54 protein-coding genes, 2 tRNA genes and 1 riboswitch (2 of these 57 only partly in view) are annotated in these 55,954 nt (G+C 72.0%); of the genes, 23 read left to right on the forward strand and 33 right to left on the reverse strand.

Going from position 1 to position 55,954, the window contains the following annotated elements; all coding sequences use genetic code 11:
- Positions 1–559, reverse strand: partial view of a M14 family zinc carboxypeptidase gene (locus Cus16_RS04875; protein ID WP_069711535.1) — the 5' portion only. The gene continues 842 nt to the left of window position 1, outside the view; 559 of the gene's 1,401 nt are visible here — the first part of the coding sequence; its start codon is at positions 557–559; the stop codon falls past the left edge of the window.
- A 23-nt stretch (positions 560–582) separates the two neighbouring features.
- Complete coding sequence (locus tag Cus16_RS04880; protein ID WP_069711536.1) at positions 583–2,181, reverse strand: ABC transporter substrate-binding protein; 1,599 nt, start codon at positions 2,179–2,181, stop codon at positions 583–585.
- A gap of 181 nt (positions 2,182–2,362) precedes the next feature.
- On the opposite strand from Cus16_RS04880, the gene Cus16_RS04885 reads away from it, so the two are divergent.
- A complete protein-coding gene (locus Cus16_RS04885; protein ID WP_069711537.1) occupies positions 2,363–3,001 on the forward strand; it encodes an FMN-binding negative transcriptional regulator in 639 nt (212 codons plus the stop codon).
- Positions 2,998–4,500 carry an amidohydrolase gene (locus Cus16_RS04890; RefSeq protein ID WP_069711538.1) on the forward strand — a complete coding sequence of 501 codons (1,503 nt, stop codon included), beginning with the start codon at positions 2,998–3,000 and terminating at the stop codon, positions 4,498–4,500. The genes Cus16_RS04885 and Cus16_RS04890 overlap by 4 nt, the downstream gene beginning before the upstream one ends.
- 4 nt (positions 4,501–4,504) lie before the next feature.
- On the opposite strand, the gene Cus16_RS04895 is transcribed toward Cus16_RS04890, so the two are convergent.
- The 3 genes from Cus16_RS04895 to Cus16_RS04905 are packed head-to-tail and all read right to left on the reverse strand — an operon-like array spanning position 4,505 to position 6,629.
- Complete coding sequence (locus tag Cus16_RS04895; RefSeq protein ID WP_069711539.1) at positions 4,505–5,434, reverse strand: Fpg/Nei family DNA glycosylase; 930 nt, start codon at positions 5,432–5,434, stop codon at positions 4,505–4,507.
- Between the two features lie 18 nt (positions 5,435–5,452).
- Positions 5,453–5,941: a ribose-5-phosphate isomerase gene (locus tag Cus16_RS04900; protein ID WP_069711540.1), complete on the reverse strand. Its 489-nt coding sequence runs from the start codon at positions 5,939–5,941 to the stop codon at positions 5,453–5,455.
- Between the two features lie 22 nt (positions 5,942–5,963).
- Entirely contained in the window at positions 5,964–6,629 is a 666-nt protein-coding gene (locus tag Cus16_RS04905) for a helix-turn-helix domain-containing protein (RefSeq protein WP_083263715.1), read from the reverse strand.
- On the opposite strand from Cus16_RS04905, the gene Cus16_RS04910 reads away from it, so the two are divergent.
- A complete protein-coding gene (locus Cus16_RS04910; protein ID WP_069711541.1) occupies positions 6,628–7,155 on the forward strand; it encodes a GNAT family N-acetyltransferase in 528 nt (175 codons plus the stop codon). The two genes, Cus16_RS04905 and Cus16_RS04910, sit on opposite strands and share 2 nt — an antisense overlap.
- 19 nt (positions 7,156–7,174) lie before the next feature.
- Here Cus16_RS04910 and Cus16_RS04915 read toward each other — a convergent pair whose 3' ends face one another.
- The 6 genes from Cus16_RS04915 to Cus16_RS04940 all read right to left on the reverse strand — a co-directional run bounded on the left by Cus16_RS04915 (position 7,175) and on the right by Cus16_RS04940 (position 11,480).
- Complete coding sequence (locus tag Cus16_RS04915; protein WP_141718817.1) at positions 7,175–8,218, reverse strand: hypothetical protein; 1,044 nt, start codon at positions 8,216–8,218, stop codon at positions 7,175–7,177.
- Positions 8,211–8,666 (reverse strand): hypothetical protein, encoded by a 456-nt coding sequence (locus tag Cus16_RS04920; RefSeq protein ID WP_069711543.1) that lies wholly within the window; start codon positions 8,664–8,666, stop codon positions 8,211–8,213. The genes Cus16_RS04915 and Cus16_RS04920 overlap by 8 nt, the downstream gene beginning before the upstream one ends.
- A 132-nt stretch (positions 8,667–8,798) precedes the next feature.
- Positions 8,799–9,257 carry a hypothetical protein gene (locus tag Cus16_RS04925; RefSeq protein ID WP_069711544.1) on the reverse strand — a complete coding sequence of 153 codons (459 nt, stop codon included), beginning with the start codon at positions 9,255–9,257 and terminating at the stop codon, positions 8,799–8,801.
- A gap of 2 nt (positions 9,258–9,259) precedes the next feature.
- Positions 9,260–10,477 carry a hypothetical protein gene (locus Cus16_RS04930; RefSeq protein ID WP_141718818.1) on the reverse strand — a complete coding sequence of 406 codons (1,218 nt, stop codon included), beginning with the start codon at positions 10,475–10,477 and terminating at the stop codon, positions 9,260–9,262.
- An 8-nt stretch (positions 10,478–10,485) separates the two neighbouring features.
- The gene (locus Cus16_RS04935) at positions 10,486–10,797 is read right to left on the reverse strand and encodes a hypothetical protein (protein WP_069711546.1); all 312 of its coding nucleotides are present in this window, start codon (positions 10,795–10,797) and stop codon (positions 10,486–10,488) included.
- Between the two features lie 122 nt (positions 10,798–10,919).
- The gene (locus Cus16_RS04940) at positions 10,920–11,480 is read right to left on the reverse strand and encodes a disulfide bond formation protein DsbA (protein ID WP_262982034.1); all 561 of its coding nucleotides are present in this window, start codon (positions 11,478–11,480) and stop codon (positions 10,920–10,922) included.
- Positions 11,481–11,687: 207 nt separating this feature from the next.
- Here Cus16_RS04940 and pepN point away from each other — a divergent pair, with 207 nt between their 5' ends.
- The 3 genes from pepN to Cus16_RS04955 all read left to right on the forward strand — a co-directional run bounded on the left by pepN (position 11,688) and on the right by Cus16_RS04955 (position 15,863).
- Complete coding sequence (gene pepN / locus Cus16_RS04945; protein ID WP_069711548.1) at positions 11,688–14,267, forward strand: aminopeptidase N; 2,580 nt, start codon at positions 11,688–11,690, stop codon at positions 14,265–14,267.
- 82 nt (positions 14,268–14,349) lie between these two features.
- A complete protein-coding gene (locus Cus16_RS04950) occupies positions 14,350–15,420 on the forward strand; it encodes a mechanosensitive ion channel family protein (protein ID WP_223246528.1) in 1,071 nt (356 codons plus the stop codon).
- A gap of 32 nt (positions 15,421–15,452) precedes the next feature.
- On the forward strand, positions 15,453–15,863 hold the full coding sequence (locus tag Cus16_RS04955; protein ID WP_289457903.1) for a globin: 411 nt from the start codon (positions 15,453–15,455) through the stop codon (positions 15,861–15,863).
- A 175-nt stretch (positions 15,864–16,038) separates the two neighbouring features.
- Here the strand turns inward: Cus16_RS04955 and Cus16_RS04960 are convergent, their stop codons facing one another.
- The gene (locus Cus16_RS04960; RefSeq protein ID WP_069711549.1) at positions 16,039–16,881 is read right to left on the reverse strand and encodes an NAD(P)H-binding protein; all 843 of its coding nucleotides are present in this window, start codon (positions 16,879–16,881) and stop codon (positions 16,039–16,041) included.
- A gap of 96 nt (positions 16,882–16,977) precedes the next feature.
- A complete protein-coding gene (locus Cus16_RS04965; protein ID WP_069711550.1) occupies positions 16,978–17,679 on the reverse strand; it encodes a hypothetical protein in 702 nt (233 codons plus the stop codon).
- A gap of 43 nt (positions 17,680–17,722) precedes the next feature.
- Here Cus16_RS04965 and Cus16_RS04970 point away from each other — a divergent pair, with 43 nt between their 5' ends.
- Entirely contained in the window at positions 17,723–18,580 is an 858-nt protein-coding gene (locus Cus16_RS04970) for an acyl-CoA thioesterase (protein ID WP_069711551.1), read from the forward strand.
- A gap of 26 nt (positions 18,581–18,606) precedes the next feature.
- Here Cus16_RS04970 and Cus16_RS04975 read toward each other — a convergent pair whose 3' ends face one another.
- On the reverse strand, positions 18,607–19,089 hold the full coding sequence (locus tag Cus16_RS04975; protein ID WP_069711552.1) for an acyl-CoA thioesterase: 483 nt from the start codon (positions 19,087–19,089) through the stop codon (positions 18,607–18,609).
- Between the two features lie 3 nt (positions 19,090–19,092).
- Positions 19,093–20,778 (reverse strand): energy-dependent translational throttle protein EttA, encoded by a 1,686-nt coding sequence (gene ettA / locus Cus16_RS04980; RefSeq protein ID WP_069711553.1) that lies wholly within the window; start codon positions 20,776–20,778, stop codon positions 19,093–19,095.
- Positions 20,779–20,950: 172 nt separating this feature from the next.
- Here ettA and Cus16_RS04985 point away from each other — a divergent pair, with 172 nt between their 5' ends.
- A complete protein-coding gene (locus Cus16_RS04985) occupies positions 20,951–21,667 on the forward strand; it encodes a hypothetical protein (protein WP_069711554.1) in 717 nt (238 codons plus the stop codon).
- A gap of 53 nt (positions 21,668–21,720) precedes the next feature.
- On the opposite strand, the gene Cus16_RS04990 is transcribed toward Cus16_RS04985, so the two are convergent.
- From Cus16_RS04990 to msrA, 3 genes are all read right to left on the reverse strand, one after another.
- Complete coding sequence (locus Cus16_RS04990; RefSeq protein WP_069711555.1) at positions 21,721–22,362, reverse strand: single-stranded DNA-binding protein; 642 nt, start codon at positions 22,360–22,362, stop codon at positions 21,721–21,723.
- 119 nt (positions 22,363–22,481) lie between these two features.
- Positions 22,482–22,685, reverse strand: a complete 204-nt coding sequence (locus Cus16_RS04995) for a hypothetical protein (RefSeq protein ID WP_069711556.1) — start codon at positions 22,683–22,685, stop codon at positions 22,482–22,484.
- 36 nt (positions 22,686–22,721) lie between these two features.
- On the reverse strand, positions 22,722–23,249 hold the full coding sequence (gene msrA, locus Cus16_RS05000) for a peptide-methionine (S)-S-oxide reductase MsrA (RefSeq protein WP_069711557.1): 528 nt from the start codon (positions 23,247–23,249) through the stop codon (positions 22,722–22,724).
- A 171-nt stretch (positions 23,250–23,420) separates the two neighbouring features.
- On the opposite strand from msrA, the gene Cus16_RS05005 reads away from it, so the two are divergent.
- Positions 23,421–23,687 (forward strand): hypothetical protein, encoded by a 267-nt coding sequence (locus tag Cus16_RS05005; protein ID WP_069711558.1) that lies wholly within the window; start codon positions 23,421–23,423, stop codon positions 23,685–23,687.
- Positions 23,688–23,793: 106 nt separating this feature from the next.
- Positions 23,794–24,951 (forward strand): hypothetical protein, encoded by a 1,158-nt coding sequence (locus Cus16_RS05010; protein WP_069711559.1) that lies wholly within the window; start codon positions 23,794–23,796, stop codon positions 24,949–24,951.
- A 98-nt stretch (positions 24,952–25,049) separates the two neighbouring features.
- Here the strand turns inward: Cus16_RS05010 and Cus16_RS05015 are convergent.
- Positions 25,050–25,122, reverse strand: a tRNA-Arg gene (locus Cus16_RS05015).
- Between the two features lie 177 nt (positions 25,123–25,299).
- On the opposite strand from Cus16_RS05015, the gene Cus16_RS05020 reads away from it, so the two are divergent.
- The 3 genes from Cus16_RS05020 to Cus16_RS05030 are packed head-to-tail and all read left to right on the forward strand — an operon-like array spanning position 25,300 to position 28,397.
- A complete protein-coding gene (locus Cus16_RS05020; RefSeq protein ID WP_069711560.1) occupies positions 25,300–26,010 on the forward strand; it encodes a cytidylyltransferase domain-containing protein in 711 nt (236 codons plus the stop codon).
- Between the two features lie 40 nt (positions 26,011–26,050).
- Positions 26,051–26,923, forward strand: coding sequence for an N-acetylneuraminate synthase family protein (locus Cus16_RS05025; protein ID WP_069711561.1), 873 nt, complete (start codon positions 26,051–26,053; stop codon positions 26,921–26,923).
- Between the two features lie 4 nt (positions 26,924–26,927).
- On the forward strand, positions 26,928–28,397 hold the full coding sequence (locus Cus16_RS05030; protein WP_069711562.1) for a DUF6716 putative glycosyltransferase: 1,470 nt from the start codon (positions 26,928–26,930) through the stop codon (positions 28,395–28,397).
- An 81-nt stretch (positions 28,398–28,478) separates the two neighbouring features.
- Here Cus16_RS05030 and Cus16_RS05035 read toward each other — a convergent pair whose 3' ends face one another.
- Positions 28,479–28,739 carry a thioredoxin family protein gene (locus Cus16_RS05035; protein WP_069711563.1) on the reverse strand — a complete coding sequence of 87 codons (261 nt, stop codon included), beginning with the start codon at positions 28,737–28,739 and terminating at the stop codon, positions 28,479–28,481.
- Positions 28,740–28,767: 28 nt separating this feature from the next.
- Positions 28,768–29,058 carry a hypothetical protein gene (locus Cus16_RS05040; RefSeq protein ID WP_069711564.1) on the reverse strand — a complete coding sequence of 97 codons (291 nt, stop codon included), beginning with the start codon at positions 29,056–29,058 and terminating at the stop codon, positions 28,768–28,770.
- An 85-nt stretch (positions 29,059–29,143) separates the two neighbouring features.
- Between Cus16_RS05040 and Cus16_RS05045 the strand changes: the two genes are divergently transcribed.
- The 6 genes from Cus16_RS05045 (at position 29,144) to Cus16_RS05070 (ending at position 35,355) form a co-directional block, all read left to right on the forward strand.
- On the forward strand, positions 29,144–29,572 hold the full coding sequence (locus Cus16_RS05045; RefSeq protein ID WP_189319531.1) for a MarR family winged helix-turn-helix transcriptional regulator: 429 nt from the start codon (positions 29,144–29,146) through the stop codon (positions 29,570–29,572).
- Positions 29,569–30,807 carry an MFS transporter gene (locus Cus16_RS05050; protein ID WP_069711566.1) on the forward strand — a complete coding sequence of 413 codons (1,239 nt, stop codon included), beginning with the start codon at positions 29,569–29,571 and terminating at the stop codon, positions 30,805–30,807. Before Cus16_RS05045 ends, Cus16_RS05050 begins: the two co-directional genes overlap by 4 nt.
- A gap of 886 nt (positions 30,808–31,693) precedes the next feature.
- Positions 31,694–32,332, forward strand: coding sequence for an oligoribonuclease (gene orn / locus Cus16_RS05055; protein ID WP_069711567.1), 639 nt, complete (start codon positions 31,694–31,696; stop codon positions 32,330–32,332).
- Between the two features lie 75 nt (positions 32,333–32,407).
- Positions 32,408–32,483, forward strand: a tRNA-His gene (locus tag Cus16_RS05060).
- 385 nt (positions 32,484–32,868) lie between these two features.
- Positions 32,869–34,965, forward strand: a complete 2,097-nt coding sequence (locus Cus16_RS05065; RefSeq protein ID WP_083263718.1) for an acyltransferase family protein — start codon at positions 32,869–32,871, stop codon at positions 34,963–34,965.
- 45 nt (positions 34,966–35,010) lie between these two features.
- Complete coding sequence (locus Cus16_RS05070; RefSeq protein WP_069711569.1) at positions 35,011–35,355, forward strand: metallopeptidase family protein; 345 nt, start codon at positions 35,011–35,013, stop codon at positions 35,353–35,355.
- A 125-nt stretch (positions 35,356–35,480) separates the two neighbouring features.
- Here the strand turns inward: Cus16_RS05070 and Cus16_RS05075 are convergent, their stop codons facing one another.
- Entirely contained in the window at positions 35,481–36,809 is a 1,329-nt protein-coding gene (locus Cus16_RS05075) for an acyl-CoA dehydrogenase family protein (RefSeq protein WP_083263719.1), read from the reverse strand.
- The gene (locus Cus16_RS05080) at positions 36,806–38,233 is read right to left on the reverse strand and encodes an LLM class flavin-dependent oxidoreductase (protein WP_069711766.1); all 1,428 of its coding nucleotides are present in this window, start codon (positions 38,231–38,233) and stop codon (positions 36,806–36,808) included. The genes Cus16_RS05075 and Cus16_RS05080 overlap by 4 nt, the downstream gene beginning before the upstream one ends.
- 102 nt (positions 38,234–38,335) lie before the next feature.
- Between Cus16_RS05080 and Cus16_RS05085 the strand changes: the two genes are divergently transcribed.
- Positions 38,336–39,712 carry an MFS transporter gene (locus Cus16_RS05085; RefSeq protein WP_069711570.1) on the forward strand — a complete coding sequence of 459 codons (1,377 nt, stop codon included), beginning with the start codon at positions 38,336–38,338 and terminating at the stop codon, positions 39,710–39,712.
- 81 nt (positions 39,713–39,793) lie between these two features.
- Here Cus16_RS05085 and Cus16_RS05090 read toward each other — a convergent pair whose 3' ends face one another.
- The 5 genes from Cus16_RS05090 to Cus16_RS05110 all read right to left on the reverse strand — a co-directional run bounded on the left by Cus16_RS05090 (position 39,794) and on the right by Cus16_RS05110 (position 44,073).
- Positions 39,794–40,330, reverse strand: coding sequence for an ATP-binding protein (locus Cus16_RS05090; protein ID WP_223246529.1), 537 nt, complete (start codon positions 40,328–40,330; stop codon positions 39,794–39,796).
- Entirely contained in the window at positions 40,323–41,129 is an 807-nt protein-coding gene (locus Cus16_RS05095) for an energy-coupling factor transporter transmembrane component T family protein (RefSeq protein WP_069711571.1), read from the reverse strand. The genes Cus16_RS05090 and Cus16_RS05095 overlap by 8 nt, the downstream gene beginning before the upstream one ends.
- Positions 41,126–42,895, reverse strand: coding sequence for an ABC transporter ATP-binding protein (locus Cus16_RS05100; protein ID WP_069711572.1), 1,770 nt, complete (start codon positions 42,893–42,895; stop codon positions 41,126–41,128). The genes Cus16_RS05095 and Cus16_RS05100 overlap by 4 nt, the downstream gene beginning before the upstream one ends.
- Positions 42,892–43,551: an ECF transporter S component gene (locus Cus16_RS05105; RefSeq protein WP_411266601.1), complete on the reverse strand. Its 660-nt coding sequence runs from the start codon at positions 43,549–43,551 to the stop codon at positions 42,892–42,894. Before Cus16_RS05105 ends, Cus16_RS05100 begins: the two co-directional genes overlap by 4 nt.
- Positions 43,544–43,655: riboswitch (TPP riboswitch) on the reverse strand. Its footprint overlaps the gene before it by 8 nt.
- A gap of 94 nt (positions 43,656–43,749) precedes the next feature.
- Positions 43,750–44,073 carry a hypothetical protein gene (locus Cus16_RS05110; protein WP_069711573.1) on the reverse strand — a complete coding sequence of 108 codons (324 nt, stop codon included), beginning with the start codon at positions 44,071–44,073 and terminating at the stop codon, positions 43,750–43,752.
- A 129-nt stretch (positions 44,074–44,202) separates the two neighbouring features.
- Between Cus16_RS05110 and glgX the strand changes: the two genes are divergently transcribed.
- The 3 genes from glgX to treZ are packed head-to-tail and all read left to right on the forward strand — an operon-like array spanning position 44,203 to position 50,746.
- Positions 44,203–46,527: a glycogen debranching protein GlgX gene (gene glgX, locus Cus16_RS05115; protein ID WP_083263720.1), complete on the forward strand. Its 2,325-nt coding sequence runs from the start codon at positions 44,203–44,205 to the stop codon at positions 46,525–46,527.
- Positions 46,524–48,995, forward strand: a complete 2,472-nt coding sequence (gene treY / locus Cus16_RS05120) for a malto-oligosyltrehalose synthase (RefSeq protein ID WP_069711574.1) — start codon at positions 46,524–46,526, stop codon at positions 48,993–48,995. The genes glgX and treY overlap by 4 nt, the downstream gene beginning before the upstream one ends.
- A complete protein-coding gene (gene treZ, locus Cus16_RS05125; protein WP_069711575.1) occupies positions 48,992–50,746 on the forward strand; it encodes a malto-oligosyltrehalose trehalohydrolase in 1,755 nt (584 codons plus the stop codon). Before treY ends, treZ begins: the two co-directional genes overlap by 4 nt.
- 82 nt (positions 50,747–50,828) lie before the next feature.
- Here the strand turns inward: treZ and Cus16_RS05130 are convergent, their stop codons facing one another.
- From Cus16_RS05130 to Cus16_RS05155, 5 genes are all read right to left on the reverse strand, one after another.
- A complete protein-coding gene (locus Cus16_RS05130) occupies positions 50,829–51,623 on the reverse strand; it encodes a polyprenol monophosphomannose synthase (protein WP_069711576.1) in 795 nt (264 codons plus the stop codon).
- A gap of 45 nt (positions 51,624–51,668) precedes the next feature.
- Positions 51,669–52,400, reverse strand: coding sequence for a class F sortase (locus Cus16_RS05135; RefSeq protein WP_189319532.1), 732 nt, complete (start codon positions 52,398–52,400; stop codon positions 51,669–51,671).
- Complete coding sequence (locus tag Cus16_RS05140) at positions 52,397–53,548, reverse strand: glycosyl hydrolase family 8 (RefSeq protein WP_069711578.1); 1,152 nt, start codon at positions 53,546–53,548, stop codon at positions 52,397–52,399. The genes Cus16_RS05135 and Cus16_RS05140 overlap by 4 nt, the downstream gene beginning before the upstream one ends.
- A 130-nt stretch (positions 53,549–53,678) precedes the next feature.
- Positions 53,679–54,539: a DUF4397 domain-containing protein gene (locus Cus16_RS05145; RefSeq protein WP_069711579.1), complete on the reverse strand. Its 861-nt coding sequence runs from the start codon at positions 54,537–54,539 to the stop codon at positions 53,679–53,681.
- 302 nt (positions 54,540–54,841) lie between these two features.
- Positions 54,842–55,954, reverse strand: partial view of an ArnT family glycosyltransferase gene (locus Cus16_RS05155; RefSeq protein WP_069711581.1) — the 3' portion only. 876 nt of this gene lie beyond the right edge of the window; the window shows 1,113 of its 1,989 coding nt (coding positions 877–1,989); the start codon falls outside the window, past its right edge; the stop codon is at positions 54,842–54,844.

Genomic DNA, 55,954 nt, shown 5'->3' on the forward strand with positions numbered 1-55,954 from the left:
CGCCCATCTCGCCGTTGTGCAGCGACACGAGCAGGTCGGGCTCGGTGTCGTCGATGAGCCGCATGAACGCGAGCGTCTCCGGCAGCACCTGGTCGAAGTACACCGACCCGTGGCTGTTCGGGAAGGTCCACTCGACCTGGCTGTCCGGCGCCGGCCGGTAGAAGTGCCGCGCGTAGTGCACCCGGTCGTACGGGTCGTCGAACCACGCCTCGTTGAGGCGCATGCCGTCGGGGTCGATCGTGGGGACGACGTGCCACGTGACGTCGAGCTCCTCCGTCCCGCCCGCCAGCAGCCAGGTCGCCAGGTGGAGCGCCGTCCACGATCCGATCGGCTCGTTCGGGTGCACGCCGCCGACGACGACGGCGGCGTGCGACCCGGACCCGATCCGGTAGCTGTGGAGCGGCTCCCCGAGACGGCTGGTGCCGATCCGGGTGACCGTGACCTGCCCCGGGTGCGCCGCGGCGAGCGCGGCGAACCGGGCGTGCAGGTCGTCGACGAGCGGGAAGCCGTCGCGGTCGGGGACCTCGGTGACGAGACGGAGGACGGTGCGCTGGTCCATGCGGTGCGGATCGCTTCCTGCGGCTACTGGACGGTGATGGCCTGGACCACCGGGCTGCCGTCGACGGCGGGGAGCGAGGCGATCTTGTCGCTCACGACGTAGGAGTACTTGTCGAAGAAGGTCGGCACGACCGGGAAGTCCCGCAGCACGGCCTCCTGCGTCTGCGCGTAGTACTCGTTCGCCTCGTCCTGCGACCCCGCGGAGTCGGCCTTCGCGAGCAGCGAGTCGACCTCGTCCGACTGGTAGTAGCCGGTGCACGGCGCGCAGCCGCCCGCACTGGTGAACAGCGCCCGGAGGGTGTTCTGCTGGCTGGCGTACAGCGCACCCCAGTGCCCGAAGTGCGGTCCCTCGATCTTCTTGTCGGTCAGCTCCGAGTAGTACGACGCCCAGTCGGTGGTGGCCTTCGCCTCGGTGTCGACGCCGAGGTTCTGCCGGATCTGGTTCGCGTACGCCTGGTAGAGCGAGTCGAGGCCGTTGCCGCCGGGGTAGACGAGGGTGATCGAGCCGTCGAACCCGCCGGCCTTCGCCAGGAGCGCCTTCGCCTTCGACGGCGAGAACTCGCAGGCCTCGCCGCAGATGCCCTCCTGCGTGCCGGACATGCCCGGCGGGGTGAGCGCGGTGGCCGGCTCGTACAGGCCGCCGTAGATCGCCTGGTTGACCTGCTTCCGGTTGATCGACATCGAGATGGCCCGTCGGACGTCGGGGTCGGCGTACCGCTCGTCCCACAGCGGGAAGCCGAGGTAGTCGATGCCCGGGGCGTCGAAGGAGTGCAGGCGGTCCCCGAAGTCACCGGAGGCGCTGGTCATCTTGTCGGTCGGCAGGAACAGCACGTCGGCGTTGCCGGCGAGCACGTCGGTGTACGCGGTGTTCATGTCGGCGTAGCTCTTGAAGGTGACGTCCTCCGTCTTCGCCTTCGTGCCCTCGTAGCCCGACCACGCCCTGACCGTGAACGGCTGGTTCGCCGTCCACTTCTCGGTCATCTCGTACGGGCCGTTGCCGATCGGCTTCGCGTCGTAGGCCTTCAGGTCGCTGTACGCGGCCTCGGGCATCGGGTAGAACGCGGTCTGCGCCTGGCTGAGCTGGAGCGGGAACTGGCTGTCCGCGTGGGTGAGCGTCACCGTGAAGGTGTCCTTACCCGTCACCTTCAGTCCCGACATCTCCTTCGTCTTCGGGGTGCCCGAGGCGGGGTTGAGGTCCGAGTAGCCGACGATCGCGGCGAGCTGCCCGCTGTTCTCCCAGGCGTTCGGGCCGTACGCGGTGTGGTTCCAGGCCTTGACGTAGCTCTCGGGCGTGACCGCCTCGCCGTTCTGGAACGTCCAGCCGTCGCGGAGCGTGATCGTCCAGGTGGTGGCGTCGCTCGACTCGACGCTCTTCGCGGCGACGTCGTGCAGTTCACCCTTCGCGTCCGTCTCGGTGAGCGGCGCGAACAGGCTCATCGTCTGGGTGAAGGCCACCGTCTGGCGGCCCGGGGTCAGATGGTCGGGCTCGCCGGTCGCGTAGACCAGGCTCCCGCCGGAGCCGCCCTGGGCGTCCCCGCTCCCGTTCCCGGTGGCCGAACAGCCGGTGGCCACCAGCGCCAGCGTGGCCGCTGCGGCCACCGCCGCGATCGTCCTGCGTCGCATCTTGAGCTCCTCGAGTCGAAGCGCGTCCGGTTCGGGCCCGGTCGTCGTGGTCGAGACGGTAGGGGCCGCGGAAACCCGAGCACAAGGTTTCTTTCACTGATCTCTGAAACCTTTACCGCCCGGAAACGAGCCGGAAACGACACCCGTCGCGAAGGCGGCCGTCCTGTGCCACGCTCGTCGCATGCGCCACACACCCCGCTTCCTGATGACCGACGTCGCCGAGGTGCGGCGCGTGGTCGCCGAGAACCCGTGGGCGACGATCGTGTCCCACACGGCGGCCGGGATCGTCGCGTCGCACTACCCGGTGCTCCTCGAGACGCCCGGCCCCGACGACGACCCGGACGCGATCGTGCTCGTCTCGCACGTCGGCCGCCCCGACGAGGTCGCGCACGAGCTCGGGCAGCACGAGGTCCTCGTCGTGTTCCAGGGCCCGCACGGCTACGTCTCCCCCGCGTGGTACCCGCCGGAGCAGTTCGTCCCGACGTGGAACCACGTGACCGCGCACCTGTGGGGCACGCCGGAGATCCTGTCCGACGAGGAGAACTTCCGCGTGCTCGGCGAGCTCGTCGACCACTTCGAGCGCGTCATGCCCGAGCCGGTCTCGCTCGACGTCGACGAGGAGACCGCCCGACGGGTGGCGAAGGGCACCGTGGGGATCCGCATCCGGGTCACGCGCTCCGACGCCCGCGCCAAGCTGTCGCAGAACAAGGCGCCCGAGGTGGTCGAGCGCATCGTCGCGGGCCTGCGCGGGGACGGCCCCTACGCGTCGCCGGCGCTCGCCGACGAGATGGACCGCGCACACGGCCGGGAGGCGTCGTGACCGACCTCCTGCTCCGTTCCGTCCGGCGGGTCGGGACCTCCGGCGTCCCCGCGGACGTCCGCGTCGTCGACGGACGGGTCACCGCGGTCGCCCCCGCCGGGACGCTCGACGCCGCCGCGGTGGCCGGTGCCGACACCGAGGTCGTCGAGGCCGACGGCGCGTGGCTCGGCCCAGGGCTCGTCGACCACCACGTCCACTTCGACCAGTGGGCCCTCGTCCGCCGTCGCGTCGACGTGTCCGGCTGCGACTCCGCGGAAGCGACCGCCGACCTGCTCGCCGGGGCGGCGCGTGCCGCCGGACCGGACGGCGGTCCGGCCGCGACGATGGTCGGTCACGGCTACCGGGACGGTCTCTGGCCCCGCCCCGCGCGACGCGAGCTGCTCGACCGGGCCGCGCCGGGCCTCCCGGCCGTCGTCATCAGCGGCGACCTGCACGCCGTCTGGTGCAACGGGATCGCCCTGGAGCGGTTCTCGGCGGCGGTGGGCCGCCCGCTCGTGGCGGGCGACGACGGAGTGCTGCGCGAGCAGGACGCGTTCGACGTGACGGCCGCGCTCTCCCGCGTGCCCGACGACGTGCTCGACGGCTACGTGTCCGACGCCGTCGACGCGGCCACGGCGCGCGGCGTGACCCGCGTCGTCGACCTGGAGATGCGGTCCGGCCTCGACCGCTGGACCCGGCGGATGAGGGCCGGCACCGACGGACTCCGGGTCGCGTGCGGCGTGTACCCGCACGAGCTCGAGGACGCGATCGCCCGCGGCCTCCGCACCGGCGCGGTCGTCGACGGCACCGGCGGACTGCTGTCGACCGGTCCGTTCAAGGTGATCACCGACGGGTCGCTCGGTACCCGGACCGCGGCGATGGCCTCCGGCGAGGGCGTCCTGGCCTACGCGTTCGACGAGCTCGTGGCGATGGTCCGCCGGGCGGTCGACGCCGGGCTCGTCCCGGCCGTGCACGCGATCGGCGACCGGGCGAACACGCTCGCACTCGACGTGTTCGAGGCCGTCGGCGCGCGCGGGTCGATCGAGCACGCGCAGCTGCTCGACGGCGCCGACCTCGACCGGTTCGCCCGGCTCGGGGTCGCCGCGTCCGTCCAGCCCGAGCACGCGATGGACGACCGCGACATCGCCGACCGGCACTGGGCTGGCGAGACGGACCGGGCCTTCCCGTTCGCCGCGCTCGAGCGGGCCGGCGCCGAACTGCGGCTCGGCTCGGACGCGCCCGTCGCGCCGCTCGACCCGTGGGTGTCGATGGCGGCCGCGGTCGGACGGGACCGGGACGGCCGCGAGCCGTGGCACCCCGAGCAGCGGATGTCGGCGCTCGCCGCGTGGAAGGGGTCCACGGACGGCCGGGTCTCGGTCGCGGTCGGTGACGTCGCGGACCTCGTGCTGCTGCCGGCGGACCCGCTGGCGGTCGCCGTGTCCGAGCCGTCGGACGTGCTGCGCACGATGCCGGTGCTCGCGACGGCCGTCGCCGGGCGGTTCACGCACCGCTCGGTGTGAGGCGCTACTTCTGGTCCTTCGGGCACCAGTAGAGCTTGCGACCGGCCATGTCCGCCATCCGGATCTCCGTGCCGCACACCCGGCACGGCTCCCCCTGGCGGTGGTACACCCAGTGCCGGTCCTTCCGCGACCGCAGCGCCTTCTTGTGATCAGCCTCGGACAGGTCGTCCATCGTCAGCATGAGGCCGTCGCGGACGCCCTCGTGCAACAGCTTCGACCAGTCCTGCCAGAGCGCCTTCGCCTGCTTGACGGTGATCTTCTTGCCGGGCTTGTACGGGTCGATGCGCTGTCGGAAGAGCAGCTCCGCGCGGTAGATGTTCCCGATGCCGGCGACCACCGACTGGTCCATCAGCAGCTGGCCGATCGCGACGTTGCGCTTCCGCACGTTCTCGACGAAGGTCTTCTCGGCCTCGGGGCCGTCGTCGTTGATCGGGTCCGGACCGAGCTTGTCCAGCGCCTTCTGCACGCCGGCAGGGTCCTCGACCACGCAGGCGGTCGGACCGCGCAGGTCGGCGACGGTGTCCTGGGTGAGGATCCGCACGCGCACCTGGCCGACCGGGTCCGGCGGGAAGGACTCGATCGGGTCCTCGGCCTGCTCCTGCTCCGCCATCCGGTAGCGGGCGAGCCGCGGGGCGCCGATCGACGCGAGCGACTCCTCGCCGTCGCCGTCCTCGGACAGGGCCTCCGCCGACGAGATCACGCCCGCGAAGTCCCACGCTCCGTAGAGACCGAGGTGCACCCGGAGGAACAGGTCGTCCTCGAACTCGAGGAACAGCTGCTTCGCCACCGCCCGCGCTGCGGTCATCCGCTTGCCGTCGAGCTGCGCCGCACCGGCCGCGAAGCGACCCTGCGGACTCGACACCTCGCAGCGCTTGCCGACGAAGTGCCGCGAGAACTGGTTCGCGATGCGGTGGACGGAGTGACCCTCTGGCATCGGTCCTGTCTACCCGGACTACTCGTCGATCTGCCGACCGGCGATGTGCCCCGTCGTCTCGTACTCGGCGAGCTGCGCGATGCGGCGGGCGTGACGCTCCTCGCCGGAGAAGGGCTCGGCGATGAAGAGGTCGACGAAGCGGATGGCCTCGTCCTCGGTGTGCTGCCGGGCACCGATCGAGATGACGTTCGCGTCGTTGTGCTGGCGGGCGAGGAGCGCCGTCGACTCGTTCCACACCAGCGCGGCCCGGATGCCCTCGACCTTGTTGGCCGCGATCTGCTCGCCGTTGCCCGAACCGCCGAAGACGACACCGAGCGCCTCGACACCGGCGCGCTGGTCCTGCACCACGGCGTGCGCGGCGTTGATGCAGAACGAGGGGTAGTCGTCGAGCGCGTCGTACTCGGTCGGACCGTGGTCGACCACCTCGTGCCCCGCCTCGGTGAGGTGCTGGGCGAGGGTCTTGTTGAACTCGAGGCCGGCGTGGTCCGTTCCGAGGTGGATGCGCATGGCCTCGATCCTATTCCCGCGCCTACGCCGCCCGGACCACGACGACGACGTACCGAACCGCCTCGTCACCCGGGTTGCGGTAGACCACGTCCGCCGGGTCGCCGAGCTCGATCCGGTCCCCCGAGCCGAGCCGCGTGGACTCCCCCGCAACGACCACCTCGAGGACGCCGTCGACGACCCAGATGCAGTGACGGAGGAAGGCGTAGGCGCTCGCCGGGTACGCGACCTCGCGGCCGGCCGGGAGGCGCACCTCGGTGACGTCCGCGGGGAACGCCGCACTCGAGACGGGACGCCGGCGGTACCCGGTCTCGGGGTCGGTCCAGGAGTCCGCGGTCGCCCCGCGCTGTACGCCGCGCGCCTCGTCGGGATCGGCCGTGCGCGGGACGTCGTGCTCCAGCGTCTCGTCGAGGAGCTGCGAGACCGTGAGACCGAACGCGCCGGACAGCCGGCCGAGGATGGTGGCCGTCGGGCTCGACACCCCGCGCTCGACGCGGTTGATCATCGCGCGGGAGACGCCGGACTCCTCGGCGAGCTCGGTCAGGCTCCACTTCCGCTCGGTCCGCAGGCGCTGCAGGCGTTCCCCGAGGCGGCGCTGGTCTGCGTCGTCGGCGGTCTCGGCAGCGCTCCCGGCGGCGCGCTCTGCGGCCGGTTCCGATGCCGCTCCCGCGTCGTCTACGATCTGAGACATGACGACAGCATATGCGACGGCCGGCGCTGCCCCTGTCACCGTGCGGGACTGCGAGCCGCGCGACCTCGACGTCGTCCACGCGCTGCACGTCGACGCCGTGCTGCACTCGACGGCGATCTGGCAGGAGGAGCCGCACCCGCGGGAGTACTTCGACGGGTGGCTCGCCGAGCGTCGTGCCGCCGGACTCCCCGTGCTCGTCGCCGAGGTCGGCGGGGTCGTCGCCGGCTACGTCACCTACAGCGCGTTCCGGCCGCACCAGGGGTACCGCCACACGGTCGAGCACAGCGTCTACGTCGTGCCGGCGTTCCGCGGCCGAGGCATCGCTACTTTGCTCATGGACGCCCTCGTCGCACACGCCCGTGCGGCGGACGTGCACGTCGTGATGGCCGGCATCTGCTCGTCGAACACGGGCTCGATCGCCCTGCACGAGCGGCTCGGGTTCGTCACCGTCGGGGTGCTGCCCGAGGTCGGGCGGAAGTTCGACCGGTGGCTCGACCTGACGCTCATGCAGTTGCGCATCGCCTGAGGCGCACGGCCGGTGGGGTTCACTCGCTGCCGGGCAGCGGCACCTCGATCGGCGGTGGAGACGGGCGGAACGACGGAGCGGTGTCGCCGTGCGCAACGGCACGATGGGTCGCGAACCAGTCCCACGCGGACGCTTCCTCGGCCTCCGCAGGGCTCTCTGCGAGGCAGTCGTTGCACCGCGCGTGCCACCCCTCGTCGTCGTGCCAGCGGTGTGGGTGCCCCTCCGGCACCCAGTCCGGCGACCACCTGACGTCGAAGGCGTACACGATCTCGGCGGCGATGCCCCACGCCAGCTTGCGCAGTGCAGCGTCCTCGATGCCCTGCTCCCACGACAGCCAGCCGTTCCGGAGTTCCTCGAAGACGTTGTCGGCCAGGAGCGCGTGGTGCCGGTTCTCCCACGCATCGCCCGAGGAGCGCACCACGACGGCCGGGGTGTCCGAGGGGACCGACGGCGTAGCGGTCTCCGTGCTCGGCTGCGCGCTCGCACCGTGCGTCCGTGCGTAGCGCTCGCCCTCGGGCGCGTTCATGAGCCACAGCGTCGCGGCGAGGTCCTCGTCGGACTCGCCGACTCCCGGCGCGCTCACGTACCGGGACCGCAGCAAGGCGACCCGGTCCGCGATCGTCCGGTCGGTCTCGACGAACGCCAGCACGCCCTGTGCCCGCACGAACATCCCGCTCGTCAGCAGGCCCCGACGGAGGCCGACCTCGAGCGCCCGGAGTGCCATCGCACGGGCGGCGCCGGGGTCCGGCTCGTGGTCCGTCCTCGCCAGCCGGTGTACGGCGCGGAGGTCCGTGGCACACCCGTTGCGGCCGAACTCGAGGACGTCGAGCAGGAGCCGTTCCTCGGGCGTCCGCGGTGCAGGCTCGGCGCTCGGCGGGAGGCCGTCGTCCCGCCGGACACTGCGCCGCTGCACCTTCGGGTCCTCGGCGTCAGCGGGTGGGACCACGTCGATGTACTGCTCGTACCCCGGCAGCGGCTCGCGGAGCGCCGCGATCGAGCCGTCGGGCATCTCCCGCACCTCGACGGTCGGGAACGCAACGTACTCCAGGCCTGCGTCAGACAACGATCTCGTCCCCATGCGGCTCGATGACGTTGCCTTCGGCGTCCCAGATCCCCTTGAGGTGATGACCGACGTGCGCATCCGGATCGATGCCCGCTGCCTCGCGGCAACTCCGCTCGGCCTCGTAGAGATCCATCCCTCGAGGAGTGTCGGTCGCGAAGACGTTCCAGAGCGTGCCGGTCGCGCCGTACCGTGCGCCAGCATGCTCGAGACGATCGGCTACCGGGCCGTCCCAGTTCGACCACCGTCCCCGCCCCTCCTCATCAGGTTCGAGAGACCCGAGCCCCATGATTTCCTGCTCGACCGCAGCCCGGATCCAGCCGAGCACGCGGGAGCGCGTGGTCGCGTCGTCCTCGCCGGTGCGGTGTGCGACGGTCGTGTGCCATTCGGAGAGGTCCGTACCCAGTCCGTCCGCGACGTCGGCGAGGAGTTGGTAGGTCAGTTCGTTCATCAAGCAGACTCTGATGGGTCGTTCGGATCCGATCCTTCCGGGAGACGGATCTCGATCCTGTCCTGCGAGCTTGCATGGACATCGATGGTCGGGCCGCCGGATCGGCTGTCCGTGCGGGTGCCCGGCTCGGCGTCAGACAGTGATCTCGTCACCGCATGGCTCGATGACGTTCCCGTCGGCATCCCAGACGTTCCGAAGCCGTGGGAGCGTGTCCCGACCAGCGGACAGACGCCGCGTACGTTCTCGTGTGTACATCTCCGAGCCGTGCTCCGTCCTCATCAGATAGCAATCCCAGAACTGCACCTCATCAGGCTCGACATCAACCGTGTAGATCGCAGCGATGCGTTCGACCAGGGACTCGGGGTCGCCGGTCCACGGCCGCCAGACGGCTCTGCCGGAGTCGCCGTCCTCGAAGTTCCCGACCGCCACGAGATCGCCTTCGAGGAGCTGCTGAAGCCGTCGGAGGAGCCACGAGCGAGTGTCCTCGAGAGGGCGATGGCGGCCCTTCTCGATGTTGCCGGACCATGCCCACAGATCGTCTCCCGTCCCATCTTCGACACTGGCGAGGCAGTAGTAGGTGAACTCGTTCATCGTCAGCCCTCCGGTAGAGCGTCGTCAGGAAGATCGTGCGGACCGGGTCGTTCGACGCGCTCTGGCAGGTGCACCTTCACGTTGTCCCACTCCGACGACTTCGGGTTGTGCACCTCGACCACTGGTCCCCCGGTTCCGCTGTCACGCCGGTACTGCACCCTCGTGCCATCTGGAAGGACCACCTGGATGCGATCTCGAGCGGTCCCGGTGACGAGCTTCCCGCCACGACTCAAGTCGCGCCACGCCGCCACGACCTCCTCGGGCGTGTCCACTTCTCGGTGCGGTTCGGTCTTCCCCGGACGACCGATCGAACGGATGTGCTCGTTCGCCTCCGGCCCGGTCATCGGCCCGACCGCATCCGTCATGATGCCAGCGCCACCGGCGACCTCGCGCGGCCTGCCGGTGAGTGGATCGTGCACCCAGGACCACGCGTCGGCGTCCGCCTGCGCCATCCGTTGCCGCATCGCGTCCGCCGGGGTCTGCTTCGCGGTGTCACCGCTCAGACCGAACAGGATCCCGAGGAGCTCGAGCGCGGACAGTCCGGCGGCCGCACTCCCCGCCCCGGCGGCCGTGCCGCCGGCCGCGCCGAGCCACGGCCACGGGAACTGGAACGGCGTCGAGGGGAACCCGGGGAGCGGCATCGGCGCCACCAGGCTCGCGTTCCGGACGTCGGTCTCGTCGGTGGCGAGCCCGTCCGTCGAGTCCCCGCCGTCGATCCGACCGATGCGGGAGGCCAGGTCGCGCTGCCACTCCCGCCACTGCTCGTTCCACGCATCCGCCGCCGATCGGAGGGCGGCGTCCTCGGCGGCGAGGCCGGGAACCTGCCGCCACGGCGTCGCCGCCGACGGTGGGTCAGCCAGCGAGGCGTCGTGCTGCGCCACGGCATCGCCGATCCCTCCCGTGAAGGACGCGATCCGTTCCACCAGGGCAGTCCGCCGGGAACGGAGGTCGGCGAACTCGAACGATGCCGTGTCGAGGAGCCGGTGCAGGGCCGTGACGCTGTCGGCCAGGCCGTCGGCTGCATCGCTGGACCGGCGGGTCATCGCGGGCATCGCCTCGCTCACCCCGGGCATCGCGAAGACCGACGGCACGGCGGCCCAGGAACGGTCGCCGTTCGCGGCAGCGGTTCGGACGCGCTCCCCAGCAGTGCTCGCCACACCGGCTGCGGCGACGACCGCCGCCATGTCGAGACGGATCTCGTCGAGGAGCCCCGCGGTCACCGGCGCGTTCACCGGACGGCGCCCCGCTCGGCCCGGACGGCCATGTCCGCGTCTGCTTCGTCCACCGCGGCCAGGGCGACGCGGCCGACCGCACTGACCGCCGCGAGGTGCGCGCCGATCCGCGGTGCGGTGGCCGAGCGCGCAGCGGCGAAGGACGAGACGGCCGATGCGATGACGTCCGAACCGCTCGCCGCCGAGGTGACGGCGTCCAGCGCCTCGGCCAGTGCCCCCGCCCGTTCGGCGACGTCCTCGGCCGCGCCGTGGACGTCCGCGACCGTCCGTTCGGTCGCCCCTCGGTCGACCCGGTACTGCTCCCCCATCGAGACCCCCGTGCTCGTGATGTTTCAGCGTTCGGCCAGCACCGTAGCAGACGGGAGGCACGGTGCGGGCCCGCACCGTGCCTCCCGTCCGCCCGCTGGTCGCGTCCGCGACGCAGGCCGGGCTACGCGACCGTGTCGAAGATCGGACCGACCGTCCGCGAGCGCTTGAGCTCGAAGAAACCGGGGTACTTCGCGACGGCGACGACGCCGTCCCACAGGTCCACCGCTTCCTGTCCCTTCGGCGCCGGGGAGATGACCGGGCCGAAGAAGGCCGTGCCCTCGACGGCGATCACGGGCGTCCCGACGTCCTGGCCGACGCGATCGATGCCCTCCTGGTGGCTCGCGCGGACGACCTGGTCGACCTCGTCGGTCCAGGCGTACTCGAGCAGGTCGGCGTCGAGGTCGAGCTCGCGGAGCACGGCCGGGACGACCTGCTCGGGGTCGGACTCCTGGCGGTGGTGGACGTGCTCGCCGAGCGCGTCGTACAGCGGCTTGACGATCTCCTGGCCGTGGCGGAGCGCCGCGGCGGTGACGATCCGCGGGTAGAGCTGTCCCTTGTGGATGCGCTCGCGGTACTCCTCGGGGATGTCCTGGTCCTCGTTGAGGACGAACAGGCTCATCACGTTCCAGGTCACGTCGAGGTCCCGGTGGCGGGCGACCTCGTCGACCCAGCGGCTCGTCATCCAGGCCCAGGGGCAGTTCGGGTCGAACCAGAACTCCACAGCGGTGCGGGCGGTCTCGGTGTTGTCCACAGCAGTCTCGGTCACGGTGCGAGCGTACGCGCGCTCGCTAGGCTGATCCCATCGTCCCGACGGCGCACGACGCCGTGCCGGGACTCCCCCTCACCGCGGACATCGATCGTCCGCGCCGCAAGCGAAGTTGGAGCGTCCGTGCCCGGAGAGAACCTCACCAGAACCGAAGCCCAGGAACGTGCCGCGGTCGTCGCCGTGCAGACGTACGACGTCGAGCTGGACCTGACCCGCGGCGCCGAGACGTTCGGCAGCACCACGCGTGTCCGCTTCACCGCGACGCCCGGCGCCTCGACCTTCATCGACGCGATCACGAAGGCCGTGCACTCGGTCGAGCTGAACGGTGCCGCGCTCGACGTCGCCGCGGTCAACGACGGTGTCCGCATCCAGCTGGACGGGCTGCAGGAGCAGAACGAGCTCGTCGTCGTCGCCGACGCGCTCTACACGAACACGGGCGAGGGCCTGCACCGCTTCGTCGACCCGGTCGACGACGAGGTCTACCTGTACTCGCAGTTCGAGGTGCCGGACTCCCGCCGCATGTTCGCGGTCTTCGAGCAGCCCGACCTCAAGGCCGAGTTCACCTTCACGGTGACGGCCCCGGCCCGCTGGCAGGTCGTCTCGAACGCCCCGACGCCCGAGCCGCACGTCGACGGCGAGGTCGCGACGTGGGTCTTCCCCGCGACGTCCCGCATCTCGAGCTACATCACGGCGCTGATCGCCGGTCCGTACGAGGTCGTTCGTGACGAGCTGACCAGCCGCGACGGCCGGACGATTCCGCTCGGCGTCTTCGCGCGTCGCTCGCTCGCCGAGTACCTCGACCCGGAGTACGTGTTCGAGACGACGAAGAAGGGCTTCGCGTACTTCGAGGAGAAGTTCGACGTCGCCTACCCGTTCGAGAAGTACGACCAGCTGTTCGTGCCGGAGTTCAACGCCGGCGCGATGGAGAACGCGGGTGCGGTCACCTTCACCGAGACCTACGTGTTCCGGTCCAAGGTCACCGACGCCATCAAGGAGCGCCGGGTCGTCACGATCCTGCACGAGCTCGCGCACATGTGGTTCGGCGACCTCGTCACGATGAAGTGGTGGAACGACCTCTGGCTGAACGAGTCGTTCGCCGAGTGGGCCTCCACGATCGCCACGGCCGAAGCCACCGAGTGGACCGAGGCGTGGACGACCTTCCAGGCCATGGAGAAGTCCTGGGCCTACCGGCAGGACCAGCTCCCCTCGACGCACCCGATCGTCGCGACGATCAACGACCTCGAGGACGTCCAGGTCAACTTCGACGGCATCACGTACGCGAAGGGCGGCTCCGTCCTCAAGCAGCTCGTGGCGTGGGTCGGCATCGACGCGTTCTTCGCGGGCGTCTCGGCGTACTTCAAGAAGCACCACCACTCGAACACCGAGCTCCGCGACCTGCTCGTCGAGCTCGAGGCGACGAGCGGCCGCGACCTGTCCGAGTGGTCGCAGCTGTGGCTCGAGACCGCCGGCGTGAACACGCTGCGCCCCGAGATCGAGGTCGACGAGGCCGGCGTGATCACGTCGTTCGCCGTCCTGCAGGAGGCCCCGGCGGACCACCCGACGCTCCGCCCGCACCGGCTCGCGATCGGCGTCTACGCCTTCCAGCAGGACGCGGACGCACCGTTCGGCGCCGACACCGCTTCGTCCGGCGGCAAGCTCGAGCGTGCGCACCGCGTCGAGATCGACGTCGACGGCGCCCGCACCGAGGTCCCCGAGCTCGTCGGCGTGCACCGCGGCGACCTCGTGCTGCTCAACGACGACGACCTGGCGTACGCCAAGATCCGTCTCGACGAGCAGTCCCGCCGCACGGCGATCGAGCACCTCGCCTCGATCGCGAACCCGCTCGCCCGCTCGATCGTCTGGGGCGCGATGTGGGACGCCACACGCGACGCCGAGTCGCCCGCGAGCGACTACGTCCGCCTGGTGCTCGGCAACATCGCCACCGAGACCGAGTCGACGACGATCCGCACGACGCTGTCGCAGCTGCTGCTCACCGCTCGGAACTACGTCGCCCCGGCGAAGGTCGACGCCACCGTCCGCACCGTGGGCGACACGCTGTGGCAGCTGGCCGCGTCGGCTGAGTCCGGGTCGGACGCTCAGTTCCAGTTCGTGAAGTTCTTCGCGCAGATCGCCTCGACGCCGGAGCACGTGACCACGCTGCAGGGCCTCCGGGACGGTTCGGTCACGCTGCAGGGTCTCGAGGTCGACACCGACCTGCGCTGGGAGCTGCTCGAGGGCCTCGTGCTCGCGGGCGCCGCCGGTGACGCCGAGGTCGACGCCGAGCTGGCCGCGGACAAGACCGCATCGGGCGAGCAGGCCGCCGCGCGTGCCCGTGCGACGATCCCGACCGCCGAGGGCAAGCTCGCGGCGTTCACGTCGCTCGTCGACTCCGACGAGCTGCCGAACGCGATCGTCCGGCAGACCACCGTCGGGTTCCAGCACACGAACAGCCCCGTCGTCCTCGAGGGTCTGGTGTCCCGCTACTTCGACGCCCTCACCCGCATCTGGGCGGAGCGCAGCTACCACATGGCCGACACGATCGTCACCGGGCTCTACCCGGCGCCGCTCGCCTCGGTCGAGCTCCGCGACGCGGCGAACGCCTGGCTCGAGGCGCACCCGGAGACCCCGGCGCTGCGTCGCATCGTGACGGAGAACGTCGCCGGCACCGAGCGGGCGCTGCGGGTCCAGGCGGCCGACGCCTGATCGGAGCGGAACACGCTGCTGGCGGGCGGGGCCTCGGTGATCCTCACGGGACACCGAGGCCCCGCCCTCTAGCATCGTCCGGATGGTGAACTCGGCAGCGAACACGACCGACGACGTCTCGAAGTGGGCGTCGAACGCCTTCACCCAGTTCGTGGACACCTGGCAGACCCCGATCACGATCGTCATCACGATCCTCGTGGCGATCATCGTCCGGCTGCTGCTCCGTCGCACGATCAAGCAGGTCGTCGACCGGATCGTGAACGGCGTGAAGAAACGGCAGGGCGCCGACGACACCCAGGCGCTCATCGCCTCGCCGGTGCAGACCGCCCGCGTGGTGCAACGGACCCGCACGCTCGGCAGCGTGCTCGAGAACCTCGCGACGGTGGTCATCGCCGTGATCGCGCTCGCGATCATCATCTCCACGTCCTTCCCGACGGCGGCGGTCGGCATCGTCGGTGGTGCCTCGGTCGTCGCCGCGGGCCTGGCGGTCGGCGCGCAGAGCATCGTGAAGGACCTGCTGTCCGGGGTGTTCATGATCCTCGAGGACCAGGCCGGCGTCGGCGACGTCGTGGACACCGGCCCCGCGACCGGCGTGGTCGAGAACGTCGGCCTGCGCGTCATGCAGATCCGCGACGTCAACGGCATCCTGTGGTTCGTCCCGAACGGTCAGATCCTGCGCGTCGGCAACCTGTCGCAGGGGTGGTCACGAGTGCTCGTCGACATCACGGTGCCCTACGACACCGACATCGACGCCGTGCAGGACGCACTCCTCCGCACGGCGGTCGCGATGTCGCAGGAACCCCGCTGGCGGCAGCGGATCGTCGAGAAGCCCGAGATCTGGGGGCTGCAGTCCATCACCGACGCCGGCATGGTGTTCCGGCTCGTCGTGAAGACCCGCGCGTCCGAACTCGACGTCGTCGGTCGCGAGATGCGCGTCCGCCTGAAGCGCGCCGTCGACGAGCTCGGCGTGACGCTGCCGGCGATGGCGATGATCATGCCCGAGGGGTGGGAGAACGCCACCTCCATCAACGGCCTGCGCACCGTGCGCACCCAGCCGACGCCGGCACCCACCAAGTCCCGCGGGAAGCGTGGGAACCTGTTCGGGCGGGCCATCCGCACCGACGACCAGGAGTCCGGGAAGGACCACCAGTGAGCGACCCCTCCACGCCCGTGCCCGGCCAGCCGATCACGCTGCGTGTGGGGCTGGGAGGCGCCGCCGCCACCGGGTCGCTGTACGAGCGGATCGGCGGCGCGCCGACCTTCGACCGGCTCGTCCGACGGTTCTACGAGGGCGTGCAGCAGGACGACGTCATCTGGCCGATGTACCCGGCCGACGACCTCGAGGGTGCGATCTGGCGGCTGTCCGCGTTCCTCCAGCAGTACTGGGGCGGCCCCGGGACCTACAGCGAGGAGCGCGGGCACCCCCGGCTCCGGATGCGCCACAACCCCTTCCGGATCACCTCCGAGGCCCGCGAGCGCTGGCTGCACCACATGCACGACGCCGTCGAGTCGCTCGAGCTGGCTCCGATGGACGAGGCCGAGCTGTGGGCGTACCTCGACCGTGCGGCGCACGCGATGACGAACACCTTCGACTGACGGTCGCGTCGCGTCGCGTCGCGACGCGTCTCGGCCCGGTGGTGGCCGTCGTGATCGACCGGACGCGACCACGGGGCGGACGGGAGGCACGGGCCGCGCCCGCTACGCGCCTCCCGTCCGGCTGGTGGCTGCGGTGGAGTCCACGACGCGGCCTCCGGCCCATCCGCCGTGCGGTCTACCGGACGTACGAACCGTCGGCCAGGTCCTCGAGCAGGGACGGCCGCGACGGTCGCCAGCCGAAGGCCGCACGTGCATGCGCGCCGGACGCCTCCTGGTGCAGGAGCAGCGCGTCGGCGAAGTCGGTGCCCAGACGCTCCCGGCTGGCCTCGACGCTCTCGGCGACGACGGGGGAACCGTGCGCCCCCGCCTCGGCGATCTCGCGCACGGTCGGGTTGGCCCCGCTCGCCGCCACGACGTACCCGTCCTGCTCACCGCGGTGGACGGCCAGGACGTAGAGCTCGGCGAGGTCGTCGACGTGCACGGTCGTCCAGCGCTGCGAACCGTCGCCGACGAGCCGCACCTCGTGCTCCCCGTCCCCGACGAACATCGCCGGGATCCCGGCGCCCCGGCCGTGCACGATGCCCGGCGCGACGATCGTGGTGCGGACGTCGCTGGCTCGCACCGTCGCCTCGATGGGAGCACGCCACGCGGTGAGCGCCGGCGGCGAGACGGGCGACTGCTCGGAGATGTCGGTGGAGTCACCGAACGTGAAGATGCCCCCGGTGTGGACGAACGGTCGAGCCGAGCCGGAGAACGCCTCGAGCACGGTCGCCGTGAACCCGGGGTCGACCGACTCGGCCGACGCCGTGTGCACGACCGCGTCGGCGTCGTGCACGAGACGACGGACGCCGTCCGTGTCCGTCACGTCGCCGACGACCGCACTGCCGCCGGCGTCGCGGACCGCCTGCGCCTTCTGGTCGGACCGGACGAGTGCGGTCACCCGGTCGCCGTGGGCGACGAGGGCGCGGAGGACGGAGGAACCGATGTAGCCGGACGCGCCGGTGAGGAAGACCTGCATGCAGTCACCCAACCACGACCGCTCCGGCGCCGGGGTGCGGGCGGACCACCTGTGGACGGAGGGCCGACACCCACGGGAACCGGTCGTCGACCGGTGTCAGTCGGCGAGGCCCCAGGCGCGCCGCTTGACCAGCACGTGACCGCGGGAGGTCGTCAGGCGACTCCACCGACCGGCCTCGAACAGCCGCACCGGGTCGTGGCCGAGGAAGCCGAGGCTCTCCCCCGCGAACCCGGCGGCGGCCGGCACGTGCTCGATGCCGGGTACCGGGCGCCCCCACACCTCGGCACGGATGCGGCGCACGATCGCATCCCCGGCGTTGGACGGCACGGCGTCGGCGACCTCGGCGATGCCGTCGCGGGCGGCACGGCGGAGCAGCTCCGGCGAGATGTCGGGCAGCGGCACCCACCCGCCGCGGGGCGGCGAGATCGCAGCCCAGGTGACGGTGTTGACCTCGTGCGGCAGCTCGACCTCGACCGGGGTGGCGCGGGTCGGGTCCGCGCCGTCGGCACCGGCGGCGTCCTGCTCCTCGGCAAGCACGCGGAGGCGTTCCTGCAGCGAGGCGAGCGGCACGACCGCGTCGATCGTGACCGGCTGCGTGAGCGAGAACGTCCGCAGCCCGAGCACCGTCGGCAGCTCGTCGAGCAGGCCGAGCGGGTAGAGGATCGCCGTGTAGACCGCCAGGACACGCGAGTCCGCGATGAGCCGGACCGATCCGTCCTCGATCCGGGCGGCCCGCCCGAGGTAGGTGCGGAGGTCACCGAGCGAAGCGGTGTCGGGAAGCGTGAACGAGGTGCCCATGTCGCCACCGATCCTACCGGCGGCGGGTTCGTAGACTGCGGGTGTGAACGGCGAACCCGACTTCCTCAGCACCCTCCGCCTGCAGGACACCGGCGCGAGCACGGGTGAGACGATCCTGACGGGTGCCAGCCACTGGTCGCCCGGTGGACGGGTCTTCGGCGGCCAGGTGCTCGCGCAGTGCATCGTCGCCGCCCAGCACACCATCGATGACCGCGACATCCACTCGATGCACGGCTACTTCCTGCGGCCGGGCGACACCGAGCTGCCGATCACCTTCGCCGTCGAGCGGATCCACGACGGTCGCTCGTTCGCCACCCGGCGGGTGCAGGCGTACCAGCGCGGGGTGCCGATCTTCTCGATGATCGCCTCGTTCCAGCGCCCGGACGAGGGCGTCGAGCACCAGGACCCCTTCCCCGTGGACGTCCCCGAGCCGGAGACCCTGCCGTCCGCGGCGTCGATCCTCTCGGCGATCGACCACCCGGTCGCGCAGGCCTGGGCGGCGCGGTCGATCGACCTCCGACACGTCGAGGGACCGGTGTTCGTCGACGTGCAGGGCGAGCGGGTGCCCCACCAGGCGGTGTGGTTCCGGGTCGAGGGAGCGCTGCCCGCGGACCCGGCCCTGCACCGTGCCGTGCTCGGGTACGCGAGCGACATGTCGATCCTCGAGCCGATCATGCGGCGGCACGGCGTCGCCTGGGGCACCCCGGGCGTGAAGAGCGCGAGTCTCGACCACGCCATGTGGTGGCACCGGGACGCTCCGGCCGACGAGTGGGTGCTCTACGCGCAGGAGTCACCGAGTGCGCAGGGCGGGAGGGGGCTCGCCTTCGGCCGGATGTTCGCGCGCGACGGACGGCTGCTCGCGTCGGTGGCGCAGGAGGGCATGCTGCGCGTCCCGCGCTGAGCGGCGGCGCGCGCCGGGCGCTTCCGCTACGGGCGGGCGAACACGACCGGCGGCTCGGTGTACGGCGCGCACGCGGCACGTTCGGCATCCGTCAGCCGGCGCGGGCGCTCCGTGGCCGCGTCGACCATCACCAGGGCCGTGGTCGCCCGGGTGTAGAGGACGGCGGGCTCGACGCCTGCGGGTGACCACACCTCGTACGAGACGTCGATGCTCGCTCCACCCGTGCGCCCGATCCACAGCTGCACGTCGAGCGGACGCCGCTGGTACGGGATCGAGGCGAGGTACTCGAGCCGCTGGGCCGCGATCACCGTCATGGTGCCCGACCCCGGACGACCGTCGATGATCGGCGCCGCGAGGTCGCCGTCCTCGTCGACGTCGGACGGGTCGTGTCCCCAGAACCCCGCGATGCGCGCCTCCTCGAGGAGGCGCAGCACCGCGGAGTTGTTGACGTGCCCGTACGCGTCGATGTCACTCCACCGCAGGCGGATCGGAACGTGGAGCCTCGCCACGGATCAGTCGCGCGTGAGCTTGCGGTAGGTCGCCCGACCCGGCTTCGCGGCGTCGGCACCGAGACGCTCGACCTTGTTCTCCTCGTACGCCTCGAAGTTGCCCTCGAACCAGTACCAGTTCGGCGTCCCGTCCTCGTTGAGGCCCTCCCACGCGAGGATGTGCGTCGCGATGCGGTCGAGGAACCACCGGTCGTGGGTGATCACCACGGCACAGCCGGGGTACTCGAGCAGCGCGTTCTCGAGGCTGCCGAGCGTCTCGACGTCCAGGTCGTTCGTCGGCTCGTCGAGGAGCAGGAGGTTGCCGCCCTGCTTCAGGGTCAGCGCGAGGTTCAGACGGTTGCGCTCACCACCGGACAGGATGCCGGCGCGCTTCTGCTGGTCCGGCCCCTTGAACCCGAACTGCGACACGTAGGCGCGCGACGGGATCTCCGTCTTGCCGACCTGGATGTAGTCGAGTCCGTCGGACACGACCTCCCACAGGTTCTTGTTCGGGTCGATGCCACCGCGGCTCTGGTCGACGTACGAGATGTCGACGGTCTCGCCGACCTTCAGCGAGCCGCCGTCGAGCGGCTCGAGGCCGACGATCGTCTTGAAGAGCGTCGTCTTGCCGACACCGTTCGGACCGATGACGCCGACGATGCCGTTGCGGGGCAGCGTGAAGGACAGGTCGTCGATGATGACGCGCTCACCGAAGGACTTGTGGAGCTTGTCGGCGTCGATGACCTGCGACCCGAGACGCGGGCCGACGGGGATGACGATCTCCTCGAAGTCGAGCTTCCGCGTGCGCTCGGCCTCCGACACCATCTCCTCGTAGCGGGCGAGACGGGCCTTCGACTTCGCCTGGCGACCCTTCTGGTTGCTCCGCACCCAGTCGAGCTCGGACGAGAGACGCTTCGCGAGCTTCGCATCCTTCTTGCCCTGGACCTCGAGTCGGGCACGCTTCTTCTCGAGGTAGGTCGAGTAGTTGCCCTCGTACGGGTAGAGGCGGCCTCGGTCGACCTCGGCGATCCACTGCGCGACGTGGTCGAGGAAGTACCGGTCGTGGGTCACGGCCAGGACGGCGCCGTGGTACTGCTGCAGGTGCTGCTCGAGCCAGAGGACGGACTCGGCGTCGAGGTGGTTGGTGGGCTCGTCGAGGAGGAGCAGGTCGGGCTTCTGCAGCAGGAGCTTGCAGAGGGCGACGCGACGCTTCTCACCACCGGAGAGGTGGGTGACGAGCTCGTCCCCCGGCGGGCACTGGAGCGCGGCCATGGCCTGCTCGAGCTGCGAGTCGAGGTCCCATGCGTCGGCGGCGTCGATGTCCTCCTGCAGGGTGCCCATCTCGGCCAGGAGGGCGTCGAAGTCGGCGTCCGGCTCGGCCATCAGCGCGGAGATCTCGTTGAAGCGGGTGATCTTCCCGTGGATCTCGCCGACGCCCTCCTGCACGTTCTCGAGGACGGTCTTCGACTCGTCGAGCTCCGGCTCCTGCATGAGGATGCCGACGGTGAAGCCCGGGGTGAGCTTCGCCTCGCCGTTGGACGGCTGGTCGAGACCCGCCATGATCTTCAGGATCGTCGACTTGCCGGCACCGTTCGGCCCCACGACGCCGATCTTGGCGCCGGGGAGGAACGACATCGTGACGTCGTCGAGGATCAGCTTGTCGCCGACCGTCTTGCGGGCGCGGACCATCTGGTAGATGTACTCAGCCATATCGCGTCGAGTCTACTGACCCCGGTGCTGATCGCGCTCCCCCCGGCCGACCGGCTCGGTCCGAGGTGCCGGAACCCGCACGGGGGATGTTGCACTGGCCGACTCCGACGTAGCGTGTCCCCGCTCGTCCACCACGAGTACCGATCGACCGACCACCGAAGAGGATCAGGACATGTACACGGAACGCCTTCGACGACTCACGCTCCCGCTCGTCGCTGCGACGGCGCTCGTCGTCGCCCTCGTCGCGCCGGCCTCGCCCGCGCACGCCGGACCGACCGCGCACGGCAAGCCGTACCTCACCTACACCGCCTTCCTCGTCGAGAAGGGGACCGGCACGGGGTACTCGTCGTACATCAACGTGCACGACGCGAACAACAACGCTCTCTCGGTCGGTATCCAGTCCGACACCGGCTCGACGGAGAGCAAGGGCCAGCCGCGGTTCATCTGGGAACGCGTGCAGAACGGCAAGTTCACCTACGGCTACATGAGCGCTGCGTCCCACGCCAAGCAAGCCGTCGGGATCCGCTGGTACAAGAACAACGTCGCGGCGATCATGCTGAAGGGCAAGACCGTCGGGACGATCGACATGAAGCTGCAGGGACGCCTGTTCTTCAACGCCGAAGCGAACGCGCGGCTCAACGGGGACACCGTCAACTCGCAGGTCAACACCATCGCGATCACCGTCGGGGACACCGCGAAGAACACCGGCCTGGCCGGCAAGTGGAACACGAGCTTCTCGTTCCACGGCCTGCAGGCACGGCAGACGAACGCGCCAGCGGTGCAGGGCGCCGCCTTCGTGATCTCCGGGAAGGTCAGTGGTCTGCCGCGTGGTGGGAACTGGGACACGACGGAGGTGGCCGGCATCGCGATGATCGCGCAGCGCTGGTGAACCGACGGCGCGTGCGGGGCGGGGGCTCCGCACGCGCTGGCACCGCCGCCGCGTCACGCTGCGTCACGTCCTTCGACGAGCGCGGGATCGTCCGGCCCGGACGGCGCTGAGGACGGCGGCGTGAAGTCACCGCCGAGGGCCGCCGCAGCGTGGCGTGCCGCGTCGGCAGGGTCGGGCAGCTCGTCGTCGGGGGCGACAGCGCCGTCGACGCCGTCGAGATCGTCCGCACGGGACGGTTCCACACGCTGGTCGGCCGTGCCAGGACCACGGAGTTCGCCCGTCCGGGGGTCCACGGACGCCGGCAGGTCGCCCGGCACCGCCGTCGACTCAGTGCTGTGTCGCGGCACCCGGATCCAGTTGCTGATGCCCCAGGCGAGGTCGTGTCCGATGCCCTCGGCATCGATCTCGACGGAGGTCCCGCCGCGACCGTCCCGTTCCCAGCTGCGGATGCGGACGCGCCCCGTGACGACGATGCGGTCGCCCTTCTTCAGCGACTTGTGGACGTTCGCGGCCAGGGAGCGGAACGCGGTGACCGTGAACCAGTTGGTGGTGCCGTTGGTCCAGGACGAGGTGCTGCGGTCCCAGCGACGGGACGGGGACGCCAGGCGCATGCTCGAGATGGCGATGCCGGTGTCGGTGACGAGGTGGCGGGGTTCGGTCGCGACGATGCCGCAGACGGTGATCGTGTCGTTCATGACTCGATCGTCGGCGAGGGCCGGGGCGCACCAGCGCCCCGGCCCTCGTCCTGTGACCGGTCTTCTCGATCAAGTCGGCTGTGCAGGAGGAGTCCCCCGCGCCTCCAGACCGACCGTGGTCAGTGCGCGCGGAACTCGGGCCGGTCGGCGAACGGACCGAGCGCCGCGTGGACCGCCTCCTTGGCGGACCCGAGCGACGGGTAGGTGCCGCCTCGTCCGGTCCGACCGTAGAGCTCGACGTGGAACCCGTCCGACGCGCGGCGGATGCTCCCGACCGCGCCCGCCGGACCGACGGCCACCCAGGTCCCGGTGTCGTCCATCATCGTTCGACCACCTCCTCGTGGCCCCGGCGCCGCGTCCTAGGACGCCAGGATGTACTGACTGTAGGCCTTGCGGACCTTGTTCACCTTGGGGAGCGCGACCGCCATGCAGTAGCCCTGGCCCGGGTTCTTGGCGAAGAAGTCCTGGTGGTACTCCTCCGCACGGAAGAACGGCCCGGGCGCCTCGATCGTCGTGACGACGCCGCCGTCCCACATCGTGCCGGCGCGGTCGATCGCCCGACGGAACAGCGCCTCCTGCTCGGCGTCGGCGGGGAACATCGCGGACCGGTACTGCGTGCCCACGTCGGCACCCTGTCGGTTCAGCTGCCGCGGGTCGTGGAGCGTGAAGAAGACGTCGAGGACGACGTCAGCGGGGATGACGGACTCGTCGAAGGTGACCGCGACGGCCTCGGCGTGCCCGGTCGTGCCGGTGCAGACCGCCTCGTAGGACGGAGCGTCGGTGGTGCCGCCGATGTAGCCCGACACCACGTCCTGCACGCCCTGGAGCGTGCGGTACACCGCGTCGAGACACCAGAAGCAGCCACCTGCGAGCACGAACGTCGTCATGCGCAGAACCTACCTCGCCGGGCTCGTGGCGGACCGTGAACGGGGTCGTCGTCCTGCACGGCGTGTGCTCCCCCACGTGTCCTCCACCGCGCTGCACGACGCCCTCGGGAGTGTCGGTGGTCGCCCGTACCGTCACTGGTACACCACACGACAGACCACCAGGAGGCACCAGTGCAGCTCAGCGCCGATCTCGCGTTCCGCTCCCGCCCGACGCCCGTGGCGCGGAGCCGAGGCGACCTCCGCATCCTCGACGTGCGCGACGACCTCAGCCGGGTCACGCGGGCGAACGGCGAGATCGTCGGGTACGTCGACCGCCTCGACGTCGCCGGCGGCACGGCGTACCGCGCACGGCGGTACGTCGCCACCGAGCGCCGGTTCGTGGAGCTGCCGAACGCGTGGTCCGCGGACGACGCGGTCGACTTCCTCCGCTGGGGCTGAGGCGCACGAGCCCCGACGGCACGGCACGGGCGTCCCACCGGTCGGGATCGGCGGAACGCCGACGGGCCTGCGCTGATCGTGCCCGTGCGCTGCGTAGGGTTCGCCCATGGACTGGTGGAACGACCTGACCGACTGGACGGCGTCCGACACGGGATGGCGGGTGCTCTCCGGAGCGATCATCCCCTTCATCGCGATCGTCGTGGCCGGGGTGATCGCCGCCCTGATCGGACGTGGGGCGACGAAGCGCGTCGTCGCACTGCACGACCGGGAGAGCCGGAACGCCGCCGTCGCCGGGATCGTCTCGGTCTCGCGGAAGGCATCGCGGTGGGGTGCACTCGGACACGAGGAGCGGGCCTACACGGACCACCTCGCCGAGGACGCCGACATCCGCCTGCGCATGCTGCCCGTCAGCGGCGCGGCACTCGCGGCCGACTGGGCGCAGCACGAGATCGCCGACATCAAGCGCAATTCGTCGACCTTCACGTCGACGGACCAGTCGCTCGGCGAACTGCGCGACCGTCTGCTCGAGTGGAACGCCCGGCCCAACCGCGCGCGCAAGCTGTTCAAGTCCGACCTCGAGCGCTGGAAGTTCGACTCGCCGGACCCGGACGCCGAGTTGATCGGCCGTCAGCAGGACTGGAACGCGAACCAGCAGCAGAAGCGCGGTGCAGCCGCGGACGCCCACGAGCCGTCCCAGCCCGCCACACCGACCACGACAGCACTGCGCCCCACGCTGCAGCAGCAGCAGCCCGTCGTCGCCCCCTCTGCGCCGGTACCGGGGCCGGGGCCGGGGCCGGCCGACCGTGACCAGGACGCCACGACCCCGATCAACGACCTCCGCCCCGACCCGGACAACCGCACCCGCCCGTACGGCCAGGGCGAGACCGTGCCGCTCGACGGCGCTCCGATCCGACCGCCGCTCGGCTCCCCCATCGCCCCGGGTCGACCGAGCACCCCTGCTCCCGCCGCACGGAACGACGTCGGTGGCCAGGACGCGAACGCCCGCGACGCGGACGCCCGCGACGTGGATGCGACCGACCAGGACCGCACGCCGTCGTCACCCCGCATCGCCAGTCCCACGGCGGCGGACGCACACGTGAACCGTGCCTCCGGATCCGCAACCGGCCTCGACCGGACGGCAGACCAGGACACCCGCCCGGGCGACGCGGACGACCCGGCGGCGGAGCGGGACGACGAACCGTCGCCGTACACGCAGCCGATCAGCGCCAGCGAGCTGCGACGCCGAGCCGGCGACGACGACTGAACACGACGACCACTGCCGGTCCGGCCTGAGGCCGACCGGCGCGAGACCGACCGGCGCGAGGCCGCCATCCGAGGGGATGGCGGCCTCGTCCGTTCCGGTGCCCCCGGCAGGAATCGAACCCGCGGCACGGTGGGTAGAAACCACCTGCTCTATCCACTGAGCTACGGAGGCCGGCGGCGACGATCCTACCGCCGTCGGTCGCCGAGGGGCCGCACGGAGGACGCGTGCTCGGGTCCTCCGGTCGGGAACGCGCAGGGGCGCGACCGGAGGACCTGCGTCGCGGAAGGTTCGGCACGCGTCTTCCTGCAGTTCGTCTCAGGGTCACCGCCCCTCCGTACGGTCCCGGTCATGCGCTCCTCCGGATCCGTCGTGGCGATCATCCCGGCACGGGCCGGTAGCAAGGGCATCCCGGGCAAGAACCTCCGCACGGTCGGCGGCCGCTCCCTCGTGCGCCGCGCGGTGGACGCCGCCCGGGCCGCTGGGACGATCGACGCCGTGGTCGTCTCCACCGACGGCGACGCGATCGCGGCTGAGGCAGCAGACGCCGGAGCGACCGTGGTCCGGCGTCCGACGGAGCTCGCCGGCGACGAGGCCTCGTCGGAGTCCGGCCTGTTGCACGCGCTCGACGTCCTCGGGACGGACGGCACCGCGCCCGAGGTGGTCGTCTTCCTGCAGGCGACCTCGCCGTTCGTGGACCCGGCCGACCTGGACCGTGCGGTCGACCGCGTGCGGTCCGGCGCCGCGGACGTCGTGTTCGCCGCGACCCCGTCGCACGCGTTCCTGTGGCGGGCGGCTGCCGACGGCAGTGCGGTCGCGGTCAACCACGACGCCGCCACCCGACCGCGTCGGCAGGACCGTGAGCCGGAGTACCGCGAGACGGGCGCCTTCACCGTCTTCCGTGCGGATGCGTTCCGGCAGCACCGGCACCGCTTCCACGGACGGGTCGAGTTCGTGGTCGTCGACCCCGTGCTCGCCGTCGACGTCGACGACCTCGCCGACCTCGCCCACGCCGAGGCCCTCGCCGCCCGCGCCCACGCGGACGCCCTCGCCACCCACTGACCGAGCACCGCCCACACACCCCGACCGCGAACGGAGCACCATGACCGTCACCATCGGCACGTCGACCATCGGCGCCGACCACCCCGCCTACCTGATCGGCGAGATCGGCCTCAACCACAACGGCGACGTCGACATCGCGAAGCGCCTCGTCGACGTCGCGGCAGACGCCGGCCTGCAGGCGGTCAAGTTCCAGAAGCGCACGCCGGAGATCTCGACGCCGGAGCACATGAAGGCCACCCCGCGGAGCACCCCCTGGAGCGAGATGACCTACCTGGAGTACCGACACCGCGTCGAGTTCGACCGCGAGCAGTACATCGAGATCGGCGACCACGCCACGCTCCGCGGCCTCGACTGGTTCGCGTCGCCGTGGGACGAGCCGAGCGTCGACTTCCTCGAGGACCTGAACGTCGTCGCGTACAAGATCGCCTCGGCATCGGTGACCGACCTCGGGCTGCTCGCCGCCGTCGCCGCCACGGGCAAGCCGGTGATCCTGTCGACGGGCATGTCCACCCTCGAGCAGATCGACCGCGCCGTCGACACCCTCGGTACCGGCCGACTCGTGCTCATGCACGCCACGTCGACGTACCCGCTGCCCGCCGAGGAGGCCAACCTCCGCATGATCGACACGCTCGCACTCCGCTACGCGGGCGTGCCGGTCGGGTACTCGGGCCACGAGCCCGGGCTCCAGATCTCGCTCGCCGCCGTCGCGCTGGGTGCCTCGGCCGTCGAGCGGCACATCACGCTCGACCGCACGATGTGGGGCTCGGACCACGCCGCGTCGCTCGAGCCGCAGGGGCTCCGGACGCTGGTGCGCGACGTCCGGATCATCGAGACCGCGCTCGGCGACGGCGTCAAGCGCGTGTTCCCCGGCGAGCGCGCGCCGATGGCCAAGCTGCGCCGCGTCGGCGCCTGACTGCGTGGGGTCCACCGATCACGCGGGTCCGGTCCGCGACGGACGGCGCGAGCCGACGGACGGACGGGAGGCGCGCCTCCCGTCCGGCACCCCGCCCCGCGTCCGTCGCGTGGTCGGCCTGGTCGACACGGACTCGTTCGCGAAGTGGGGCGCGCACCTGCTCGCCGCGGCACCGGCGCACTGGCGACTCGAGCTCGTGGTCGTCGCGACGCCCCGGTCCGCGAGCCGGGCACAGCTCGGGGCGGCGTTCGGTGGTCTCGACGCACGGCTGGCCCACCTCGCGACCGCGCCGCCGGAACCGGTCGAGGTGGACGCGATCGTCCGCGGGCTGCAGGAGGACCCGCCGGACGCCGTGCTCGTCGCGTGCATCGGTCCCGTCGCCGAACTCGTGATCGACGAGGTGTCGCGTCGTGTCCCGCACCAACCGGTCCTCGTCACCGGACTCCCCGGCATTTCCTTCCCCGCGAAGTGGAAGGGCGTGTTCTTCCGCGCTCGCGCCGACCTCTTCGTGCTGCACAGCCACCGCGAGGTCCGCGCGTACCGCGAGCTCGCGCGAGCGGGCGGGATCGAACCGCACTTCGCCCTCGCCACGTTGCCCTTCGCCCGCTCGCGGACGGGGCGCGGCGTGACGGGCGTCGTCGACCGGGCGCCGCGCCCGCCGAGCGCCGAGGACCACCCCCGCGACGCCGTCGTGTTCGCGGCGCAGCCGAGCGTGCCCGCCGACGAGCACGACCGGCGCCGCATCGTCGACCGGCTCGTCGAGACCGCACGGCGGCACCCGGAGTGGCGCGTGGTCGTGAAGGTCCGCGCGGCGGCGGGCGAGCACCAGACGCACCGCGAGCAGTACCCCTACCCCGACCTCGTGCCGGCTGACGCTCCGCCGAACCTCGTGGTCGCCGGCGGCCCGATGGCGCAGCACCTCGACCGGGCGGTGGCGCTCGTGACGGTGAGCTCGACCGCCGTGCTCGAGGCCGTGGCGCGGGGCGTGCCGGCACTCACCCTGACCGACTTCGGGATCGCCCGCTCGCTCATCAACGAGGTCTTCGTGGACAGCGGCCTCGAGGGCGACACCACCGACCTCGTCGAGGGGCGCTTCGGCACCGTCCGCCCGGAGTGGATGCACGACAACCACTTCCACCCGGCCGCCGACGACGACTGGGCCGAGCGGACGGAGGCGCTCATGCGCCTCCGCGACGCTGGAGCACTGGTCGACCGGCCGGCTGCGCGACGGAGCCGCGGCGGGACGCTCCGCCGCGCGTGGGAGCGGAAGAACGCCCTCGGGCCGGCGGACCGCTCGGTGCTCGGGGCGCTCGCGCTCGCGCTCGGCACACCGGTCCGGACGGCCAAGCGGATCGCGCGACGCCTCCGGCGGATCGTGCGCCCTGTCCCGACGACGGCCGAGCAGGTCGGTGCTCCGCGGTCGCAGCGGGACGGCGAACCGGTGGCCGGCGTCGGGGCGCGACCACGGGGCTGAGCCGACCGCCCGCGGGCCGGACGCGGCTGACGGGGGTCGGGCGCGCCTCCCGACCGGACGCCGTCGGCGGCAGCGTCGGTGTCAGAGCGCCTTCGCGACCGCCAGCAGCAGCTGGTCCCGAGAGGGGACGCCGGGCGAACGGAAGACCTCGGTCCCGTCGTCCCGCCGCACGATGATCGTGGGGGTCGAACGGAGGCCGAGGTCCTCTGCGGTATCGGGGTGTGCCGCCACGTCGCGCTCGGTGACCCGCAGCCCCGGGACGAGCGCCGCCACGTCACCGGTCACGCGGCGGGCGGCCGCGCACGGGGCGCAGAAGGCGGAGGTCCAGAGGTCGAGTCGCACGGCTCGTGCAACGCGGGCGGCGTCGGGTCTACTCCCGGTCGAACCCGCCGCTGCGGTCGCCGCGGTCCTGCAGGTCGTCGACCGGGTCGGAGTCGGCGGCGTCGTACTCGTACTCGACCGAGGTCTGGTCGAGCACCTGGCGGGACTTGGTGGCCTTGTAGGTGAAGGCCGTCTGGAGGCCCTCGACGTCCGCGTACACCGTGACCTCGTCGTCGACCGCGTCGCCGGTGGCGGTGCGGGTGTCGGTCGTGCCGTCGAAGGGACCGCCGTGGAAGATCGCGGTGTACTCGTCGCCCTCGGAGATGGTGATGTCGCTCATGCGTCCCTTCTACCAGGACGCCCCTGTTGACGGATGCATAGCCTTGCTATACAGTTCCGGAGTGGAATCAACAAGGGCACAGACGGTGGAGACGCTCCTCGTCTCCGTCAACCGGCTGATCCGCGCCGCCGCACGAGCCACCGGCAACCCGACCACGGCCGCCGTGTGGCGGACCCTCGGGATCCTCGAGACCGAGCAGCCGCTCCGCCTCGGCGAGCTCGCCGCCGCCTCGCGCGTCGCGCAGCCCACCATGACCAAGCTCGTCGCCGGCATGCTCGCCGACGGGCTGGTCTCGCGCAGCGTCGACCCGGACGACTCCCGCGGCCAGCTCATCGAGCTCACCGACACCGGGCGCGACCGGCTCCGCACCTGGCGCGCCACCATCACCGAGACGGTCGGGCCGGTCTTCGCCGACCTGAGCGACGACGAGTGGGACGTGCTGCACCGCGCGGCCGCCATCGTCGCCGAGCGCACGCCCGCCACGACCACCACCAGAACGGAGATCCCCGCGTGAACGCCCACGCACCCGCTGCATCCGGCAGCATCCTCAAGCAGTCGTCCGCGGTGTGGGCGATCGCCTTCGCCTGCGTCGTCGCCTTCATGGGCATCGGTCTCGTCGACCCGATCCTGCCCGCGATCGCGTCCTCGTTGCACGCGACCGCTGCGCAGACCGAGCTGCTCTTCACGAGCTACCTCGCGGTCACGGGCGTCGCCATGTTCTTCACCAGCTGGGTGTCGAGCCGCATCGGCGCGAAGAACACGCTGCTCATCGGACTCGCGCTCATCGTCGTCTTCTCGGTGCTCGCCGCGACCTCCGGCAGCGTCTGGAACATCATCGGCTTCCGCGCCGGCTGGGGCCTCGGGAACGCGCTCTTCATCTCCACCGCACTCGCGACGATCGTGGGTGCGGCCTCGGGCGGCACCGCGTCGGCGATCATCCTCTACGAGGCGGCCCTCGGCCTGGGCATCGCCGTCGGCCCGCTCGTCGGCGGCCTGCTCGGCTCGGTGAGCTGGCGCGGCCCGTTCTTCGGCGTCACCACCCTCATGGCCATCGCGTTCATCGCGGTCGTGGTGCTCCTGAAGTCGTCCGGGCTCGAGAAGCCGACGCCCACCAAGCTCTCCGCGCCGTTCCGGGCGCTCGGGCAGCCGGCGCTCGCGGCCCTCGCCGTCACCGCGCTCTTCTACAACATCGGCTTCTTCGTGCTGCTCGCCTACACGCCGTTCCCGCTCGGGTTCGGAGCGCTCGGCATCGGCTTCACGTTCTTCGGCTGGGGCGTCGGACTCGCGATCACCTCGGTGTGGGTCGCGCCGGCCCTGACCGCCCGGATGCGCCGGACGACCGTGCTGAAGATCGCCCTGCCGCTGCTCGCCCTCGACCTGTTCGCCGCCGCGGTCGTCGTGTCGTCGCAGGTCGGGCTGATCGTCTGCGTCGTCATCGGCGGACTCGTGCTCGGTGTCCTCAACACCGTGCTGACCGAGTGCGTCATGGAGGCGACGGACCTCCCCCGCTCCGTGGCGTCGAGCGCGTACTCGGCCGTGCGGTTCATCGGCGGTGCGATCGCCCCGCCCGTGGCGACCCTGCTGGCCGACGCGTACTCCCCCTCTGCGGCGTACGTCTTCGCCGGGGTGTCGGTGGCCGTGGCGTTCGTGGTCGTGGTCGTGACGACGCGGGTGCTCCGACGTGTGGACGACGGGGCGGAGCCCGAGCGGGTCGAGGCCGAGGCGATCTCGGCGGGCGAGATGGTCTGAGGCTGGGCGGTCGCGCGCTCGCGCGCTCGCGCGTGCGGTCGATGTGGGCTGGCGGCGTGGGCGGCGTGGGCCTGGGCGGTGGGCTGGCTCCGTCGGCGGCGTGGGCGGCGACGCTGCTGGCTGAGCTGCGGCCTTCCGCGAACGGGCGGAACCGGTGGTCGGATCGAAGGTCCGGCGGTCGGTTCCGCCCGTTCGTCGTTCGGGTGCGTCCCGTGGGGGCGGCGCGCTCGTGCGCTCGGGGCGAGGGGCTCGGCCCCGAGCGGTCGGAGCGCGAGCGGGTGGAACCTGCTGGTCGCGGTCGTGACCCGCACTGTTCCCGCCCGCTCGCGAGGTCGAGGTGACCGGCTGGCGGGGGCGGGACGACGGGGAGGGTGGGGCGCGCCTCCCGGCAGGGTCCGCAACTGTCCGTTCCTGTTGCCGGTGGCCGCTCCACCTGAGTGCGCGCGGGCGGTCCGGGTGTCGGCGGCCGGTCCGCGTGCGGGCGGCCGGTCCGCGTGCGCGCCGGCGGGACGCGAGCGGGCGGGAACGGCGGCTCGCGGTCGTGACGCACGCCGCTTCCGCCCGCTCGCGTCCTGGGCGGGGTCCGGGTGGACCGCCGACCGCCGCCGCGGACCGTCACCCTCCTGCGAGCGGGCGGATGCCGTCTGCGGGCGGCTCCGACAGCGCAAGTTGCGCCCGCTCGTGGGTTCCGCCCGGCGGACGGGAGGCACGGGTCACCCACCGGGACCGCCTGCTGCACGAGCGGGCGGATCCCGCCGCCGGGCCGGCCCGGGCGAGCGGGTTCCGCCCGCTCGCGGGACCCGCGTGCACGCGGGCAGCGGCGCACCCTCCACAGCACGGCAGTCCGGCACCGGGAGCGTCACCGGCGCGGAATAGGATCGACGGCATGGCAACTGCGAACGACCGCCTCGTCTGGATCGACTGCGAGATGACCGGCCTCGACGTCGAGGTCGACCAACTCGTCGAGGTGGCCGTCGTCATCACCGACTTCGACCTGGTCCCCGTGCACGCCGGTTTCGACATCGTCATCAAGCCCGACCAGTCGGCGCTGGACAACATGAACGAGTTCGTGACCAACATGCACACGACCTCGGGGCTCATCGAGGAGATCCCGGACGGGATCTCCCTCGCCGACGCCGAGTACCAGGTGCTCGAGTACATCCTCCAGCACGTCCCTGCCGAGGGCAGCGCACCCCTGGCGGGCAACACGATCGGCACCGACCGGGCGTTCCTGGCGAAGTACATGCCGCGCGTCGACGGGCACCTGCACTACCGCAGCGTGGACGTGTCGAGCATCAAGGAGCTCTGCCGCCGCTGGTTCCCGCGCGTGTACTTCAACGCGCCGGAGAAGCACGGCGGGCACCGTGCCCTGGCGGACATCCTCGAGTCGATCCGCGAGCTCGAGTACTACCGCCGCGCCGGCTTCGTCGCGGAGCCCGGGCCGACCACCGAGGACGTTCGCGCCGTCGCCGCCGAGGTCGTCGAGCGGTGGGAACCGCGACTCGCCCAGCCCGCGACCGAGTGACGACACGCCTGTTCTTCGGGACCTCCGGCGTGTACTACTATTGAGTGGTCGCGCCGGTCCGCCGGTTCGAACATGGTGGATATAGCTCAGTTGGTAGAGCGCCTGGTTGTGGTCTAGGAGGTCGCGGGTTCGAGACCCGTTATTCACCCCAGTCGGTAAGCGGATGAAGTCCCGTGTCGGAGGTTCCGGCCACGAACGGGGCTCCATCCGCTTCCTTGTTCCCCGCGCTGGTCTCGACGGCGCGGCTGTCGCGAGTCCTCGAGCCGGTCAGCTCGCCGACCGCAGGGTCGCGAAGCCCCCCCCGTGACTCCACTCCCCCGAGCCCCCGGTCCGGAGCGCGCCACCCTTCGCGCTCGATCTGCGGCGCTCCGACGATCACGTGTCTGGTCGTCCACTGAGCGAGGGCCCACTGACGTCGACCTGGACAGCAGCGTGTCGTCCCGGTGCCGATCGAACCGACCACGAGCGAACCGCCGAACTATCCACAAGGCAGAATATTCTTAGAGAATACCGCTTCCGGAACATAGCATCGCAGCATGTCAGTCGGTCGCTTGCCGCAGCTCGTCGAGATCCAGGGCCTCCGGGGCGTCGCGGTCCTCTCGGTGGTGCTCGACCACGCACTCGGGTACCCGACCGGCGGTTTCCTCGGCGTCGACGTCTTCTTCGTGATCTCCGGGTTCGTGATCATGCGGCAGTTGCTCGCGGAGCGTCGCACCAGCGGCAGGATCGACCTCCTGGCCTTCGCTCGACGACGTGTTCGTCGACTCGCTCCCGCAGCAGTCGTGACCGTGCTCGTGACCTTCACCCTCGCCTCGTTGCTCGCCGGGAACGGCCAACGACGGGACATCCAGCTCGATGCGCTCGCGTCGCTCCTCGGGCTGGCGAACTGGCGGTTCGCGCTCCAGCAGGTCGACTACTTCGGCCGCGAGAGCACGCCGTCTCCGTTCCGCCACTTCTGGTCCCTCGGCGTCGAGGAACAGTTCTACGTGTTCCTGCCACTCGTGGTCGTGGCAGTCCTCGCGTCGGGCAAGCTGACCGTGCGACGACCCGTGCTCTGCTGCATCCTCGCCGGAGGTGCGATCGCATCCGTGGTGTGGTCGGCTGTCGCCACGAGTACCTCTGCGACCGCCGCGTACTTCGACACGGGCGCCCGCGCGTGGGAGCTCCTCGTCGGCGTCCTGGTGGCACTCGCCGTGGACCGCGGCCTCCGAGATCGCCCGACGCTCCGCGAGGTCGGTGTCGTCCTCGGGGCCGCACTGATCGTGGCGACCGTGGTCCTCGGGCGCGAGGACCAGGGCGTTCCCGTACCGCTGGCGATCCCTGCCGTGATCGGTTGTGCACTCGTCATCTCCGCCGTCGCGACGGGGCGGAGCCGCGCCGCCGCAGCCCTGCGTGTCGTACCGCTCGTACGCCTCGGAGATGCGAGCTACTCCGTCTACCTGTGGCACTGGCCCGTGATCGTGCTGCTCCCGCAGATCGTCCCGACCCCGCCGCTCGTGCTGGCTGTGGCCGGTGTCGCGGTCGGGGTCGCCTCGAACCTGCTGATCGAACGCCGCAGCCGACCAGCATTCCGCATGGGTCTCGTCTTCCTGCTCCTCGCGACCGACGTGGTCTCGGTGACCTCGGCGATCGACAGGGTCCGGCCGACGTCGGAGGTCGTCCAGGCACTGGACGACTCCGTGGACAGCGAGACGACGAGCCAGCCAGCGGACGCTGTCCGCAACGACCGTCGCCGCGCGCTGGCGCAGGGCCTCACGGCGCGGTCGTGGCCTTCCGACCTCTCCCCGTCCTTCGACGAGGTCGCTGCTCCCGGCTACCAGGAACACCTCATCGCCGGCGACGGATGGGGCGGGTCGCTGCACTGTGGAGACCGGGGCGAGCAGTGGACCGGGTCGGCCTGTCAGTGGGGGCCGGAGGACGGAGCCGAGGTGCTCGTCGTCGGGGACTCGACGGGAGTCTTCACGATGCCCGGTTGGCGCGCAGCGGCACTGGCCTCGGGTTCCCGTCTGCGAGTGCGCGCGGCAGCCCGGTACGGTTGCCCGTTCATCGATCTCCGCCTGCCGTCAGCGCCCACGGCGTGCGACGGGCACAACGAACGGGTCGAGGAACACCTGCGATCGAAGCGGTACGACGCCGTGGTGATCACGAACCGGTTCTGGGTGAGCAGCGACACGGACATGAAGGACGTCAGCGAGCAGGAGTACGGCGACGCCCTCGAGCGGCAGATCGCGAAGATCCGCGACCGGGTCGGCACGGTCGTGGTTGCTCCTCCACCACCACCAGGACCTCCGTTGGCGACGTGCAAGAGCAGCGGTCATCCGTTGGACTGCGCCAGCAAGCTGGAGAACGTCGACCGACAGCTCCGCCGGGTCCGGAGTGCTGCGAACAACCAGGTCATCGAGGAGAACGAACTCTGGTGCCTTGCGGGAGTGTGTCCAGCACTGAGCGGAGGCCAGCTCTCCAGGATCGACGTCACGCACGCGTCACCGACGTTCTCAGAAGCAGCGGGCCCTGCGCTCGCCCGGGCACTCGGGGCCCTCGGGGTCCCCGACAGCGGGTCGCCGTCATCGGGAGACGCCGGTGAACCGGGTGACGCCAGTGAACCGGGAGGGGAGCCTGCAGACGCTCGGTGAGACGACCTGGTCGGTGGATCGAGGTGTGCCACCATCGTCTCCGTGATGGAGATGTCCGCCGACGCGTTCGAGCAGCTCGTGACCGACGAGCTCGACCGGCTCCCCGACGAGATGGTCGACGGGCTCGACAACGTCGTGTTCGTCGTCGAGGACGAACCCGAGGACGGCTCCGACCTGTTCGGCATCTACGACGGGGTCGCGGCGACCGAACGCGGGCAGTACGGCTTCGGCGAGCTGCCGGACCGGATCGTCGTCTTCCGCAAGCAGCACCTGATGGAGTGCGACACCCTCGATGAGCTCCGGGACGAGGTGCACACCACGCTCGTCCACGAGATCGGGCACTTCTACGGCATCGACGACGAGCGCCTGCACGAGCTCGGCTGGGCGTAGAGCGGGGCACGGCAGGGCAGGGCACGGCGCCGAGCCTCGCCCCCGCGGACACGTTCGCGGTCAGGTGAGCACGAACACGTCCGCCGAGCCGAGGCTCGCGCGACGAGCGCGCGCCGGCCCTGCGCTCAGAACCGCGTCGGCCCCACCTCGTGGTACCGCTCCCACGCGTCCACCGGCCCCCACCCGTGCAGCACGTACTCCCCCACGAGCCGCTCCTTGTAGACGGCCGGGTTGTGCGACGCAACCACCCGGGCGTTCCGCCAGTGCCGGTCGAGCGCCCGTGTCCGGTCCGCCGCCGAGGCCCCACCGACCTCGAACAACTCCGACGCCGACCGCAGCACGCGCGGCCCGATCTCGACCTGCGCCTGGTACACGGCGTTCTCGGCAGCGTCGAGCAGCGCGTGATCGACGCCGACCCCGGGCTCGTTCGTCGCCACAACCTCGTCGAGCATCCCCGCCGCCGCGACGACCAGCGACCGCGCCGTGAAGGCCCCCGCCGACAGCCGTCCGAGGACCGCCAGCACCTGCGGGTCCTCGCCCGGGGTCGCCGCGTTCGCGTGGATGTACGTGCGGGTGCGCGGCCGGACGAACGCCACGGCGTCGTCGACGACCGCCTGCCCGATCCCGGCGAGCACCGCCAGCAGGTACAGCTGGTAGAAGGCCTGGATGTGCGACAGCGGGGCGTCCCGGTACGCCGAGACCACGGCGGGGTCGACCGCGACGCCGTCGAAGACCGTCGTCCCCGAGGCGGTGAGCCGCTGCCCGAACCCGTCCCAGTCGTCGGTGCCGGTCACGCCCGGCGCGTCCGTGGGCACCGCGAAGGTCACGCGCTCGCCGTCGCGGTCCGCCGCCAGGTAGATCCAGTCGGCGTAGAGGGTACCCGTCGAGTAGAACTTCCGCCCGTGGAGCCGCCACGTGCCCGAGTCGTCGGGGGCGACGGTCGTCGAGATGTCCGCGAGCGTCGTCCCGGTCCGCTCCGAGGTCGCGTTCCCCACGATCGCCCCGTCGACGATCCGCCGCAGCCACTCGTCACGGGCGGGCGAATCCGGTCGCAGGAGCACGAGCTCGGTGTACCCGAAGTGCCCCCGCCACAGGTGCGCGATGTTCGAGTCCGCCGCGGCGAGGTCCGCCACGAGGTGCACCAGCTCGACGAGCGTCACACCGAAGCCACCGCGGTCCTCGGGGACGCGCAACCGCCCGAAGCCCGCCTCGGCCAGCGCCCGCACCTCGGCCTGCGGCAGCTCGCGCTCGCCCGGTGTGCCCGACGCGAGTTCGCGGTCGACGGCACCCGCCCGGATCCGCTCGACGATCGGCGCGAACCGCTCCCGCAGGGACGTCAGGCGATCGGCCTGGGCCCCCGCCGCCGGTCTCGGATCGACGCGCCAGCGGCGATCCGGCCGTGTCGGTGGGGAGAGGCGCGGCCCGCCCCCTGCCGTCGTCGTCGCGTCCGTCATGCGGTCACCTCCACGGCGTCGCGCGCCTCGTCCGCGGCGGTACCGCCCGCACCGCCGGAGAACGCGCCCCGCCAGCGCCGGGCCGGGTGCGAGTCGGGCAGCTGCGGGTGCCCGAAGAGCTTCTCGCGGAGGGTGCCCTCCCGGTACTCGGACTGCATGAGCCCCCGCTCCTGCAGGGTCGGCGCGATGTCGTCGACGAACTCCTCGTACGACCCGGGCAGCGTCCAGTTGATGACGTTCACCCCGTCGACCCCGACCCGTTGCCATGCAGCGAGCTCGTCGGCGATCTGCTCGGGCGTCCCGACCACCCGGGCGCGGAGCTTCGCGGACAGCCGGGCGAGGTCGGCGATGGTCGGTTCGCGGTCGCCGGCGGCCTCGCGGAGCCACTGCAGGTGCGACTGCCCGGCCTGCGTGCGGACCTCGGACAGCGGTGTCGCCGGGTCGAGCGGTTCGCCGGTGTCCGGGTCGAAGCCGAGGTTCGAGTGCACGAGGAAACCGTCGGCCGCCAGGTACTCGTCGATCTCCGCCTCCTTCACCTTCGCCTCGGCTTCGGTGGACCCGGTGACGAAGGTCAGGCCGAGGAAGAACACGAGGTCGTCGCGGCGTCTGCCGGCCGCGACGGCGAGGTCGCGGGTCTCGCGGATCAGCTGTTCGGTGGCGTCGCGGTTCGAGGTGAGGATGAACTGCGCCTCGGCGTTCCGCGCGGCGAAGGCCCGCCCGGCCGGCGACGACCCCGCCTGGAACAGGACGGGCGTCCGCTGGGGCGAGGGCGCGGACAGGTGCGGCCCCTGCACGTCGTAGCGCTTCCCGTGGTGGTCGATGCGGTGCACCTTCTCGGGGTCGGCGTAGCCGCGCACCGGGTCCTTGAGCACGGCGCCGTCCTCCCACGACCCCTCCCACAGCTTGGCGCAGACCTCGAGGTACTCCTCGGCCCAGGCGTAGCGCTCGTCGTGCTCCTCGAGCCGGTCGGCACCGAAGTTCCGAGCCGCGCTGTCGAGGGCGCTCGTGACGACGTTCCAGCCGATGCGGCCGCGGGTGATGTGGTCGAGCGTCGAGACCTTGCGCGCGAAGTCGAACGGGTGCGCCTGCATGACGCTCGACGTGAACGCGAGCCCGAGGTGCTCCGTGGACACGGCGAGCGCGGAGAGCAGCACCGACGGGTCGTTCGAGGGGATCTGCAGGCCCTCGCGGAGGTTCGTCGCGTAGTCGCCGCGCGCAGGGCCGTACGTGCCGACGACGTCCGCGAAGAACATCGCGTCGAACTTCCCGCGCTCGAGCGTCCTCGCGAGGTCGGTCCACAGCGTGACGTCGTCGAAGTCGGCCTGACGGGCGTCGGGGTGTCGCCACAGGCCGTGCTGGATGTGCGACGTGGTGTTCATGACGAAGGCCGCGAAGCGCAGCGGACGGGTCGGTGCATCGCTCATGCGTCCCATGGTGTCCGGGAGCGGCCGGTCGAAGACAGTGACGTGACCTCGCGTTACGAGCGGTCTTCCGACGCGGTCACGCGGCGACCATGCTCCTGAGGCATGCCGACCCCGACGACCGCAGCCGCGCCTCCCGTCCGTCCCGCCGCCCCGTCCACCAACGCGACCCGCCGTCGTGTCGCGCTCGCGTCGTTCGTCGGGACCACCGTCGAGTACTACGACTTCTACCTCTACGCGACGGCCTCCGCGCTCGTGTTCGCGCCGACGTTCTTCCCGTCCGTCACGCCCGCGGTCGGGGTGATCGCGTCGTTCGCGACGTACGGTGTCGGCTTCGTCGCGCGGCCGCTCGGTGGCATCGTCGCGGGGCACCTGGGTGACCGGATCGGCCGCAAGAAGCTGCTCGTCGCGTCCCTCGTGCTGATGGGCATCGCGTCGACCCTCATCGGGGTGATCCCGTCCGCGGCGACGATCGGCGTCGGCGCGGTCGTCGCGCTCGTGGTGCTGCGACTGCTGCAGGGCATCGCCGCCGGCGCGGAGTGGGGCGGATCGGCGCTGCTGTCGGTCGAGCACGCTCCGGAGCGCCACCGCGGGCTGTTCGGGGCGTTCACGCAGATGGGTTCGGCCGGCGGGATGCTCCTGGCGACCGGGGTGTTCACGCTCGTGCGGACGCTGCTCGGCAACGAGGCGTTCCTGGCCTGGGGCTGGCGGCTGCCGTTCCTGTTCTCGGCGGTGATCGTCGCGGTCGGCCTCGTCATCCGGCTCGGGGTGCAGGACGCGCCGGTGTTCCAGGAGCTGCGCGCATCGGGGCAGGTCGAGCGGTACCCGGTGTGGCAGGCGATCCGACGGCACGCGCGGGCGATCCTCGTCACGGCGGGGCTACGACTCGCGCAACCGGCGCTCTACTCGATCCTCACGACCTACTCGCTCACGTACCTGCTCGCGAAGCGCGGCGAGGAGGGGTCGGCGGCTGGGCTGCAGGCCGTGCTCGTCGTCTCGGCGGTGTCGCTCGCGTCGACGCCGTTCTGGGGGTGGCTGTCCGACCGCGTCGGGCGGCGCGTGTTGGCGATCTCGTCGGCGGCCGGGATCGGTGTGCTCGTCTGGCCGTTCTTCGCGTTCCTCGACGCCGGGCCCCTCGTGCTGCTGCCGCTCGTCGCGCTGGTCGGGATGTGCGTCTTCCACGACAGCATCTACGGGCCGCAGGCCGCGTGGTTCGCCGAGCAGTTCCCGACCGGTCGCCGCTACTCGGGGATGAGCCTGGGGTACCAGATCGGGTCGATCTTCTCGGTCGGGCTGACGCCGCTGCTCGCGGCCGTGTTCGTCGAGGTGGGCGGGGGCTCGCCGTGGATCCTCTGCGCCTACGTCGGGGTGTACGCGGTGCTCTCGATCGTGGCCGCCGTCGCCGCGGTGGACCCGGTGGCGGCCGCGCGGCGGGCCGAGCGGGTGGCGCAGCGGTTGGGCGTTGCCCGAGGCTCGCGCTGACGGACGTTCCTCGGGCTCGTGACCACGAGGGATGTCCGCCCAGCCGAGGCTCGCGCGCCGCGCCGCGCCGCCGCCCCGCAGCTACGTCCGGACCACCACGTCCGCGAGCGCGGCCGGGTCCTCGGCGGCGATGAACGCCCGCTCCTGCGCCGCCCAGCGCTCCCACTCGAGGGCGAACACCTCGCCGTCACGGCCGATCGCCCGGTCCCGCCGGACCACGTCGTCCGCCTCGAGCCACACGCGCAGCGACGCCAGCGGGGCCGAGGCCCGCGAGAGCGCCCCGCAGCCCTCGACCACGAGCGGGACGTCCGGGTCGACCGACACCCACTCGGCAGGCTCCGAAGCCACCCAGTCCCAGCGCCGGTACCCGGACCGGGGACCGAGCACGTCGGTGACCACCGCGTCGGCAGCCGCACGGAGGCCGTCCCACCCCGGGTAGAGGTCGTCGAGGTGCACGACGACCGCGCCGAGCTCCGCGGCCACCGCCGTGCCGAGCGTGGTCTTGCCCGTGCCCGACCGTCCGTCGACGAGCACGACGAGCCGGCGCCCGGACGCGGTCGTCGCACCCGACGCGGCGGCGGCCAGCCCCTGGACCAGCGCCCGGTCGACGTCAGGCACGCCAGGTCCCCGCGGCGACCGCGACACCGACGGACACGACACCGATGCCGACGAGCACGGCGACCATCGCCCACTCCGGCCCGGCGAACCGCGCCTGCCGGGCCCACGTGCGGCGTCCGGGCGCGCCGAACCCCCGCGACTCCATGGCGACCGCGAGCGTCGTCGCCCGCCGCAGCGCGAGCACGAGCAGGGCGAACGCCATCGAGGCCCCCCGCCGCAGCCGGCCGTGGTCCGCGGTCCCCCGTGCTCGTCGCGCCATCGCCAGCTGGCGCCAGTCCTCGCCGAGGAGCGTCGTCATCCGGACCGCGGCGAGCGCACCGAGCACGAAGCGCGCCGGCAGCCGCAGCAGCTGCGCGAGCCCGTCCGCCAGGTCCGTCGGGTCGACCCGGACGAACAGGGCGACGGCCGGCAGCCCGACCGCGAGCACGCGCAGGGCGGTCGCGAGGGCGAGCACCAGCGACCCGTCGGTCACGTGCGCGAAGCCGAGGTCGAACCACTCCCGACCCGAAGGCCGTCCGTACAGCGCGATGCTCAGCGCGGTCAGCGGCACGGCGACGAGCACCGGGGACGTCCGCAGCAGCAGGGTCCGGACCGGGATGCGCAGCAGCGGCAGGAGCAGCAGTTCGAGCACGAGCGCGACGGCGGCCGACACCACGTCGAGGCTCAGCACGAGGCACAGGCCGAGCGCGAGTACACCGAGCATCGAGGCGACCGGTTGCACCCCGCGGACGCCGCGTTCCGTGCGGACGGGAGGCGCGGCTCGTCCGGACGCGCCGGCCGCGGTCCCCGGGGCGGTCACCGTGCCACCTCCGTGGCCGGCCCCGACCGCACGTCCGGAGCCGCGTCCGGCGGCGCGTCCGGTGACCCGGGCGGCACGGCACGGACGCCGTCCGCGTTGAGCACGACCTCGTCGGCGTCGAGCGCCCGGACCAGGTCGCGGTCGTGCGTGACCACGACCACCGCGGTCCCTGCGTCCGCCAGCGCTCCGAGCCGGTCGACCACTGCCTGCCAGGTCGCCCGGTCCTGTCCCGACGTCGGCTCGTCGAGCACGACGACCGGCGGACGCGCGGCGACGACCGTACCGATCGCGAGCCGGCGCTGCTCCCCGCCGGACAGGGTGAAGGGGTTGACGTCGGCGAGGTGCCGGAGCGCGAGGGCGTCGAGCAGCTCCTCCACGCGGGCGTCCACGTCGTCGAGGTCGAGGGTGCGCGGCCCGACGGCGAGCTCCTCGCGGACGGATCGCGCCACGAACTGGTGCGCGGGGTCCTGGAACACCGTGCCGATCCGCCGCGCGAGCTGTCGGCTCGTCCAGCGCACGGGCCGGTCGCCGGCGTCGCCCGTCGGGCCGGCGTCCCCCGACGGGCCGGCGTCCCCCGTCAGGCCGGCGTTCCCCGTCAGGTGGGGCGTCGCGCGGAGGACGCCGCCGGCGGGTCGGAGGAGCCCGGCGAGGGTCAGGCCGAGCGTCGACTTGCCGACGCCGTTCGGCCCGGTCACGGCGAGCACCCGACCGGCACGGACGTCGAGGTCGATGCCGCTGCCCACCGGGGTGCCACCCGCTCGTCCGAGCACGCCCCCGCGGGCGGTCGCGAGCCCGCGCGCCTCGAGGAGCACGGCGTCGCCGCCGGGCCCGCCCCGCTCGTCCGCGAGCGGGCCGGAAGTGCGCGTACGGGTCGACGGGTCGGGAACGGTTCCGCCCGCTCGACCCGCCGACGGGTCGTCCACGAGCGGGCGGGACGTGCGCGCGCAGGCTCGGGAGGACCCCCGCGACGGCTCCGCACCGGGCACCCACACGCCCGCCGCCGTCAGCGCATCCCCGTGCTCCGCGAGCACCGCTGCCGGCGCGCCGTCGGCGACGACCCCGCCGCCGGGTGCGAGCAGCACGAGCCGGTCGACCAGGTCGAGCCAGGTACCGATCCGGTGCTCCACGACGAGCAGGGTCGCCCCGGTGTCGTCGAGCAGGGCGCGGACGGCGTCGTGCACCTGTCGCACCCCGTCCGGGTCGAGGTTGGCGCAGGGCTCGTCGAGCACGAGCACGCCCGGCCGCATCGCGAGCACCCCCGCGAGCGCCAGGCGCTGCCGCTGGCCGCCGGAGAGCCGGCCGGTGGAGCGGTCGAGCGGCAGGTCGAGGCCGACCACCCGGAGCGCGTGCCGGACGCGGTCCCAGGTCTCCTCGCGCGGCACCCCGGTGTTCTCGCACCCGAAGGCCACGTCGTCGCCGATCCGCGACATGACCGTGTGGGCCTCGGGGTCCTGCATGACGAGGCCGACACGCCCGCGGGCCGCGCGGGGGTCGGCGCCGTCGACCAGGACCGAGCCCTGCACGGCAGCGGCGGTGTCGTCGTCGGGGTCCGGCTCGTCGGCGAGGACGGCCGCCACGGCCCGGAGCACCGTCGACTTCCCCGCACCGGACGGACCGACGACCGCGACCCGCTCCCCCGGCTCGACGACGAGGTCGAGCCCACGGACCGCCCAGGCGTCACGCCCGGCGTACCGCCAGCCCCAGTCGGCGAAGGCGACGCGTGCCGCGGCCGACGACGAGGACGCGGCCGACGACGACACGGTCACGCGGCGGAACGGGGTCCGCGCCTGGTCCGCTCACCGGCGGCGTGCTCGCGACCGGCCGCGAACGAGGACAGCACGCCGGTCGCGGCGAGCGCCCGGACGAGCAGCCACGACCCGACACCGGCGATCACGGCACCCGAGATCACCGCGCACACGACGTAGACCGCCTTGAACGCCGCGTCGAGGCCCGGGTACCAGAGGACGGTGTCGTTGATGCCGAGCGCGAGCCCGGCTGCGGCACCGGCGAGGACGACCACGGGCAGCTTGTACGACCGGTAGAGGAACAGTGCGAGGACGAGCTCGGCGCCGAGCCCCTGCACGAAGCCGGCCTCGAGCGTCAGCCAGCCCCACTGGGTGCCGAGCAGGGCCTCGACCGAGGCGGCGACCATCTCGGCGTAGAGCGCGGCGCCCGGCTTCCGGACCACGATCGCGACGACCGGTCCGGCGAGCAGCCAGACGCCGCCGAACAGCGACTGGGTGCCGGGCAGGACGAGACCCGCGACGGTGCTCAGGGGTTCGTAGCCGAACTCCCAGAGCTTGAAGACGACGCCGATCGCGACCGCGAGCACGCTCGCGACGACGATGTCCACGACCCGCCAGCGCAGCGAGCGCCGAGGGGTGGTGGACCGGACTGCGGACTGCGTGGTCGCAGACATCATTGCTGACTCCTCCCTGCGCCGGCATGACCCGGATCAGGTTCGACGGTCGGAGCGCCACTCGCTCCCTCTCAGCCCGGCGGTCCCGGACTCCCGTGTGTGTCCCAGCAGTCTAGACGCGGCAAGGACCGCGTGACGTGCCCAGGTGACGGACGGGAGGCGCGGTACCAGCCGGCACCGCGCCTCCCGTCCGACCGTCGGTCACTTCTTCAGCGCGCGGATCACCTTCGCGAGGGCCTTGCCGGTCACCCAGATGGTGGGGATGCTGACGGCGAGGAGCGAGATGAGGTTCGGCTCGAACTGCAGGTCCTGGCCCGGGCGGCGCACGTAGGCGCCGACGGGGATGGACGCGCCACCGCCGCCGCCACCGCCGCCGTTCTCGCCGTCGCCCCCGGCGCCGAAGCCGTACCAGCCGAGGGAGACCGGGATGAGGGTCTGGTCGCCGACCTCGACCGGCTCCCCGTAGTTCGTGGAGACGCCCACGGGGCGCACCTTGTCTGCGATCTGCTGCACGATGTCTGCCATGCGCGCGAGGCTACTCGGCGGTCCCTCCACAGGCGGGGGCGCGCCGTGCGGTGTCCACTGCTGGGCCTTGTCTGCGGACGCGGAGGCGCGTCGCCGATACGTTTGCGGGACCCACACCTGGAGGAACGTTTGCACACCTGGCCCGGCAATCCGTACCCCCTCGGGGCGACCTACGACGGCAGCGGCACGAACTTCGCCCTGTTCAGCGAGGTCGCGGACCGCGTGGAACTCTGCCTCTTCGACGACGCGGGGAACGAGGAGTGCGTCGACCTGGTCGAGGTGGACGCGCACGTCTGGCACGCCTACCTGCCGAACGTGGCGCCCGGGCAGGAGTACGGCTTCCGCGTGCACGCCCCGTACGACCCGGAGAACGGCCTGCGCGGCAACCCGCACAAGCTGCTCCTCGACCCGTACGCCAAGGCGACGAGCGGTGAGATCGACTGGGACCAGGCACTGTTCTCGTACACGTTCGGCGACCCGGACTCGACGGACGACCAGGACTCGGCCCCGCACATGATGAAGGGCGTGGTGATTAACCCGTTCTTCGACTGGCAGGGCGACCGGTCACCCGGCATCCCCTACGGCGAGACGGTGATCTACGAGGCCCACGTGAAGGGCCTCACCGAGACCCACCCCGACGTCCCCGAGGAGCAGCGCGGCACGTACGCCGGCGTCGCGCACCCGTCGGTCATCGAGCACCTCAAGCGCCTGGGCGTCACGACGCTCGAGCTCATGCCCGTGCACCAGTTCGTCAACGACTCCACGCTGCAGGAGAAGGGGCTGTCGAACTACTGGGGCTACAACACCATCGGGTTCTTCGCCCCGCACTCGCACTACTCGTCCTCCGGCGACCGGGGACAGCAGGTGCAGGAGTTCAAGGCGATGGTCCGCGAGCTGCACCGCGCGGGCATCGAGGTCGTCCTCGACGTGGTCTACAACCACACCGCGGAGGGGAACCACCTCGGGCCGACCCTGTCGTTCCGGGGCATCGACAACGCCGCGTACTACCGCCTGGTCGAGGACGACAAGCGGTACTACAACGACACCACCGGCACGGGCAACTCGCTCAACGTCGGGCACCCGCACTCGCTGCAGCTCATCATGGACTCGCTCCGGTACTGGGTGACCGAGATGCACGTCGACGGCTTCCGCTTCGACCTCGCGGCTGCCCTGGCCCGTGAGTTCTACGAGGTCGACCGGCTCGCCGCGTTCTTCGAACTGGTGCAGCAGGACCCGATCGTGTCGCAGGTCAAGCTCATCGCGGAGCCGTGGGACGTCGGCCCCGGCGGCTACCAGGTCGGCAACTTCCCGCCCCAGTGGTCCGAGTGGAACGGCAAGTACCGCGACACCGTCCGCGACTTCTGGCGCGGCGAGCCGTCGACGCTCGGCGAGTTCGCGTCGCGCATCTCCGGCTCGGCGGACCTCTACGAGCACGACGGCCGCACGCCCAAGGCGAGCATCAACTTCATCACCGCACACGACGGCTTCACGCTGTACGACCTCGTCGCCTACAACGAGAAGCACAACGAGGCCAACGGCGAGGACGGCAACGACGGCGAGAGCCACAACCGCTCGTGGAACTCCGGTGTCGAGGGGCCGACGGACGACCCCGAGGTGGCGGCGCTCCGCCTGCAGCGTCGGCGGAACTTCCTCGCGACACTGCTGCTCAGCCAGGGCGTGCCGATGATCGCCCACGGCGACGAGCTCGGGCGGACCCAGCACGGCAACAACAACGTCTACGCCCAGGACTCCGCCATCAGCTGGATCGACTGGGAGCACGCCGACGACGACCTCGTGCAGTTCACGGCCGACGTCGTGAAGCTGCGCCACGACCACCCGACCTTCCGGCGCACCCGCTACTTCAACGGCCGTCCGGTCCGCCGCGGCGAGGGCGAGCCGCTGCCCGACGTGGTGTGGCTGACCCCCTCGGGCGACGCGATGGACCCCGAGGACTGGGACTCCGGCTTCGGCAAGAGCGTCGGCATGTACCTGAACGGCGACGGCATCCGCGGGCGGGACCGCTGGGGTGAGCGGGTGACCGACGTGGCCTTCCTGACGTACTACAACGCGCACGACGACGTCGTGACCTTCACCCTGCCGCCGGAGGAGTACTCCCCCGGCTGGACCGTGCGCATCGACACGGCCGACCCGGGTGCCCGCGAGACGGTCCTCGACGCGGGGACCCCGCTCGACGTCCCCGCGCGCTCGATGATCGTGCTCCGTGCGGAGCCCGACCACGAGGTCCGGAGCGTGCCGCTCGACGAATCGGCCGGAGCGCCGCAGTCCACGCCCACGAACCCGGCCGGGGCACCCGCCGCGTCGGCCACCGACCAGACCGGCGCGGGCGCAGCCGGCGCCGGCACCGCCGCGTCCCCGGACGAGCCCGACCAGCACGACCAGACCGACCAGCCCGACCAGCACGACGAACCCGACACCACAGGAGCCACCAGGTGACCGCACGCCGCGTCCCCACGTCCACCTACCGTCTGCAGGTCACCGCGGACTTCGACCTCACGACGGCGCAGGGCGTGGTCGACCACATCCGCGACCTCGGCGCGGACTGGGTCTACCTGTCGCCCGTGCTGCAGGCCGAGCCCGGCTCGCAGCACGGCTACGACGTCGTCGACCACACCCACGTCGACACCGAGCGGGGCGGGGACGACGCGTTCCGCGCCCTGGCCGAGGCCGCGCACGCCGCCGGGCTCGGGGTGCTCGTCGACGTCGTCCCGAACCACGTCGGCGTCGCGACGCCCGAGGCGAACCCCTGGTGGTGGTCGCTGCTCGAGTCCGGGCAGGGCTCCGCCGTGGCGAGGGCATTCGACGTCGACTGGGAGGCCGGCGACGGACGCATCCGCGTCCCGGTCCTCGACGACCGGTTGCTCGACGCGGTGGAACTGCGCGACGGCAGGCTGTTCGTGGGCGAGACCGCCTACCCGACCGCACCCGGCACCGTGCAGGACGGCGACGACGTCGAGACGGTGCACGCCCGGCAGCACTACGAGTTCGTGCACTGGAAGCGCGCCGACCACGAGCTGAACTACCGCCGGTTCTTCGCGGTGAACACGCTCGCGGCGATCCGCGTCGAGGAGCCCGAGGTCTTCGCCGCGTCGCACGCCGCGATCGGCGCCTGGTTCCGCGACGGACTCGTCGACGGCCTCCGCATCGACCACCCGGACGGCCTGTACGACCCCGCCGGGTACCTGCAGGACCTGCACGAGCTGACCGGCGGTGCCTACACCCTGGTCGAGAAGATCCTCGAGCCCGGCGAGCAGCTGCCGTCGTCGTGGCCCGTCGACGGCACCACCGGCTACGACGCGCTGGCCCTGGTCGACCGGGTGCTCGTCGACCCGGCGGGCGAGGACGCCCTGACCGCGGCGTCCGGTGCGGAGCCCGCCGACTGGCAGCAGCTGACGCACGACACCCGCCGCGGCATCGCCGACGGCATCCTCGGCAGCGAGGTCGCCCGCCTGGCGCGCCTGCTCGCCCCCGAGGTCCCCGACCTGCCGCAGGACCGGGTCGTCGACGCGGTCGCCGAGGTCGTGGCGTCCTTCGAGGTCTACCGCACGTACCTGCCCGAGGGCGTCCACCACCTCATCGACGCGCTCGAGCGAGCCGCCGAGTCGCGTCCGGACCTCGACGACGTGATCGACCGGATCGCGCCCGCCCTGGTCGACCCCGGCCACGCCGCGGCGGTCCGACTGCAGCAGACCTCCGGCATGGTGATGGCCAAGGGCGTCGAGGACACCGCCTACTACCGGACCTCGCGCCTGACCACCCTGAGCGAGGTGGGCGCCGACCCGAGCCTGTTCGCGGTGTCGGTCGAGGACTTCCACCAGGCGCAGCGCGACCGTCAGGGCAGCTGGCCGCACACCATGACCACGCTGACCACGCACGACACCAAGCGCAGCGAGGACACCCGCGCCCGCATCAGCGTGCTCGCGGAGCTCGGGTCCGAGTGGACCGCGGCCCTCGCGCGCCTGCAGTCCCTCGCCCCCCTCGACGACGCCGTGTTCGCCGACCTGCTCTGGCAGGCGATCGTCGGCGCCCGTCCCGCCAGCCGTGAGCGGCTGCACGCCTACGCCGAGAAGGCGTCGCGCGAGGCGGGCGACAGCACGACCTGGACGGAGCCGGACGAGGCCTTCGAGGAGCAGATGCACGCGCTCGTCGACGCCGCGTTCGACGACCCCGAGGTCGTCGCCGTCCTCGACGAGCTCGACCGCACGGTCGACGCGGCGGGCTGGTCCAACGGCCTGACGCAGAAGCTCGTGCAGCTCACCATGCCCGGCGTCCCCGACGTCTACCAGGGCACCGAGGCGTGGGACCGCTCGCTCGTCGACCCCGACAACCGTCGTCCGGTCGACCACGCCGAGCTCCGGCACGTGCTCGCCACGCTCGACGGACCCGACGACGACGGCCCCGAGCGGCTGCCTGCGGTCGGGCCGGACGGCGCCGCGAAGCTCCTCGTCGTCAGCCGTGCCCTGCGGCTGCGTCGCGACCACCCGGAGCTCTTCACCCGCTACCTCGGGCTCGAGGCCACGGGCGTCGCAGCCGACCACGTCCTCGCGTTCGACCGCGGCGGTGCCGTCACGGTCGCGACCCGGCTGCCCGTCGGCCTGGAGCGCGTGGGCGGGTGGGCCGACACCCTCGTCCACCCCGTCCCGCTCGACCGCGTCGACCTGCTCACCGGCCGCCGCTTCCCCGCGTCGCGCGGCATCGCCCTCGCCGACCTGCTCGCCGACCTCCCGGTGGCGCTGCTCGTGCCGGCCGAGGTCGCGGACAGCACGACCCCGGGCGACGCCGTCGCCGCATCAGCCCCCGCGTCCACCGGCGCAGGCACCACCACCGCCTCCGGCGCCGGTCCCGACGGTGCCACCGTCTCCGACCAGCAGGCCGAGATCGAGATCCTGGAGGGTCACGCATGAGCGTTCCCGCCCGCTACGCCGTCTGGGCGCCGAACCCGGAGCGCGTGCGCCTGGTCGTCGACGGCACCGAGTACGCAATGACCCGCGGCGACGACGACTGGTGGTCGACCGACGAGGTCGCCCCGGTGGTCGGCGCCCGGTACGGCTTCCGCATCGACGACGACGAGGACGTCCGACCGGACCCCCGCAGCCGGTACCAGCCCGACGGCGTGCACGGTCCGTCCGAGGTGGTCGACCCCGAGCGCTTCGCCTGGACCGACGACGCCTGGACCGGTCGGCCCGTCCGTGGTGGCGTGATCTACGAGATGCACATCGGCACCTACACGCCCGAGGGCACGCTCGACGCGGCCGCCGCGAAGCTCGACCACCTGGTCGAGCTCGGGGTGGAGTTCGTCGAGCTGCTCCCGGTCAACGCCGTCAACGGCGAGTGGAACTGGGGCTACGACGGGGTGGGCTGGTTCGCCGTGCACCACCCGTACGGCGGCCCGGACGCCTACGACCGGTTCGTCGACACCGCGCACGCGCTCGGCCTCGGCGTCATCCAGGACGTCGTGTACAACCACCTCGGGCCCGCTGGCAACTACCTGCCCCTCTACGGGCCGTACCTGCTGCAGGGGCTCGGCAACACCTGGGGGGACTCGGTCAACGTCGAGCTGCCCGAGGTCCGCCGGTACGTCCTCGACAACGTCCGGATGTGGTTCCGCGACCACCACGTCGACGGTCTGCGGCTCGACGCCGTGCACGCCATCCGCGACACCACCCGGCCGCACGTGCTGCAGGACATGGCGTCGGAGACCGAGGCGTACTCGGAGTTCGTCGGCCGTCCGCTGTCCCTGATCGCGGAGTCGGACCTCAACGACCCGGTGATGTTCCGTCCGCAGGAGGCCGCGGGCTACGGCCTGACCGGCCAGTGGTCCGACGACTTCCACCACGCCGTGCACGTGGCGCTGACCGGCGAGACGAACGGCTACTACGCCGACTTCGCCCCGCTGTCGGCCCTCGCGAAGGTCCTCGAGCACGGGTTCTTCCACGACGGCACCTGGTCGTCGTTCCGCGGGAAGCGGCACGGCCGGCCGATCGACCGCGGCACCTCACCGGTGACGGCGCTCGTGGTGGCGAACCAGAACCACGACCAGATCGGCAACCGTGCCGCCGGCGACCGGCTCGCCGCAACGCTCGACGACGAGTCGCTCGTCATCGCGGCCGCCCTGACGCTGCTCGGCCCCTTCACGCCGATGCTGTTCATGGGCGAGGAGTTCGCGGCGTCGACCCCGTGGCAGTTCTTCACCTCGCACCCGGAGAAGGCGCTCGGCGAGGCCACCGCGAAGGGTCGCATCGCCGAGTTCGCCGAGCACGGATGGGACGAGTCCGCCGTGCCGGACCCGCAGGACCCGACCACGTTCACGAACTCGAAGCTCGACTGGGCGGACGTGACCTCGGAGCGGGGTGCGACGATCCTCCGGGCCTACCGGGTCCTCGTCGCCCTCCGTCGGACCGAGCAGGCGTTCGTCGACCACCGCTACGAGGCGAACGCCGTGCACTTCGACGAGGACGATCGCTGGCTCGTGCTCACCCGCGGTCTGCTCGGACCGGACGGGGCGCCCGTGCACGTCGTGGTGAACCTCGCCGACGACGCCGCCGAAGTACCGGTGCCGGACTCGACGGGCGAGGAGCTCTACCGCTTCGGCGAGGCGTCGGTCGAGGCCGGCGTGGTGCGGTTCGCGTCCCGCGGCGTGGTCGTCGTGCGCTGACACCGACCGGACCGCTTCGGGACGGACGACGAGACCCCCGCGGGCTTCCCACGGGGGTCTCGTCGTCGTGAAGGGTTCGCGCTCAGGCGGCGGTGTCGACGACCGCGTGCGCGTTCTTCCGCACCGACGGCAGCCGGCGGTGGTCCTTGACCAGGGAGCGGAGCTCGCGGATGCGGCGGTCGATGCCCCACTTCGTGACGAGGGTCAGGCTCTCGCGGACGATGTTGCCGCTCATCTTCGAGACACCGAACTCACGCTCGGTGAAGGTGATCGGGGTCTCCACGACGCGCAGTCCGGCCTCGAGGGCACGCCAGCACAGGTCGACCTGGAAGCAGTAGCCCTTCGAGGCGACACCGGCGAGGTCGATCCGTTCGAAGGCCGAGGAGGTGAACACCCGGAAGCCGCCGGTCGCGTCGCGGACCGCGATGCCGAGCGCCATCCGCGTGTAGAGGTTGCCGCCGCGGGAGAGCATCTCGCGGTACCACGGCCAGTTCTCGACCTGGCCACCCTTGATCCAGCGTGACCCGAGCACGAGGTCGTTCGACTCGGCGAGATCGAGCATCCGCGGCAGGTACTCCGGGTGGTGCGAACCGTCCGCGTCCATCTCGACGAGCCGGTCGTAGCCGTGTTCCAGGCCCCACGCGAAGCCGGAGAGGTACGCACCGCCGAGACCGTCCTTCACCGTGCGGTGCATGACGTGGACGCGGCCGCTGTCGCGGGCGATCGCGTCGGCGATGTCACCGGTGCCGTCGGGCGAGTTGTCGTCGACGACCAGGACGTGGACGCTGTCGTCCGTCGCGGCGAGGGTGCGCGCGACGATCGGACGGACGTTCTCCGCCTCGTCGTAGGTCGGGATGATGACCAGTGCCGTGCTCATGGTGCTCCTTGCGCTTCGGGTCGAATGTATCGGGTCGCTCCTGCGTCACTCCGACGAGAGGTCTGCGAACACGATCAGGTTGTCGGTGTAGTGCCCCGTCGCGGTGTCGAACGTGCCGTCGCACGTGATGAGGCGGAGTTGCGGGGTGGGTGCGCTGCCGTAGACGTCGCTCGTGGGGAACGCCGACTTGGCGGCGCGCTCGGAACGCTCGACGGTGAAGGTGCGGGTGGTGCCGTCGGACATGCCGACGTGGATCTGGTCGCCGGCGACGAGCTCGTCGAGGCGGTAGAACACCGCGGCGCTCGTCGGGCTGTCGACGTGACCGGCGATGACGGCGGGACCGACCTGCCCGGGCACGATCCCGTCGGCGAACCAGCCCGCGCTGTCCCAGTCCTTCGGGGGGTCGAGCTCGCCGGCGGCACCGCGACCGAGGTCCTCGAGTCCGGACGACACCCCGATCGCCGGGATCTCGACGCGCACCGGTGTCGCGGTCGACCGCGCTGCGGGGGCGGCCGGGTCCTGAAAGCCGGAGGTGTCGTCCGTCCCGGACCCGTTCGCGGCTGCGCCCGGATCGGTGGACGCCGAGGCGCTGCTGCGGGCGACCGGGGCCTCCGCGGGGCCGGAGCCGGTGGTCGCCACGGCCACGCCGGCGATCCCGCCGCCGACGAGCACCGCGGCGACGACCCCGGCCAGCACGACACCGCGGCGTCCGGGCCGGCGGGTTCCGGGTCGGCGCGTGCCGCGCGGCGACGGCGCCGCTGCACGACGCCCGCTCACGAGGCGCCTCCCGCGTCCGTCGCGCATCCGCCGAGGACGTCCGAGGTCAGCATCGTCGCCCCGAGCGCCGCCCAGGCGTCGCCGTAGTACGTCGGCGTGGTCGCCGCGGTGCGGTCCATCCGTCGGAGGTCCGCCGTCGCAGCGGACGTCGACCCGGCCGCGTGCTCCGCCGCCGCCCGGGCCGCGTAGGCCAGGCCGCTCGTGTCACCGGTGACGGCGGTGCCGCCGAGGTCGAGCTGTGCCGCGAGCTGCGTGGTCCGCCGGAGCGTCGGTGCGATCGACCCGGCGAGGGCACGGTCGTCCGCCGAGCACGCCTCGGCGTACCGCAGCGGCAGCCGCATGGCCTCCCAGCCGTAGACGACGCTCCCCTGGTCGCCGGTCGCGGGCATCGCGTCCACGGTGCCGTCGGCGTGCACCTGCGACCAGTCGCTCGGCAGGTCGCTGCCCTCGAGCACCGCTGCGGTCGCGGCGGTGGAGCCCTCCTCGAGCGCCGTCCAGCGACGGTCCCCGGTCGCGCGCTCGAGGATGCGGAAGGCCGCCGGCGACGCGTACGAGGCGTTGTACCGGTACGGCTCGGTGTCGGCCCAGGGGCCGGGCAGCAGGATCGTGCCGAGGTCGGTCTGCGCGGTCTCGTGGTCGAGGATCGCGGCAGCCATCGTCGTGCCGGCCGTGGTCAGGCGCTCGTCCCTCCAGTGCTCCCCCGCGAGCACGAGGGCACGCGCGGCGTCGAGGTCGGCGTCGCTCGCGGACTGCTCGTCGGCGACGCCGTCGTCCGGCGTCCAGCGCCACGCGAGCAGCCCGTCGTCCGTGAGGAGGTGCCGCTGCGTCCACGACCAGATCCGGTCGAAGGTCTCGCGGTCGTCGTTCGCGTAGGCGATGAGCAAGCCGTACGCCTGCCCCTCGCTGACGGTGTCGCCGCCCTGGTCCGTGCGGACGACGCGGCCGCCCTGCACGTAGTCGTCGAGGAAGTCCGTGCGGAGCTGCGCCGCACTGCGGTCGACGTCGGGCGCGGGCGACGAGGTGGCGCTCGACGTCCCGCGGGCCTGCGGGGCGGCGTCGTTCCACGGACGCACGGCGACGAGTGCGACACCGACCGCGACGACGAGCGCCGCCGCGGCGGTGACGGGGATCCAGGTCCTGCGGGTCATACGGGCTGCACCTTCCTGGGTGGTCGGGGAGGTCGGACGGGAGGCGCGGAGCACGTGCGCGGATCGGCGGCGGTGATCCGCGCCTCCCGGACGGCCGCTGCTGGTCGCGGGACCGGCAGCGGCCCGCCCGTCAGTGGAACAGCGAGCGGAACGCCTTGACGACGGCGTGCGTGAACTCGGTGAAGGGGCGGTCGGCGGCTGCGCCGCCACCGCCGGTCTGGACGCCGCCGGCCGGGGTGGCCGCGGTGGCGGCCGCGTCGGTGACGGGCACGACCGTCAGGTCGCCCTTGCTGTCGTCGAGGACGAAGAGCGTCGAGACGGTGTTGCCCGCGAGGTCGACGTCCGCCGTGCCGCGCTGGCCGCTGCCCGAGACGTCGAGCTGCCACTTGCCGGCGTCGACGGTGGCGTACTTCGTCGCGGTGCCGAAGGCGGCGTCCTCGGCGATGGCGGTGCCCTCGGAGGTGCTCACGTCGACCTCCTTCGCGGTGGTCGCCGCCTGCACGAGGCGGAGCTTGGCCTTGCCGTCGCCGGGCTGCTGCAGGTCGTCGGTGAACGCCGTCGTCTTGAGGTCGTCGTTCTTGCCGTAGGCGACGACCGTGTTCGCGTCGCCCTGCTGGACCGTCACGTCGGTCGAGATCACCGGGGTGGAGTCGGGGGCGTCGGCGGCGCGCATCGAGAGGACGTAGGTGCCGACCGGGAGCTCCTGGTACGGGCTGACCTGGCCGTAGGTGACGTCGTCGAGCTCGAAGACCTTCTTGCCGCCGGACAGGCTGGTCAGCTCGACGTCGACGCCCTTCGTGTCCGGCGAGAGGTGGCCGACGCGGAGCCAGCCCTCGTCACCCGCGGTGGCTGCCGTGGCGGTCTGCGGGGTGGCGAGGCCGACGGTCGCGGCGACGAGCGCTGCTGCGATCCCGCCGACGACGACCGGGCGGCGGACGGTGCGGCGGGCGGCGGTGCCCGTCGTGCTGCGTGCGGAGGTGCGTGCGTTCATCGTGGTGCTCCTTCGGGTCGGGTGCTGCTGGCTGGTGCTGGTCGTGGTGCTGGTGCTGCTGGTCGTCGTGCTGGTGCTGCCGGTGCTGCCGGCGTCGGTCCTGGTCGTGCTGCTGCTGCCGGTCGGGCCCACCCGTCGAGCGGGCGGAACCGGTGCGGGATCGCGCCCCGCGCCTTCCGTTCCGTCCGCTCGCGGCGGTGGAGCCGGGGACGGACCCGGGTCGGCCCGGTGAGCGGGCGGAACCGGTGCGGGGTCGCGCCCCGCGCCTTCCGGTTCCGCCCACTCGCGGCGGGCGGGTCGGGTCAGGACGCGCTCGTCGGTGTCGTCGTGGGGTCGGTCGGCGCGTACGTCACGACGACGCGCTCCCCGTCCCGCTCGACGTCGGCCGGGCGGAGTCCGCCGCTCATGGCCTGGAACGTGGCCGCCGCCCGCTCGGCTTCCGCCCGGTCGCCGGCTTGGAGCACCAGGCGACGGAACGGCTGACCGGTCTCGCCGGTGAGCGGCGTGAAGCGGGACACCTCGACGGACTGGTCGGCGAGCACCTGCCCGAGGGCGAGCACCGCCCGCGAGTCGACCTGGCCGGCGCGGAACTGCGACTTCGTGCCGGCGTCCGCGTCGAGGGCCGGGTTGGCGGCGAGCTCGGTGCCGATCGTCTTCCGCCCGTTCGTCGCGGTCGTGATCGCCTCGTTCGCGGCGGCCTCCCCCTCGGCGTGGATGCGGCGGACGTCGACCTGCTGGTCGCCGGTGCCGAAGGTCGCGACGCTCGTCGAGTTCTGGATGGCCAGCGACACGTCCCGCGAGGAGTTCCCGCCGGTGCGCATCGAGTCCGTCGTGATGACGTAGTCCGAGTCCTTCCACCCGTTCGGCGACTGGCGCTGGACGGCGGCGTCGGTGTCGAGCTTGTAGTACCAGATCACGTTGTTGCGGTTGTACCCGTCCCGGACCAGGTCGACCCACATGGCGTCGTCCACGAGGAGCCGCGAGGACTTCGGGACGTTGTCACCGACCCACGTCTCCGCCTGCTGCATCGGCAGGTCGAGGTTCCCGAGGAGGAACCCGCGCAGCTGCGTGCCCCAGAGCGGCACCGCCACGACGACGGCCGCTGCGGTGACGACGGCCCACGTGGCCCCGAGGCCGCGTCGAGCGGCACCGCGGACGCGGGTCCGGGCGTTCGAGCGCGTCCGGCCGACGAGGGCGAGGACCGCACGCTCGGCGGTGTACGCGACGAGCAGTGCCGCGAACGGCACGAGCATGATCACGTACGGCACCGGGAGGTACCCGTTCGGGCGGAACATCATCGCGAGCAGGAACACGAGCATCGCGGCGATCGGGCGGACCCGGCGCAGGAAGAGCCCGACGACCGCGGCGACCGACCCGAGGACGATGAACACCGGGTCGAGCGCCCACCACTGCGC

Source organism: Curtobacterium sp. ER1/6, from assembly GCF_001742745.1.
GTDB classification, from domain to species: Bacteria; Actinomycetota; Actinomycetes; order Actinomycetales; family Microbacteriaceae; genus Curtobacterium; species Curtobacterium citri.

What these genes read in the sequence shown, in the direction of transcription:
- ettA (WP_069711553.1), bottom strand. Translation starts at nt 20,778, where the DNA reads ATGGCTGAGTACATCTACCAGATGGTCCGCGCCCGCAAGACGGTCGGC.
- Cus16_RS04925 (WP_069711544.1), bottom strand. Translation starts at nt 9,257, where the DNA reads ATGAACGAGTTCACCTACTACTGCCTCGCCAGTGTCGAAGATGGGACG.
- orn (WP_069711567.1), top strand. Translation starts at nt 31,694, where the DNA reads ATGGCAACTGCGAACGACCGCCTCGTCTGGATCGACTGCGAGATGACC.
- Cus16_RS04950 (WP_223246528.1), top strand. Translation starts at nt 14,350, where the DNA reads ATGGTGAACTCGGCAGCGAACACGACCGACGACGTCTCGAAGTGGGCG.
- msrA (WP_069711557.1), bottom strand. Translation starts at nt 23,249, where the DNA reads ATGACGACGTTCGTGCTCGCAGGTGGCTGCTTCTGGTGTCTCGACGCG.
- Cus16_RS04940 (WP_262982034.1), bottom strand. Translation starts at nt 11,480, where the DNA reads ATGACGAGCCGCTGGGTCGACGAGGTCGCCCGCCACCGGGACCTCGAC.
- Cus16_RS05130 (WP_069711576.1), bottom strand. Translation starts at nt 51,623, where the DNA reads ATGAGCACGGCACTGGTCATCATCCCGACCTACGACGAGGCGGAGAAC.
- Cus16_RS05080 (WP_069711766.1), bottom strand. Translation starts at nt 38,233, where the DNA reads ATGAGCGATGCACCGACCCGTCCGCTGCGCTTCGCGGCCTTCGTCATG.
- Cus16_RS04900 (WP_069711540.1), bottom strand. Translation starts at nt 5,941, where the DNA reads ATGCGCATCCACCTCGGAACGGACCACGCCGGCCTCGAGTTCAACAAG.
- Cus16_RS05075 (WP_083263719.1), bottom strand. Translation starts at nt 36,809, where the DNA reads ATGACGGACGCGACGACGACGGCAGGGGGCGGGCCGCGCCTCTCCCCA.
- Cus16_RS05020 (WP_069711560.1), top strand. Translation starts at nt 25,300, where the DNA reads ATGCGCTCCTCCGGATCCGTCGTGGCGATCATCCCGGCACGGGCCGGT.
- Cus16_RS05140 (WP_069711578.1), bottom strand. Translation starts at nt 53,548, where the DNA reads ATGACCCGCAGGACCTGGATCCCCGTCACCGCCGCGGCGGCGCTCGTC.
- Cus16_RS04920 (WP_069711543.1), bottom strand. Translation starts at nt 8,666, where the DNA reads ATGAACGAACTGACCTACCAACTCCTCGCCGACGTCGCGGACGGACTG.
- Cus16_RS04885 (WP_069711537.1), top strand. Translation starts at nt 2,363, where the DNA reads ATGCGCCACACACCCCGCTTCCTGATGACCGACGTCGCCGAGGTGCGG.
- Cus16_RS04910 (WP_069711541.1), top strand. Translation starts at nt 6,628, where the DNA reads ATGACGACAGCATATGCGACGGCCGGCGCTGCCCCTGTCACCGTGCGG.
- Cus16_RS05070 (WP_069711569.1), top strand. Translation starts at nt 35,011, where the DNA reads ATGGAGATGTCCGCCGACGCGTTCGAGCAGCTCGTGACCGACGAGCTC.
- Cus16_RS05105 (WP_411266601.1), bottom strand. Translation starts at nt 43,551, where the DNA reads ATGATGTCTGCGACCACGCAGTCCGCAGTCCGGTCCACCACCCCTCGG.
- Cus16_RS05040 (WP_069711564.1), bottom strand. Translation starts at nt 29,058, where the DNA reads ATGAGCGACATCACCATCTCCGAGGGCGACGAGTACACCGCGATCTTC.
- Cus16_RS05065 (WP_083263718.1), top strand. Translation starts at nt 32,869, where the DNA reads ATGTCAGTCGGTCGCTTGCCGCAGCTCGTCGAGATCCAGGGCCTCCGG.
- Cus16_RS05025 (WP_069711561.1), top strand. Translation starts at nt 26,051, where the DNA reads ATGACCGTCACCATCGGCACGTCGACCATCGGCGCCGACCACCCCGCC.
- Cus16_RS04965 (WP_069711550.1), bottom strand. Translation starts at nt 17,679, where the DNA reads ATGGGCACCTCGTTCACGCTTCCCGACACCGCTTCGCTCGGTGACCTC.
- Cus16_RS04880 (WP_069711536.1), bottom strand. Translation starts at nt 2,181, where the DNA reads ATGCGACGCAGGACGATCGCGGCGGTGGCCGCAGCGGCCACGCTGGCG.
- Cus16_RS04990 (WP_069711555.1), bottom strand. Translation starts at nt 22,362, where the DNA reads ATGAACGACACGATCACCGTCTGCGGCATCGTCGCGACCGAACCCCGC.
- Cus16_RS04895 (WP_069711539.1), bottom strand. Translation starts at nt 5,434, where the DNA reads ATGCCAGAGGGTCACTCCGTCCACCGCATCGCGAACCAGTTCTCGCGG.
- Cus16_RS04905 (WP_083263715.1), bottom strand. Translation starts at nt 6,629, where the DNA reads ATGTCTCAGATCGTAGACGACGCGGGAGCGGCATCGGAACCGGCCGCA.
- Cus16_RS05010 (WP_069711559.1), top strand. Translation starts at nt 23,794, where the DNA reads ATGGACTGGTGGAACGACCTGACCGACTGGACGGCGTCCGACACGGGA.
- Cus16_RS04960 (WP_069711549.1), bottom strand. Translation starts at nt 16,881, where the DNA reads ATGCAGGTCTTCCTCACCGGCGCGTCCGGCTACATCGGTTCCTCCGTC.
- Cus16_RS05110 (WP_069711573.1), bottom strand. Translation starts at nt 44,073, where the DNA reads ATGGCAGACATCGTGCAGCAGATCGCAGACAAGGTGCGCCCCGTGGGC.
- Cus16_RS05145 (WP_069711579.1), bottom strand. Translation starts at nt 54,539, where the DNA reads ATGAACGCACGCACCTCCGCACGCAGCACGACGGGCACCGCCGCCCGC.
- Cus16_RS05085 (WP_069711570.1), top strand. Translation starts at nt 38,336, where the DNA reads ATGCCGACCCCGACGACCGCAGCCGCGCCTCCCGTCCGTCCCGCCGCC.
- Cus16_RS04995 (WP_069711556.1), bottom strand. Translation starts at nt 22,685, where the DNA reads ATGATGGACGACACCGGGACCTGGGTGGCCGTCGGTCCGGCGGGCGCG.
- Cus16_RS04985 (WP_069711554.1), top strand. Translation starts at nt 20,951, where the DNA reads ATGTACACGGAACGCCTTCGACGACTCACGCTCCCGCTCGTCGCTGCG.
- treZ (WP_069711575.1), top strand. Translation starts at nt 48,992, where the DNA reads ATGAGCGTTCCCGCCCGCTACGCCGTCTGGGCGCCGAACCCGGAGCGC.
- Cus16_RS04935 (WP_069711546.1), bottom strand. Translation starts at nt 10,797, where the DNA reads ATGGGGGAGCAGTACCGGGTCGACCGAGGGGCGACCGAACGGACGGTC.